Origin of the sequence: Pseudaminobacter salicylatoxidans (genome assembly GCF_003148475.1) — a bacterium.
Lineage (GTDB): Bacteria > Pseudomonadota > Alphaproteobacteria > Rhizobiales > Rhizobiaceae > Pseudaminobacter > Pseudaminobacter salicylatoxidans.
This window is the reverse complement of the sequence record NZ_QGGG01000012.1, coordinates 110911-161021: the sequence shown is the minus strand read 5'-3', so window position 1 is coordinate 161021 and position 50111 is coordinate 110911. Positions and strand designations below refer to the sequence as shown.

The window sequence follows — 50111 nt, the reverse complement described above, 5'->3', positions numbered from 1 at the left end:
CGCGCTCATGAAATCGGCACACGCAACCAGCCCGTGTTGCCAATGAAGGCCGGAAAACTCTAGCCCTTGCCGAGGGCGCATCGGGGAGCAGCCCATGGCGGGGAGACAGTTGAAGAAGTGCCGGAGGGCCGGACTGGTTGCCCACATGATGCTGAGTTCCGCACGCGACACCCGGCGCTTTTCGATTAACCCGGCTTTATGTGATGTTGTTCGCTTGCGCGTTGCCGGTTCCGGTTCCGGTTCCGAGTGAAACTCCTCCGGTACCGCGCAGCGTGTTGGAGAAGACACCGGTTTGGGTCACATTGTTTTCCAGAGCTACGCCAGGGCCGCTAAACGACGATGTTTGCGGACTTACTGTATTGCCAGAGATATTCCCGAAGGTGCTGGATGCAACGGTGGAAGCCGAGACCAGAATTGCGGCCTGCGTTGCGCCAGATGGCAGCGAGACAATGTTGCCATTCACCGTAAAGGCAAGGCTGTCGATGATGCGCAGTGCATTTCTCGCGACGCCATCAATTGCATTAGCGGAAATGGCGGCCCGTCGTGTGTGGTAAACTAGAACACCGTAGCCGCCGTTATTCCGCACTCGATTTCCGGACATGACAAGTCCGAGCACCTTCCCCGCCTGCGCAGAATAGCCGATCTGAATTCCTTCACTCGTCGCACCATCAACGATGTTGCCATCGACAACAAGGCTATCGTAATTCGAGAGAGTCCCACGGGTGCCGTTGACGATGTACATGCCTTTGCCGCCAGCCCTCGACACGACATTTCCGCTCACTATCATTGATCCGTTGAGATCGCTCTCGTTGTGAACGGAGATGCCATTTCCGGCTGGATTTATGACTTTGTTGTCTCTGATCACACCAGACCGGCACTCAAAATTAATGCCTTGACCGGGCGACCCGATGGTCGTGTTGCGCTCGATATAGATATCTTCTGCAGCAGCATGCGTATCGATCGCGTCACCAGGCCCCATTGAACCGCCGCGCGCCCACGCGCCGCCGGAGACGCGGTTGTCAGCGAAGCTAATCCGACGTGGAATACCGCCGTTAGCCGTCTGATTGTTTGTGGAAAGGGCGTGTCGGACGCGACTAAACTCGCCGTGATGTATTGAGATGTCTTGGCATGCATCGATTACACTCACACCATATCCGGTCGAGGATGGCCTTGCGTCCTTGCAGACAGGCTTCACAATTTCGCCCTTCATGCAGTCTTCCAGCCAGAAAACGCGATCATCCATCCGCTCACCCGAAATCGACTCGATCTGGAAGTCTTTGGCAAGACGCAGGCGAAAAGCCTTTTGATTGTTCTGTTCTCCAACGCGACCGATAAACGCGCCTGCAATCCATTTCACATCCGCAACAGCCGTTACCTTCGCGATCTGTGGCGAGGTGCCGTATGTTGCCGAGAGCGGAATTTCTAGATCAATATAGCCGGTTGCCGCGTCAGCAAGTCCGGTGACAACATTCAACTCCCCATAGGTCATATTCGTATTGAAAGAATCGTAGATGTCGGCTGACTTAATCTTGACCACATCACCGACAGCGAGTGATTGAGCAAACACAGATGTCGAGCGAACCCGCGCCGCACCCAATTGCGCGTTGCCGACGGTGATATTGGCGAAGACGCCGATAGTGCCTGAGACCGTCACGCCAAAGGAAGAAGTCGCTGATGCCGTCATATCGAAAAGCGCTTTACGGTGGCACTCGACGCGCAAGCCAGACTGATTTGTAGATATCTCAGTATCGAGTTTGTACACGCCCGCAGGCACATACCCTTCCGCACCGGTCAGTCGCAACACATCCAGCCACGCTTGCAACTTTGGCGACTGATCAAGTGCACTGTTGCGCGCAACGCCGATCATGGCAGGCGTGATGCGCTGCTCCGCAATCTCCCACCATGCACCGTCAGCGGATTGGAATTTGGCCGCATGAGAGGGTTCCGCGCCGACCTTCCTGTAGAGCGCATCTCCGCCGTCACCAGTGGCAGTAAAGCCATTCACTCGAAGACCTTCGATGCCGGTCGGGACCGACAGCGCCCCCATACCGGCGACAGTCGCATAAATCGGCACATTGCCTTGGCTGACAGCATCGGAGGCGTATCCCGCTGCGATATCGCGAGCAGCCTCGGCCGCGGCCTGCGCCTCTTCGGAGGCCGTCTGTGCGGCGCGGGCAGCCAGCTTGTTTCGGATCGAAGATGGGTCAGTGATAAGACGGAATTCAGAACCAACCCGGTATCCCGCAATCAGCATATCGGCCGTAAGATCACCGGCCTGCAGCGGCGTACGGTCTGGTGTGACGATGGTCAGCGGCGTATCGCCATTGAACGAAATAGTCGTTGGGCCAGTATTCTCGACCGTGACATTCACAGCAATCAGAGCCACACCGTCGGCCGATGGAACGGGGATACTCGATGTCGCACGAATGGCGTCAGATGCTCCCGAGCCGATATTGCTGGCACGAATGAACGAATAGGGCAAATCAGCGAGCTTCGTCCATGCCCCTGCGCCTGCCGCCCCTGTCTTGCGGTAGATGCCATTATTGGTAGCGACGCCATCCGTGATAACCCACGCCATTGTGGCGCTGGGAAACTGCAGGCTGGCATCGAGCGTCGCCTTGCTGGCGAATGCCAGACTGGAGCCAGAGCTGAGCGATGCATTGATCACTGCTTCGTAGCCAGTCAGAAGTTCACGGACCTCCACTTTCTTCGGCTGCCATGCGCCGCTGGCCGGCACGCCATCGGTGACGAAATCGCGAAACACGGTATCGGCGGTCTGCGCCATGTATATTCTCCATGCAAAAACGTCCCGCCGAAGCAGGAGTCAAAGTTTCTGATCTGTTGGTTGTTCAGACGGGCGTCGAAGCCGTCGTGGTCGATGACCAGTCGCCGATAAAGCCGGCACCGGACGTGATGTAGCGAAGCGCGAAATCGTAGGACGTGCCGTCGTCGAGAACCGGCGTTTCAACGACTGTTGCGTCGTGAGCGATATTCTTGATCACCGACCAGGTGCTGCCCGATGATTTCTTGTAACGGGCCTCGTAGTCGAAGGCCGGACCGGGCGGCGGGGCCAGTGGAATGCTCGCCTTCGGCCCCTCGATCATGTCCACGATCGGTTTTGCCGGGGTCGGGATACCGCTGCCCTGCGAATGATCGGAGGCCGGGGCGTCGCCTTCTTCCTGCGCCGCGCTCCACTGGTTTGCCGCCACCGGCATCGACTGCACAGAGATCGTGACGCCGGTCAGGATGTTGCCTTCACCGACGACGAACTTGAAATCCTGTATCTCGAACCGCTCATCGATCTGGAACAGCGGATACTGGATGCGGACATAGCGCTTGCCGAATGCAGCGAGGCCGCGCAGGTTGCACTGAAACGTGCCGACCCATTTCGGGTTGGCGCGGTAGGCCTCCAGCTTCATCAGGCGGCGGGCCTGCGAGTGCGACGGCGCCATGTTGAACTGCTTGTCAGTGGCTATTTCGCCGCGATCGGTCACATCGGCGGCGTCAACCCATGCATCGGCGTCGGCTGCCTGATAGTCGCTGGCCGGATCAAGGAAGGTCGCGCGGATCGTGTTGGCCGTGGACAGCACGTCACGGCCGCGCCCGAGCTCGCTGAAACCGGTTATGGTGTCCGGGCCGATGACGACGGTCGCCTCATCCGGGCCGCCGATGTCAAGCGTGAGACCACCATCCGGCGTCGGCACAAGCCGGCCGTCGCAACAGGCAAGCATACGGCCCAGCACATCGGCCGGACGCTCATCAAGGCGATAACTGCCCCAAAGCCGATAGCGCGGTTCCGTCCCGCCACCCTTCCTGCCGATGGCCTCCTGACAGCGATTATAAGCGGCCACCCATCCTGCCTGCGCCAGCGGCGTCGAAACGATGACTGCCGGCAGACGCATGCCGTCTGAGTGGGTAACGTAATCGCGGATCACGGCTGCGGCATTGTCATTCCATGCCGTCGCGCCCGTCACCGGATTCATGACCTGAGCGGCACGCATCACGACACGGAAGTTCGTGTTGATGCCGTTCGGCCAGCGTTTCATGTAGTTTTCTTGCGTCGCCGAGCCTTGATAGGCGTAAAGGCTCGCGGTCCCGTCACCCCGATGCGCGGTCGTCCACTCAGGAAAGGTGCTGCCAAGCTCCGAATAGTAGGTCTCGGCTGCCAGCCCGCGCCGCGACAGGATGCGGGCGTCACCGCTGCCGCCCCACGGATCTGTCTGAACCCATCCGCCGGAGCCCAGCGCGACTTTGGTGTCCTCGATCCAGAATTCCTCGAAGGCATCGATCGGCCCGACGCCGAGAGCAAGCACCTTGTGAAAGGTTGCGGCGGTCGCCTCGGCAAAGACCCATGCGCCCGAGACCTTGACGCGGCCGTAATGCCTGACACGCGGCTGCAACGGCTGTTTACTCGACTGCTGCATGTCCTCCGGCTTCGGCTGGGGTGGGCTGAAGATCGAGGATGCGAGAAAGTTCAGGCCGATGGAGAGGCCGATCACAGTGCCGTAGGTCAGAAGCGTGGTGGCGATGCCAAGGGCAGCCCCGGTGACGCCGGCCGAGGTCAGGCCGAGAAGGATGATGCCTTCGATGAAACCGGTCTTGTACCGGTTCGGGTAGTTCAGGGCGGTTGTGTCCTCCAGGCATTGATTGAAGCCATAGAGACTGGCGCGCCGCCGCATCCACGAAGTGCTCATATCGCCCACGCCTTCCAGAAATTCTTGAGCGGCGCGGCCATGAAGCCGTCTTCGTGCCGTGTGATCCAATGCGCGCCGGCGTGCAGAGCCGGGCCGATGCGGTCGCCAAAGACGACGAGGCCAACGTCACCGGCCAGCGGCTCCGAGGTCGTTTCCACCCCTGCCCGGCGCATGCCGCGGTTCATCAGTTGCGGCAGGCGTGGAAGCAGGGCGAAGGCCGTTTCTCTGTCGTGGTAAAGGATCAGTCCAGCCGTTACGGGCGACACGCCTCGGCACAACCTGACCCAGCGATCGCACATCATCGTGCAGTCGTCGCGCGCCCACGCGAAAGGCTTCGCAGCCTCGGCGGCGATGAACTCCTCGACGATCATGAAAACCTGCTACCAGCGCGGATACTGGAACGTCTTGAACAGCAACGACGGCGTAAACTGGAAGAACTTATCGCCCGGCGAACGCTTCTGCTGGTCGCGGTCGGTGTAGCGGCCGTAGGGCGGCCGGGACCGGTTGAAGAAGGCGTTCTCGGCCGTCATCGTTACGGTCTGCACAGCGCCTTCCGTGTCCTGCATCTGCGAACGGTTGACCCGTGGCGGCTGCATGAAGCCCCACCAGATACCGATTGGCGCACCAAACGTCTGCCAGTCGGCATCGAACAGTTGCAGATAGACTGTCACAAGCTGCTGCGTGACGGTGGGAGACTCTTCCAGCGCCTTGGCCAGAAGGCCGATACTGTCGCCGGGGATGCCCGAAACTGTGAAATTGACTGCCTCGGCCGTACCACCGGTCGGCATGGACAGGCCGTCGATCTGACCGGAGCCGTACATCGGCTTCCACGTCTTGCCGCCGGCCGGCAGTTCCGTGTTGCCGTTCCAGACGCGGACGGTGCCGGTCGTGAACTGGAACTCGACCAGCAGATCGAGCCGCACCGTCGATTGCGACAGATGCTCGATCTGCGCTGGCGTGAAGAAATCAGCCATCAGCCTTTAGCCTCGATCTGCTTCCGAAGCATTACAGCGAGCGCCAGCAGAACTTCCATGTCCTCTTCTGGCGTCACCGACAGGAGCCAGGTGGCCAGAATAGACGCTATCCAACGACGAACTTCGCGCAGCAGCATCAGACGTCCTCAATGAAATTCACGGTCGGGAACCCCCAGCGCGCGCTTTCCAGCGGCAAATCCATCTCGCCATCTGTCGCCAGCTTCATGCGGCACACAGGCCAATCGAACTCGAGGCGCGAACCGGCCGATGCGGCTTCTCGCAATGGCGGCCGGAACGTGATCGTGGCGGCTGTCTCCGAGGTGTAGACCACCGATCGAAGCAGATAGAGCCGTCCATCAATTGAGAAGTGCTGTCCCGGCTGAATCAGACCGGCAACGTTGACGTTGATCGTGGCTGACACCGCCCGCAGCGGAGCGGAACCGGCCAACGTCACGTCAATGACTTGGCTGATGTAACCTGTGCCGTCCGAGAACCACGCGTTGTCGGAATGGGGCACCGGAGCATAGAGGCCGGCTTCCTCGGCTCCATCCGGCACCGGCTGGTAAAACCGCGTCACCGGCACAAGGATCGGGTTAAGACGCCCTTCGAGCAAATTGGCCACTGCGCGCCAGGCGAGGATTTTGCCTGCATCGACAACGGGGACCTCCTGATAGGTCGCTTTCCATATCCCTGCGTCGGAAGACGTGACCTGTGACTTGCCGGAAACGGACGGCGGGCCTGACAGTGACCTTGGCGCGATATCGAACGTCGGGTGCTGTGGTGTCAGCACGTCAAAGGGCCAAAGTATCGTCATTGATAACCCGATGTGCTTTCGTCTCGCCCGCGGACGGGGGACGATTTATTGAATAGGGCTGCCGCTGGCTTCACAGCTTGTTAACCGGCCGCGCTCAGCATCGGCCCGCGTTGTGTATTGAGTACGCGTCTCGGCAACACGCTGACGGGCGGCAACACCCCGCTGTCCGTCAGCTGCTACCCCGCATTACATCTTCCGAGCCTGCGCTTCGGCCAGCATCCCGGGCATCTGCGACTTCACCGCCTTTGTGCTTTGCTGAACCGAAACCTGCACGATGGTTCCCGATGCCGTCTGGATGCGCTGGTCTGCGATCTCAGCCATGCGGCCGCTGTCATCGCGCAGGACGATGCGGACGGTATCGGCTGAAGGCCCGCTGGTGTTCGCCGCCGAGTGAAGCCGGGCCGGCGCGACATGGCCACCACCGGCATAACCCTTCCCATAGCGATGAAGCTGATCCAGCGCACCGATACCAATGCGATCCGTGGCACGCTTCGAGAACACATATTCCCCGCGGTGGACGATACCGGCAGGTTGATACTTCGCACCACGACCGGTGTAGCCTCCGTTCGCGAAGCCAAACAGCTTGCCGATCCCGCCAAAAATGGCGCCGAGAAACCCACCACTGGAACTGCCCGTCGCGGCGCCGTTTACTTGGAATATGGCGTCGATCAGATCATTCAGCAGCTTGTCGATGATCTTGTTGATTGCGTTTCGAGCGGCGTTCGCAAAGCTTTCCCAAAAACCTTTGCCCTGCTCCAGCCCCTGTCGAAGGTCGGAGACGAAACCCTTCGTCGTTTCCTTCGCAAAGTCATAGGCTTCCTGAAGCCTCTTGGTAGCTGCTTCGGCCGCAGACATCTGCTGCGCGAGACCTGCGATTTCGGCACGTTGTGCCGCCGTCAGATTGATGTTGTCGTTGGCGGCCTTGTTCAACATCTCCTGCTCGTAGCGCAGGCGATTTGCGGCTTCCTCCGACATGCCGACAACACGCGCTTCAAGCTCTTGTTCGGCTATGAACTGACGAGCGTTCTCAACGATCTTCTTGTAGGCGTCGGCTGCCCGCTGTGCGGCCTTACCTGCCTTGTCGAGACCTGAAGCTGCCGCACCCAAACCGCCACCACCGCCGGGCAGGTCCGGAGCATGTGGCTTCGGAAGATCGGCAAACGCGATCTTGAACTGTTCCGCAGCGATGATAGCCGATGACTTTGCCGCCTCGCCTAAATTTGTGGCACGGTTCTCAAGGGAGGCGATCGAACCGGCCATCGCTTCGGCCGAGACGCCAAGCATGCGCAGAATGCCGCCAAACGTCGCTTCGGTTGACCGAAGAATGTCGGCCATCGCGCCGGCCCAGACGGCCTGGATCGAATCTCCAGCGGCGCGGAATGCCCATACAACGGCGTCAAGCAGGATTTCGGTGCGGCGGGACGCTTCACGGAACGCGTCTGCCCAGCCACCCGTCGCGTCAACCAGCCTCCCAAACTGATAAACCAGTTCACCGGCAAGCACGATCACCGCCCCGATGCCGGTTCGGATCAGCGCGGCACGCAGCAGCGCAAGAGCTCCCGTGAGCCCCATGGTGGCGACCTGCGCCGCCACAAATGCGGCGACGTAATAGCTGCCGTACATCGCAACTGCTGTTGCGCCATAGGTGACGATCCTGCCGATGTTGTCCGCGACAATGATCAGACCAGCGGCAAAGGTCTCGGAAGCCCCCACGGCCTGATCGACACCGCCAACGAACTGCAGAAGCGCATTGCGGATCAAAAGAAGGCCATCGCCAATCGTGGCAGGCATCTTCTCGGCTTCTTCCTGAAGCTGTGTTAGACGCTTGGTCAGCGCGTTATAGATCACGTCGCCGGTGATCTTGCCCGCAGTTCCGAACGATCGGAGCTGGTTCACGCCGATCCCAAGCTCTTCAGCCAACACCTCAGCGACGCGGCCGCCGGACTTCAGCACGGTATCAAGTTCGTTACCGCGAAGCGCTCCGAGCGCCATGGCCCGAGACAGAGCATCCTGAACCGACGCGGCCCGTTCCGCCTTGGCTCCGGAAACGACCAGCGCAAGGTTCAGCGCCTCTGTGTAATCCAGTTGCTCTTTCGTGCTACGGCCCAGTTCCTTGAGAACCGTCGAGTTCTGGATGAAGCTTTCTGCCGACAATTCAAGTGATGAGTAGGTTCGACGCGCAACCTGTCCGATACGTTCAAGGACGACGCCACTGGCATCCATACTGCCGATGGCAAGACCGACGCGGGCGTCGAGATCGGACCAGGTATCCGCGAAATGTATCAGCGCGGCTCCCGCCGCGGCGCCAACCACCGCACCAATAGCACGGGCCGCCAGCGTCGCTGCTTTGCTGTAGCCGCCATATGCCTTTGCGGCACGATCGGCGGAGCGGGCTGAATTGTCGTTCGCCGCCGCCGCCCGCCTGCCGGCGGCTTCCGTGTGCGCGCCAAAACTGTCGGCGGCCTTTTCCGCCTTGGCTGCGGCCGCGCGGATACGCTCCAGATCGCGCGATGCATCGACAACCTCGCGGCTATCAACTGCCAAACCTAATTGGGCCAGATCCATGGAGCGTTACCTTCTGACACCGCCCTTGCTTATGGAGGCAAGGCCATCTTTGAGCGCCTGTTGCTGATCTGATGCGCTTGCCTGCTTTGCGGTCTGCGCAAGAAAGAGATCATCGATCGCCTCGATCAGCTCGACGTCACGAGGATCAAGGCGCAGGCCTGTCCGTCGCACGAAGGCGTCAATGGCTTCTATCGTGATCGGATTAGGTCCGTTGAACCCGGCCGGCGTCCGGCGCCGGATGCGCGCCCACGCCTGCCAGACGTAGGATAGCGCGAGTGGAAACGGTGGCGTGACAAGCTCTGCCTCAAGTTGGGCCGCAATACCCGGACGGTTCTTGCGAACCGCTCTCTCAAGGCGACTTTCCAGCCTGTCTCGCCGGGACCTCCCCTCCTCGTCCCGGTCGAGTTCGAATGCGCGCTCGGCATAGGCGGTTAGCTGTTCTCCGAGCGCTGCGTAAAAGCCGCGTCGTCGCCGAGGAATTCGAGCGACTGGATCAGCAGCGTGCCCTTGCGGCGGTCGGTCAGCAAAGCCTTGGCATTTTCCGGACTGAACGGGTGGTCCTGGCCATTCATCTTGATCGGAGACCAGCCCAGCAAGCGCTCCACGACAAGGCGGACATTGCGTTCCAGCACTTCGTTGGGCGTCTCGTCCGGTGCTTTCCACTTCTTGCCGTTAACCTGTGCCTGCTCCTGCTCCTTTTCGCGGCGCAGGCGCTCTCGGGCCAAGCGATTGGATTGCTCGATAGTCTTGGGATGGCCGGGGCCGGCGAAAGTCCACTTCCAGCCGGTTTCGGTGCCGTCGTTGCGCTTGACGACCATCACATCTTCATCGGCGGCGTCGAGTTCGGTAAGGTCGAATTCATCCGTGGCGACCTGTGTCACCTGTTCTTTGGTCATGTCTCACCTGTCGGGTTATTCGTCGGGATGTCGGGAGGTGGGCCGCTGCGGTCCCGACAACAGCAGCGGCCCGTCGCGCGCGATTACGGCGTGACGATCTGCTCGCTGGCGACTTCGTAGACGCCGGTGTTGATGCCCACGTTGAAAGTCCGTCGAACGACGTTCGAAACGTTGCCGAGGTTCACGGGCTGGGACATGACGAGACCGGCGTAGTAGAGCACGGAATCCGTGAATTCCGGCGCGCGGGCATCGGCAAGCTCGATCTTGATCGGATAGTTGAAATCCGTCTTTTCCGCTGCGATGAACTGTTCCTGCCCATCATCGAGCGGATCGCGACCGACAACGACTGCTTGAGTGCCGGCGTTGCGCGGCCCTTTGAGCTTGCGAACACGGCGATTGCCGACGGCGGTGAAGGTGATTTCTTCCGAGGTATCGCCCAGTTCGCCGAAATCCTCGACTTCCTCGACCTCGATCCAGTCGTCGATGCCCTCGAAGAAAGCGAGCGCGGCAACATCGGTCATCGCATTGACCGTATCGGGCACCACGGCCGTGGGCGAGATGAACAGCTTGGTTCCCGCGTTTTTATGGATCGCCATGGGGCTTCTCCTTCATGTCATGGCAAAGAAAAACCCCCGCCTACGGCGAGGGCGACTGACCGGCTCTTTCGGCCGGAGTGGATGGTGTTGAACGCTATCTGGCGAAGCAATCGTAGAGGATCGTCACCGGGACCCGGATGCGATCAGTATCCTGCAACGGCCGCGCCACCGAAGGCTTGGCGCTGACCCGCACTGTAACGCCCTGCCCGCTGATCCTGAGGCCTTTGGGGAAATGAGCCGCAACCCGGCCGACAATCTCCATCGGCGCGACAATGCCGCCGCCCGCCTTCGAAACGACAGTCACCTGAAGAATGCCCTGGTGCTGCGTCGTTGCATCATTGCCGACGAACAGATTGACGTTCGTGTTCGGCAGAAACGTCGCCTCGACGTAGCTTCCGGCTGGCGGCGTAAACGGTACATCGGGCCAAGCGACCGGCAACGGTGGCGACAGAACAAGCTCCGCCAGCCGCGCCATGAGAAGGCCGGGAATGATGCTTTCGACGGTTGCCACCTAACCTACCCTCGCCTTTGCTTCCGCCGTGGCCCGCGCGACGTGTTTCGGCCAGTTCTGGGCCGCTAGACGAACCATGCCGTCGCCGGCCTGCCCATGGGTCCCATATTCGCGATAGGCCGCGTAGCTCGCGGTGTAGGTCGCCCAGATCGTGCCGCCGAGTTCGGCACCGGCAATCACCAGTGCGTAGGCTTCGTTGGCCGGATATTTCTGACCTTCTACTGGCCGTGCATCCTCTCGGATCGCCGCTGGTGCCGAGGTGGACACGACGATGCTGGCCCGGAGGAAGCCGGTATCAACGCGCGTCCGGTCGATCATGTCTTCGATGACGTATTGCGTCGCGGTCTGGAACATCGCCAGCATACGCCGCTGCGACTTCAGCACCCATTCATCAACTGCTGCCGAGAACGATTGCTGCGCCAAAGGATCACTCGATGTTTGCCAGATAGTCGATGCGATAGGTCAGGAAGCACCGGCATGCGATGATCTCGCTGGCCGGAGCCGATGGATCGCCCGGAAACTGCAACCGAGCGCCGGAGGGCGAAGTGAAAGCCTCATCCATACCGACGCTCTCACCATCGAGCACACGGTGCGTGTCTCGCGTCCGGTTGTCCTTCGTAGCCTTCCAGACCTTACGCACGTCCTGGCGGCTGACATTACCCACTGCAATCGCCTGCTCGAATGCCTCTCGCGTGGAAGCGTTCAAGCTCGACAGGGTTTCGGTGCGGGCGACAGTCTCGCCGCGCAGCAGAAGAAGCGAATCCGAATAGCGGCCCAGCATGCGATCGACCATATCGACCGGCATCGCCTTCTCATCTTTGATCGCCGCCAACACTGTGCGATCGAAACGCCTGTCGCGCCGGTTGCGCGTCAGGTAGTGCCGTAGCGCCGCCGGATCACCGGAAAGCAGCTCTTGGCGCGCAGAGGCGATATATTCCGCCTGGGTGCTGGTAAGTCCCAGAATACCACCCTCGCGCTTTCCAGTGGCCCGGTTGATCCGCCCGACGACATCGAGCGCTGTCGAGCGCGGGTTGCGCCCTTCTTCCATACCAACGGTCATTGCGACACGCGCCGCCTCGCGCATATCCGCGGTGATGGCGGTGATCAGGTTCGAACTGTGTTCGGCAAGCCAGCGCTCGGCGCGGATGTTGCGCACATCGAACCAGACAACCAGCCTGTGGCCTTCCGGATCGCGCAGCGCAGGCATACCCGCCACCGCCGCCGTTCCGCCGGCGTTATAGGCCAGGCGAATAGCATTCTCGACCGGGTTGAACGCGGCGCGATCGATATGCAGCGCCTCAATGGCGCCGATGATGTCGTTGCGCTCCAGTCGCTCAACGATCCGGCGAAGCTGGATGTTCGAGCGAATGTCCTCGACGGCATCCTCGAACGCCTTGCGGATCAGCGGCTCGAAGTTGGCAATCAGTTGCTCGAATTTCTCACGGGATGAAAGACGTTTGAGCATGGCTCACTGCCTTGAATACTGGACACACTGCTGCTGAGGAATGGTTACCATCACCTTCCCTGCCGGCATTGGCATGAGCACCGTTTCAGATCTGGTGCACACCCACTCAGCTTTGGTTAGGGTCAGCTTTTCGGAATTGGCGTAATAGATTGCGACCGCGACCAAAGCGACAATGACAACCGCGGCAATGGCCATGATGCCTGGTATTATCACCCGCGTGAGAAGGAAATCGTTCATCGTTTCACTCCCATCGGATACAGCACTGCCGGCCCAGCCGGATTGAGCGGCGTACATCCCAAGACGGTCCATTCGCGACCATCGAAGGTCAGTACGTCGAGTGACTGCGGCTCGATGATGTCCGGACCAAGTGTTGACGTCCGCGTCATCACCGGCGACATCAGCACGTAGCGCAGCCGCTCATCGATCAGCGTCCCGCCTTCCAACCTGTTGTCGAAGGCTTCGATCGTGCCTTTCGAGGCTGGCAGGACAGCGGCAAACGCCAAATAGGTGGCCGTGTATGCCACACCAGGCTCCCACGGCTTGGCCGGGTCGGCCTCGCTGAACTCGCGACTGATCAGGAGTGAGCGGCCGAATTTTTTCAGCAGGCGCTCGGCCGTGGCCTGCGATTTCGCGTAGTTGAACTTGCTGGCCATCAGACCACCAGCGCGCCGGGAATGGGTTTGACCAGCAGGGGAGCAAGCAGGCCTTCGATCACAGTAACGATCGGTGTGGCGTCCGCCAGAGCATCGCCACCCGGATTAGCATACTGCACCTCCAGATCGCCAACCTTCTCACGCACGACACGAGCCGAACCGGACGTGACCACTGAAAGACTGCCGGGCTCTCGCAGCTCGAGCAGAGCCGCTTCGTAAGAGGCGTTGATGACCCGTTGCGGAACTACGTTGTCGGCGATGCCCGGAACACCAATACGCGGCCACGTACGTTCTTGGTCCAGCCCACCAGTGGGCAAGCCCATGAACCGATCGCCATAGGTACCGTCGATATAGATCGAGCCGCGATTGCGCGCCGCTGTCACGTTGCCAGATGGGACGTCATAGCCATTCGTATCGGCATAGGCCTGAAAGCCGTCATCCGTTCCATAACCAGCCATTATTGCTCGCCTTTGCTAACGCTTTGTCAGGCTCTTGAGGGGGATGATCGAGGATGGCTCCTATTGGCATTACCTTCGCTCTCATCACTCTATTTGTCGCCATTGTGCTAGGCGCAGTGACCGCAGGGAAATTACGGTGGGCTCATCCCGTTGTGGTAGCTGCCTTGTTTGCTGTGGTCGCCGTCTACAATTACCTGAATCCTAATGAGGTCATCTCCCTGAGCAAAAGAGGGTGGAACGGTATTTGTCAGACAAGTGCGTCCCGACTGGGGTTGACCACACCAAATTCTGCACTGCCGCCTGAAATGACTGATGGTGTTCAAGCAGTTGAGCCCACACATCAATTCTTCGACTGGTTCTGCGGGAAGTAGGCCCGGCAGCGGGAACTGCCGGGTCTTTTGATTACGGGTTCGTCGCCAGTTCCATCAGGGCGGTGACGATCTCGTCTTTCTTGGCCGGCGTCCTCTCGCCCAACAGCTTGGATGCTGCCGACTTGAAAGACATGAACGGGATATCGCTGTTGTCAGCCATGGCGAGCACCTCGGCCGCGGTCTTGACGCCGCCACCTTCCGGTGCCGCCCCCGCATCGCCCTTCTCGATCGACAGCAACTTTGTCAGGCGCTTCGCCTGATTCAGACCGACATCGTCGAACTCGACTTCCTTGGTGTCGCCGGGACGGATGAACACCCGCCCCGACTTGCCATTCACGCCCTGCAGCGCCTTGCTGATATTGGTGACCTTCATGGTTCCCTCCGTCATGCCGGCGCGGTGATTTCGTCGCCGTACGCTGCAGCGGCTGGAAGGCGCCATTCCGTGCCACCGGTACGAGCGATGACGCCCTGCTCGAAGGCCATGATGGACTTCTGGCGCGGCTGAAGGACACGACGTGGCATGGGCAGGTGGAAGCGCAGAACTTCCGGGTCACGCCGATACACCACCATGCGACCACCTCCGTCCTGGCTGGCGGTTGCAAGTTCGCGCAGCGGCTGGATATCGAGCTGCTGGCCGGTCTCCGCCGTATAGACGTTGTTCTTGCGCAGATAGTCCAGAAGGTTCAGCACACCGTCACCGGCACCGAGACGACGGTTGTTGAGGAGGCGGAACGCTTCCGGCGGCAGGCGCAGGCTGTCGATCCATTCGACCTCGAGCGTGTTGTCACGCACGCTGCCGATCAGATCGTTGATGTCCTCGAGGATCTGATCATTGGTCTTGGCAGACCAGAGCGTCGAAGAGCCCGTGCCATTGGCGGCAACGTCGGTGCGGGAGACCGCAGAACTGTTGACGAAGCCGGTCCAGTTCTTCTCGGTCGAGCCCTTCATCGCGATGTCGTTCAGAAGGCGCTCTACCGACTGCGACGACGCCATGGCCTTGGTGTCGCTGAGCGGAATACCGTAGAGGGCGGACTGGTTGACCTCCTCCAGGTTCCACTCCCAGCCGGCACCGATCATGGCGAAGTCATGCGCCGCCTGGTCGCGGGTGGCCGAACTGAACGGCAGGTCGTTACCGGCGCCGGAAATGAACTTAGCCTCCCCGGCGATGTCGACCGTGAAGAACATGGTGCCGACGGCCCATTCGTTCCCCTCGGTGACGACAGGGACGTGAGCCCCATAATTGAAGGTCGGATAGCGCTTCTGATAGATGCGCGTCTCGACGTTGCGCCCCTGCGTGATTACGAAGGGGAATGCAGCCTGCGCATCGGCGAAAGGCTGCCTGATGATCTGGTTCATGGTCTGTGGTCCTTTCGTGAACCGAGATTATGGGGTCACTTCGGGGTGGATCGTGGCCCGCAGCCGCAGGCTGATCTCGACGATGTCGCCGTCACCACCGGACGTGTCGAACACGGCATCGGGGATCGGGCCGACGATATTGGCTCCGGCAGCTCCGACGTATCGCCCGGTCGAAGTGTTGTAGAACACCTCGCCGCCGTCACTGACATTGCCGCCGGCCGTGACGTACATCGGGCCCTGGGTCATGAATGCGCCAGTGAAGTGCTGCGGATAGGCGTCGGGGTTGTCCGCATCGCCCGGGACCGCGGGGTTCAGAATCGCGATGCCGAGGAAAGTGCCGGACGCGAACGCCACGACACCGTGGTCACTGGTGCCGCGCTGAACCGGAGTGCCGAACTTGATGCCGCCCGCGCTTTCCACGGTACGGCTGATCCGGTTCGACTTCTCCTCGCTAGCGATCTGGCCATGAAGGCCCTTGGCCGGGCGCTCGGTATAGGTGGTCTGGTAGGTTGCCATGTCAGAACCTCCTCAATTGGCCTTGGCCGGCTGGTGGGCGGACATCATGTCCTTCACCATTGCGACATAGGCTTCGGCCGCGCCCTTATCGGCATCGCTGGTCTGCTGGAGACCACCGGCAACGACGGTACGAAGCGGATCGACGGGCTTCACGTCCTTGGCCACGGCCTTGAACATGCCGGCGACTTCCGCGTCCGACGCGTCCTTGACCATCTCGTCGCCGAGCTTGGCCTTCACCGCGGCGCGGCGAAGATCGGCATCGGTCTTGCCATCGGTTTCGATCTTGGCATCGATTGCCTTGACGGTGGTCACGAGTTCGGCACGGGCCGCCACCATCTTGTCGATGTCGGCCGGCTTCGGTGCCGCGTCTTCCAGCTTCTTCTTGTCGGCTTTCAGCGTGCCGATTTCCTCGTCTTTGCTGGCGAGTTCGGCATCCTTGGCCTTGACGGCGTCGGCGTGGGCCTTCTCGACGTCAGCAAGCTTGGTCTGGTGAGCCTTATCGGCATCAGCGAGTTTGGCTGCCGAGGACTCCAGGTCCTTCAACAGCTTCTGGATGGCCTGGGCGCCCTGGTCGGTCGTCTGGACCGACAGTCCGTCCACGACCACAGTACGAAGTGCGTCACTCATGGTGACTGTCTCCTTGTCCATGGTTGGGGTGATCGGGGCCGGGCCCCATTTGCTCGCATCACCGATGCGAACTTCTGACCCGGCCCTGCCCCGCTGCACGATGGCGACGTGGTTGGCCCGGATATTCTTCTGAACGGCGTCGTATGCCTCGCCCTCCGGCGTTGTGCCGGGTTCAAAGGCCAGATCGCAGGTGTAACCGGCCGAAAGCTCACGCTTTCCACCTTCGATGTCCTTGATCGCGGCGGCGTCGGCCACCATCAGCGGTACGCGGATGAACGTGCCGTCACGGGCAATCTCATCGGCGGTTTGACCGACGGCGAGTTCCTTCCAGTTATCAGCCGTCACAACCTCGTCGGGATGGTCATTGGTGACCGGACGATGGGCGAACGAGGCCAGTGTGTCGCGGCTGAAAACCTCGCCCTCAGGCCGATAAACCCTGACCAGCGGGAGATTGGGTTTGCCAACCTCCCAACCGGCATAAGTCTGGATACCGATGCGAGCCACGCGGGCGTCGGCAACAAGGTAGCCGTCATCGCGCCGGCGCGTTCCCGCGACGGTTACAGTATCGATGAATTGCATATAAGATCGCTCCAAACAGGGAGGACTGGACGATGGCAAAGACAAACGAGCCATATCGCTACATTGAGGTTGAGAGCTACAAAGAGCCGTCCACGTCCTCTACTCCCACCACTCTTGGCCATACACCGTTTTGAAATAAGACTACGCTGTAACGTGCTTCACCGCCCACATGACGGCTTCCTCGATCTTCGTCTTGGCAATGGACGTCTCCCGGCTATTGCCAAGCGCCGAAACCCGGTCATGAAAGGCCAGACCCATGTCCTTGACTTCCTGCATCACTGCCTTTTCCTCGTCGGATAGGACGCGATAAGCATGACGCATCGTATTGTTCGCGGTGCGATCGTCGGATGTGCTGTCAACGCTCGGCATCTTCGGTAATCCCTTCTTTCCAGTTTTCCTTCACTTCCTCGAATACCTCTGGCCCCAGGACGATTTCACCGGTCCATGGCCGCACCTTCGACAGATCGCCGTCGAAGCCGTAGCTAATCGTGACATGCGGCTGGTATTCCGGATGATCCCAAGAGGTGCCCTGCCGTTTCATGTCCTCATGGCGCCAAGACAGTGCTGACGATGAAAACAGCAGCACCGTAGCTTCGCCGAACCGCTCCATCATGCGCGGCCCGCCAGCGCTGATGACGAGCCTGCCGTCCTTGCCGGTCCAGTCCTCCCCCATCTTCATCCAATCGACCGGTATCCGGCTGAACGTGATGGTTACGTGGAGGTCATCTGCGGGCAGCGTGGTTTCGAGGCCCTGCGCCTTGAAGTGAGCAATGATCTCCTTGGCATTCAGAACGTCGCGGCGCACATACAGGGTGCGCGGCGCAGCGTCATTCGCGGCCTGCCACCGAGAAGGCGCAGGCAGAGCCGCCGCAACTTCGTCCTCATCCTCTTCCTGATCGGACAACTTGCCGTATTCCTCGATTGCCGCCTCAAGGCCCGGCAGCGAGCCATCTTCGACGAAGGCATTGACCAGCGCGTCGGACAGCGCCTCGACCGGCATCAACGGAGGCTGTCCGTTGCCACCAGCGATCGCCCTCGCCCCATCAGCCTTGGTCTTGAAGATGTCGGCCCGTTCCTTGTCGGTCATCTGCCAGAGCGGCGCCCACGTGTAGTGGATCGAAGGATCGCGCGATCCCAGAGCCGAACGGATTAACGCCTCGTCCAGCCTGTACATGGCCGGCGTCATCTCGATTTCCTGCATGGCCGAGATGCGATCATAGTAGTTCCGCAAATCAGCCTCGCCGGTGCTGTTCAGCCCTGCCGGCGACTGCCCGAGGAGCCGCGTGGCAGGAATATCGGCAGCGCCCGACACGATAGTCAGGAAGCGGTCGAGGATATCAGGCAGTGTGGCGAACGATGCCGACTTGGTCTCGTATTCCTCCTCCTTGTCGAGCATCAGTGTGCCGTTGATGCCCTTCGCCGTGTTGGCCAGCGTGTAGCGCTCGAGGATTTTCCGCTTGTATTCCTCGTTACCGATCGAGGCCATGAAGTTTGGAACGCGGATGACATCGACCTTCGCCTCAAACACGAGAGACGCAATGTTGGCCGCGGTGCTGTCTGCGTTTTTGACAGCATCCAGCACAGAGGTAAGAACGCTATCGCCCCAACCCTGATGAAAAGCCAGGTCGTCGTCACCGATCGCATTGCCCTGAAAGATGGCAAGGCGGCTGGGATGGACGTCAACCGTCGCCCCGTCCCGGCTGTTCAGCCGATAGAAGGACGGCTTACCATACATTTCCGATGCCGGGTCCCGGTCGATTTCACCGGCACTCAGATGCTTGCGGCTGAACACCGTCAAATACCTGACGCCGCCGGCCGTGATGTTCTCGACCTCCAGTGGCTCGCGCAAGTTGTTGTCACCCGTCCCGATGAAGATGGCTGCCCCGCCCAACAAACGGGCCTGGGTGCGAGCCTGCATCACCTTGCCGCGAACGTTCAGCCGCTTTTCCTCGGATTCGATCTTTTCGATCTGCCCGTCGCCGGCCTGCCAGTTGCGCCAGTTCCGGCAGCTATCAAGTGCCGGAATGTCCACGATCTTCCTCGGAAGCCAAGCGCCACGGTACGCGTTGACGATCTGCTCATCGGACAGGATCGGCGTGGCATAGACGCTATGCGACGCCTTATCCCGTTCGGTTCCGAGCCTCGACACCAGATTGGTCAGGCTGTCGCGGGCGAATGCAATGATATTTGCCACGGCTGACCTCAGACGTTGTCGAGAGTGAATGTCGAACCCAGTGCCAGCTCGTTCAGAGCATCGGCAAAAGCGTCAACCTGGTCATCGAATTGAGCATTCGGAAAGGAACACACTTCATCGAGGAATGCTTCGTTCCATTTCGCCCGCACCAGCTTGACGTTTCCGGCCTCGGCTTGCGCCGAAGCTGGCTTGGCGCGCGTGGCTTTGTCACCGGTCACAGGCAGGGCTTTCACATCGTACCCGGCCAACAGCTTGATCTTGGTCGCAGCGTCGGCCTTACCGGCTGCGCCCGGGTCTTGCGGCATCCGTATGCGGACCGCCAATCCATCCTGACTGGCCGTGTTTTTCAGATTTCTTTCGACATCTGCCGGAGACCAGCGATCGCGCGTCACATCCTCGACGTAGAAAATGCCGTCGACCCGCGCCATCCGTAGCCCGACAGTCCAATCAGGTTGCCGGCCCGGTTTTGGCTGAGTTGCCGCGAAGTCCCATGCCCTGCAGCGCTCGGCGCCGGCAGGAATTGCATCGACTATCTCGAAATCCCCGCGCTGGAACATGCCGCCAGAGCGAGGTGTCGGACGCTGCTGGTACTGCCCCGAATACGCGTAGGAGCCCTTCGCTTTTTTAAGTCGCTCGATTTCCGCCGGCGGGAACCGCTCGGGGAATAGAAGCTCACCGTCTTCGGTCCGTGGGTCCTCGAAGAACAACTCGCCGCGGACATAGGTCCGACAGGCCCGTTCTGGATCAAACTCCATTGGCAGGTTGAGGTGGACAAATCCGATATCGAGTTCCAGAGCTACAGCTGCAACGTCCTGTTCGTGCAACCGCTGCATAATGATGACGATGGCCGAAGTCGTCACATCGTTGAGGCGGTCGGAAATGCCCTCCCGAAAGATGCGGACCGCTGCCTGCCGTTCCGTGTCGCTCTCTGCCGTCTCCGTCGAGTGAGGGTCATCGATCTTCACCCTGTCGCCGCGGCCACCAGTCATCGAACTGAACGGGCGGGCCTCGCTGAACCCGCTGCCGGTGTTCTCGAATTTCCCCTTCGCGTTCTGATCGTCTCGGAGTCTTAGTGGCCAGAGCGCCTGAAACTTATCGCTCTCGACCAGACGCCGAAGCTTGATATTGTCGCGCAGCACGTTCGGCTGGCTGTACGACGTCGCCAGGACCTGGATGTCAGGCCGCGCGCAGGGACCCCACTCCCACGCCGTCCAGAAGACCAGCACAAGAGATTTCATCATGCCGGGCGGCACCGTCATCATAAGGAACTGGATCTGTCCTTCCGTGACAGCTTCCAGGTGGCGGCACATCGCCCGAAGTGCCCAACCGAATTTCAGTTCCTTCTTCGGCTCCAGAACATCCCAGAATTCTACAATGAACCCTTCGAGCGACTGACACCGCGCCCTGATGCGTTCCGCATCGCGCGATACGCGCTCCCGCTCGGCCTCAGCCGCCCGCCTCGCCTTCTCCGCCCTGATCAGGCGCATCATCGTCGCCGGATCCGGCAAGCGGACCGAAGATGGATTCGAGTTGTGCGAGTTCATCACCGGATAGCTTGGTTAGGTCCACTGTTTGGATAGGTCCGCCGTTGCGGCCGGTGTGCTGCATGGAGGCGAGGCGCGGGTGCATGTAGGGCGCGGCATCCTTGGCAATCGACGCCGCCTCGTCCCATCGCTTTGCGGCCGCGTGTTCGCGCATCGCCGTCAGCATGACCTCCAGCGGCGTCAAACCTTCCTTGGTGGCCCGGTCCGCTATTTCCCGCGAACGCCGCGTTGTAGCTCCCTTGGGCCGCCCTGCACCTATCCTCTTGCCACCGCGAGCCACGTTTGATTACCTTTGATTGTTTTCAAAGCGGGAGGCACAATTGGCAGACACTGTTAACATCGAAACCGGGGTCGGTACCAACCAACGTGTGGCGCTGGATTTGGCGAAAGTCATCCAAAGCACTGCGCACGACGTTGGTCCGCTAAGCCGCGAACAATGGCTTGAACTTTATCATGAATGCCTTCAGGCGACCTTTGGAAGGTACAGGCCAAAGTCCTAGCGGGCGCGCTGCCAGGAAGCGTCCACGCAGGCAAACGAGCCGGTGCCGCTGTAGGCAACCGGCCCTCCAAAATGTCAGCCGATCCGAATATGCGGGTCGACGCGCGAATATGCTTCGGCCGAGAAGCGCCAGTTGGTCAGGGGCTGGTTCATGCGAACGAAGTCATCGGCATGGGTGTCACAACTTCGGGACAGCGTCTCGATCTCGTGATTGACCGCCGCGACCTTCATCACATCGGGCACGACATAGCCCGGCGGCTCGCAGGTCAGGTTGTAGATGCCGATATCGCGATCGACGGCCGAGGCCGGTGCAATCGCGAAGAAGGCAGCCGCCAGCATGGCAAGGCCGCCGAACAGAAGCGTTCGGATACTTCGCATCAGGGTTCCTTTCGGTTTGGGGTGCCGCGATTACCCGCACGGCCGGGAACTAAGCCGGCGTTAACCGGTCCAGGCGAGAATTGGCCCATGGCCGACAACATCTACAAGTTTCGCCGGATCAAGTGGGGCGATCCTCGGAAGATGAGCGTGCTTGTCGAGGATTTGACGACCCGCAAGCGGCCGTGGATGTTTATCCTTCTTGCCTGTCTCGTGTCGGCCGTAACCTTCACAATCGTCTATCTGGCGTGACGCTGACCTGACTGCGCTACCCTGTTGAAACCGATGCCGGGCTACCTTCCCGGCTGACCGCCTTTTTATCGGAACTGATACCCGCTCCAGCGGTTAGCTCTGACTAACCAGAAGGAGTTTCGAGATGGATCACACCAAGCATGTTCGGCTGACCAATGAAGAACTGACCGAGACCATTCTTGAGGGCGCAACCATCTACGGCCCTGGCGACGAGAAGATCGGGTCGGTGTCTCATGTGCACGGGATCGGCGGTGGCGCACAGGTTATCATTGATGTGGGCGGTTTTCTGGGTATCGGCGCCAAGCCGGTTTCAGTACCGGCCAACCAACTCGACTTCATGCGTGACGAGGACGGAGATGTCCACGCGCTAACATCATGGACGAAAGATCAGCTTAAAGAGATGCCCGAGCATCAGGATTGAGGAGGCTGCGATGCCCCGCGGAGACAAGTCCAAATACACTGACAAGCAAGAACGAAAGGCCGATCATATCGCAGAGGGCTACGAGAAGCGCGGCGTTTCGGAGAAGGAAGCCGAGAGACGGGCATGGGCCACAGTCAACAAAGACGACGGTGGCGGCAAGAAGCCTGGCGGCTCGGGGCGCGGCAAACACACAGATCATCCCGCCGCCCATAAAGGTGGCGAGAAAGGCGGTCGCGCTTCTGCATCCCGATCGGCTGCTGACCGATCTGCATCCGCCAAAAAGGCCGCAGCGACAAGAAAGCGAAACGCAGAACACCGCGCCCATCACTGACGAAACTTATCTGCGGCTCTCGCGTTGCCATTAGAGTTGCGGGCCGTGTCAACCGGGCCCGACGGTACGGTGAACAGGACAGTCTTTTTCCCGGTTTCTCTTCCTGGCCAACGAAATGGCAGACGAGCACCTATCCCGTCCGGCCCGCAGCGATCACCTTCACGCCGCCTTCTTTTTCTGCGCCTCTCGCTGGCGCCGGCGCTCGTTGCGTTTGGCAGCCCAGGAAAAATCATCGAATTCTGGCGGCATCACTGTTGCGAAAGCATCATCGGCAAGCCATGAATTGAGCTCATCTCGCCTGCCCGCTCCTTCCTCGACTGTAGCCAAAACATGCCCGTTTTCATGGCCGCATGACAACACTCTGATTTCCCGGTTTTCGTCATGCAAATCGCGTTTCCCGGCGAGATGATCTGAAATCCGCTGTAGTGCCCGGTCTTTTCTCCTTCTGCCGGTCTCTGGATGGATACCCTCGATCTGAAAGCACCAGCGTCGGAACGACTTGCCGCCGGCTTTGGCCCGCGCCCATGCCCACAACGCCCGCCGCTCGCAATCGTCATTAGTGGCCACCAGCCAGTCGAAGACCTTCTCTATAGCGCTAATCTCTTCTGCGGTCGGCATCGCGGCCAGGCGCTCCCAGAAAGCTTTGCGCTCATCGGAAAGCGGGTCTTCGCCCTCGACAAGCCAGTCGCCACGAATAAGGCGGCCCTTTTTATCGACCACCCTGCGCCCCGGTTCTTTCCGCCAGCCGTTTTTATCGGCTTGGGTGTGGACATACGGAAGCTGTTGCGCCCGTAGCGCTGCGGGACCGACATGCTCATGGCTGTGGCGGTCGATCTCAGCAGCTCGGATGAAGATGTTCGCGATATCGCCGATGTTCATGTCGTCACCATCTCCTTTGCCGCCAAGGCGGGTCGCGACACTCAATTATATTCGCACCATATGGCTCGATATAGACACCGCACTCGCATTCCACGATGCAATGCTCGCGCGCGGCGTGCCAGATTCCGGCATCGTCTTCCTCAACCTCCGGAACCGACACGGCAGCACCACAGACAGGACATTCGACCGTCCATTCCATCGGCACCATCGACGCGCGGACGAAGTTCGGCTCGTCGTTCACGCGCGCCTCCTGTCGTCATAGAGATCGGGCTGGACGGATCTGGGTCCGAACGCTCTCCACATCCGCTCGTAGATCATTCCTGCCAGAACTGCGCTCAATGGGAACACGCCGCGCAGATCCTGGCTGATCCATTGCAACTCGCCGACCGGCGTTGCATCCCATGCCGCCAGCCATTTCGAAGCGTCCTCGACATACTCAGGACAGGCCCTGACCAGCCCCGAAACTGCACCCAATGCGGCCTGATCAAGCGAGGCCTTGTTATTGTCGGTTTCGGCCAACGTGGTCATGACGAGCCGAGCGTGCTCAACACCGTGCCGTGCGAGGATCTTCTGCAACGTTCCAACGGCACGCGTCTCACCGGGGCCGGGATAGACCGACTTCGGCACTATCCTCACCTCGAATTCGTCACAAAGTGCCTTGACGCGAGGATCGATCACGTCGCCTCCTTCGGACGTTCGACGGTGCGTCCTTCCCTACATCTACGAAGGGATTCCCGACGACACGTTCGGCAATCTCTGTAGCCATCCGGCCGATGGTAGAGGTTTGCACCGCTTAGAGGATGACCATGAACGCAATGGGTCTTTGCCGCGTTGCCGTGAACTCTCTTGGCTCTCCCGAGAGCTTCGTCTTGGCTCCATCCGCGACCGAGCCGCTTTCGAGCGGTTTCCGGATGGACGCCAGCCCGGCGGCTTGCCTCTGTGAGGCAAATGTCTTCTCCATCAACAGTTACGATGGTGCTCGTGCGTCGATTGGCTGCCTGCTCGGAAGCGGTTGCCCATCGGACGTTGCCGGGTTCGTAGTCGCCGTCATTGTCGGGATAGCGATCTATGGTGTGATGACTTGACGGACGCGGCCCTAAGTCTCGATAGAAGGCCTCAAAGTCTTCGCGCCAACGTCGACACACTTTGATACCCCTCCCGCCGTAAAGTTCGTAGGAGTCGCTCCCTTCGTATTCGCATCTCTGGATCATAGCCCACCAAATTCTGTACTCCGGGGTCCATGACAGGCGATGGGATGCGTTCATGTCGTACGCTATCTCACGCTTGATGCACCCGCACGATTTTGTATGTCCGTTGCGAAGATTTGTTCCTGTGACGATGCACTCACCGCCACAGTCACATCGGCAGCGCCACAGCACCAAGCGCGACTTGGTCCGTCCAGCAACGCAGATAGCTGAAAGGCGACCGAACTTATGACCGGCAATATCTTTGTAGTGGATCATGACTGTTTATCTCGATTCCGTGAGACCTGACGCACGACGGCGGCCTCGATGGTCGTCATGCGGTACCCACATGTTTCGCATTCACGTCGCCGTTTGACACCACCACCCGTAGGGCGCGTCTCCAATGTCCGAAGATGCAACGACCCGCACGACGGGCAGAACAGGCCATGTGTCGATGCTGTTGGCCGGTGTTTCTGGCGCTTCACACGATCACTCACTGCGGAACCCTCGCTTCCGCATCGCCGATAGAATTGTCGTGTGGTCCCGTCCGAACACGCGACCTACATGCATCAGCGTCATGTCCGGCCTGGCCACTTTTACGGCGCAAATGGCGGCCTGACGGGCGTAGGCCACTCTGTTCGATTTGGCCGCGCTGAAAATCTCGTCTCCCCTTGCGCCATGCATCCGGGCCACGAGATCGATGATGCGCATCAGGTCATCGCGTGGTGTGCGAAGCGGAATGACCTTGGCTGGCTCTGAAATCGGCTCGGGGCTCGGCTTGATCAGTTCCAGCGGCGCTGCCATAGACCGTCGCCTTTCAGCGGCGATGCGCCGGATGCCTTCTTCGGTGCGGCGGTAGGATGCGATCATGCCCGCCTCCTGACAGGGGCGTCGGCCCGCCACAGCGCGTCACGGCCACGCAGCTCACGGCAAACAGCGACCTGTATCTCCGAAAGCGAACACAGCTCGCCAATCGATTTTATCATGGCGGGTCGCGTTGCTTTAGAACCGACCGACACGCGAAGATGAGAACAGGCCGAACGAAGCTCTTCGGCCCACAGCATTTCCAGCGCCATCTCTGGTACGGGTGAACGAGGCTCCGGTTCGGCAACCACATCGATCGAAACCGGCCGCTCGTCGCTGGACCAATCGTGTGAGAGGTGCGTGACGCCATCCGCCGCTATCAGACCAACGCTTGGCAGGAGATGCCGGATCAATTTGGCATCGGCCTCATGCCTGACGTCAACCACCATCCAGACTTCGGGGACGCAAAGCTGATACATGCCGATCTGGTGGAGCAGCCGGCTCGTGTCGTCGTATGCGCCCTTGACCTCGATGGCCGCGATATGGGCCGGCGCGACAGCGACGAGGTCGGCACGGACCGCACGCGCGCCCATAACCATTTCATGGCACATGCGAGCTTCCGGCATCCGCTGGCGCATCAGGTCTTCCATGGCGTTGCGCAGCGCCAGTTCGGAGCGCGCAGCCCGACCGGGACGGCCGTGACCTGACGTGCCATGCCGGCGCTGGGCTGCGGTTTCCGCGTCCTGCATCCATGGTTCGTTCGGCTTAAGAAGCGTCATGCCCGCGCTCTCCTTTTAGCTAACTCGACTTTCACCGGCTTGCTCCGCACGAAGATCGTGCCGAATGCTTCTTGCTGTTCCTGGACCTCGCGCGCCTTGCGATCGCGGTCCCATATTTCAGGGTTTAGGAAGTCGGGAACCTTCGGCACAGCTTCGGCCATCTCCGCTCTGATCTCGGGATTGAGGATGCGCCGCACACACTCCTTGGCCTCGGCAAGAGCCTGACCGGCCGTGTCGCAGGAGACCGGCTCGCCATCCCTGCGCACTAGTTTCCAACGGTCGGACGTGAACAGCCGAAACATGGGCCGGTAGCCGCCCTTCCATGGCAGGTAGCGATATTCCGGAAGGAAATCGGTCATCAGAAGCCCTCGAAGCCTTCAAACGCCGGCGGCAGTTCTTCGCCAGCCGATTTGAACATTGTGAATTCGCCGTCGAACATGATCTCAGGGGATCGGCCCGGTTCGCCGCGCCGGCGCTTGTGGTTGATGACCCACGCCCTGCCCCTGCACTGCGCGAGCTTTTCGACCATGACGTCCCGGCGCGTTTTCTCGCCTTCCTTGGCCCGCTCCGGCGGCATCGTGGGGATGAGTTCGCTGTAGAGCGGTTCCGGGCGATAGAGCGAGAACCAGACATCGAGGCTCTGTTTGATCGCGCCGCCGCCATATGCGTCCCCCATGACCGGGCGCAGGCTGGAACCGGCCCGCCACCGCTGCTTCCAGTCGTCGTTTCGCTGGATCAGGATGACGATGGCCACGTTCAGCGACTTGGCGAGAGCTTTGAGCCCGCGATAGAGCGCGTTGATCCGTTCGGCGAACATATCCTTCGGGTTCGGCAGCGTAATCATCTTGGCGTGGTCAATGATGATCAGATCCAGGCCGTGGCTCTTGACCATCGCCTCTGCCTTGATCCTGATGTCCGACAGCGTGCACTCGCCGAAGCCAACGATGTAAAACGGCAGATCGCTCGAACTGGTCATTTCGGCCTCGAGCTCGGACTTCTCCTTCGTGTTCAGCGTGAAATTGTCGATCCTGCCGAGGCTGATCCGGCTTGCCTGGGCGGCGGCCTGCAATGCCGCTTCTTCGTCTGTCACCTCGATAGAGAAGAACGCCGATTTGAAACCGCGGCCGGCAGCGAACCGGCACTGCTGAAGCGAGAACGAGGTTTTGCCGCCGCCGGAATCCGACATCAGGCCGATGAGGTTGCCGCGGCGAATGTCACCAAGAGCCTCCCCTATTTCTGGAAGGAACCACGGGAGACGAGCCGCCGCGTTTCCGCTGTCCTGCGCAGCCTTGTCGACCGCTTTCGGAAGCACCACGCCGTATTTGGTCGAAGCCGCTCGCTCGTTGCCTTCCTGCGCGATCTGGGTCAGCCGATCCGCCACCGATGCGATGATCTTTTCCGGAGTCATGTCGATCGGCATCGTTCGTGCCAGCGCATCGAGGTCCTGCGCGACACCCATCAACTGATGCCGAGCCCACATCTCAACGATGCCGCGCGCATAGTCGTAGGCACCGGAAACCGTGACAGCCTCGGAGGCGAGACGGACGACGTATTCGAACACCGTCAATTCACCGACAAGCTGGTCAGCCGGGAGATATGGCTTCACAGTTATCGGCGTGGCCGCCCTGCCCTCAGCAATCAAGGTTCCCAGCGTTTCATAGAGCTTGCCGTGCAACTTGTCGGAGAAGTGCTGCGGCTTCAGGAATCCAGCCACTCGCCAATACGCATCGGCGTTGACCAGCAAAGCGCCTAGCAACGCCTGTTCAGCCTCGATGGCATCGGGAAGCGCGGGGCGGATGTCTCGGTGATGGAAGGGCGCGTTCAAAGGTTCACCTCCATCATCCGAACAAGGCGAGCTGCGCCGGCGGAGCCTCGGCCGGCAAGGCGATGGCAGAGAGTGCGGAACGCATGCGCTGCTTGAAGCGGAACAACTCCGTTGCCGAGCATTCGAAGTCGGTCCACACGCCCAACGTCCAGCCGGGAGGCCAGCCCATCAGCCATTCGACGAAAAGCGGGTTCAAGCTCCGGCGCGGATGAGAGGACACTTGCCCAACTGGATAGAGCATCGGGTGGAGGCGGGAAGAGAGGGTATCCGACTGGCCTTTCAGCAACGGTTCGTTCGAGCGGTCGCCCGATCGCGTCATCCGCCCGCCGGTCGTGTCCGCTACCGATGGAGTGGCCCAAAGCGTGTTCGTCAGCACTTCCGCCTGCTGCTCGATCGCTGGCGGGCTGCTCTGCCCACCCTCCGCGAACGGCCGCATGGCCTTCTCGGATTTCCGATGCACCTGCGTAGGCGTGGACCAGAGGGTATTCACCTGCTGCGTCAGACTGGTGCCCGACATGGCTTCCGTGATCGTCCCGCCGCGCTGCCCGTCGCCCGTCGAAGGCGTCGACCAAAGACCGGATGTTTCCTTGGCTTGATGCGTCAGCATCCTTTGCATCTGGCCGTCCACCATCCCGGCCGCATCCTCGTTCGCCGATGGCGTCAGCCACGCCGAGTATGAAGACCCGCTCGCGCTCATGGCTCGCGCCGACTTCCGCCGCCGTGAACAGTCCGATCTCAACCGCGAAACCAAGCTTGCGAAGGTCTCGCCATACCCGCTCGGCTCCAGCGACTTCGTCAGCCCCCGCCGAGAGCATGCCGCCAACGTTCTCGATGAGCACGAACCAGCACCGCGACTGGACGATAATGCGCCGCGCGTCGGACCAGAGATCCCGTTCATCGAGTTGGCCCTGCTTCCGGCCGGCAAGGCTGTGCGGCTGGCACGGGATACCGCCAATGAGGCCGTCCACGCATCCACGCCAGCGGCGGCCGTCGAAGGTTCTGGCATCGCTCCACACAGGAGCCGGAGCCAGGAGACCTTGTTCCATCGCTGCCACCAGGTGCGCGACGGAAAATGCTTCCCTCTCCACCATACAGACTGTTCGAGCGCTTGGAATTGCCAGCTCAAGGCCGAGATCGAGCCCGCCGCCTCCGGTGCAGATGGAGAGGATGCTGAGGTGGTCGGAACGAAGAGCCACATTCATGCGGCCCTCCGATTACACATCAAAATCTGGTAGAAATCCTCGAGGAGGGAATCGATATGCCTCTTTACCACTCGACGAGAAACCTCCACCAAAGCGGAGACATCATCCTGCCGGGCAATTTCGGTCGAATCATTCTGGCGACGGGAAAGCAGCACGACCTTTGGGGTCGAGAGCAAAGGCTGGAGACTTTCCGCAAAGAGAGTTATCCATGGAAGCCTTCTCGCCTTTCTTCCACATTCCACACAGACAACATTACGACGGCCACTGCATACCGAGATACGAGAGCGCCGGGTGACACCATCTACGAGGTTGATCTCGTTGATACCGTAGCGCCTGTTCACCGTGGTTGCATGCACGCTATTCAAACCTATCCCGGCCTCGATTTGACCGAGGAACAGATTTTCGACGGATATTGGTCTGGATCGCTTTGGTTTCCCGTTGCGGAGTATCCCGGCGTAGTCTGGGCGGAATGCGTCAGTCCTTCGGCTCTTCGCGTGATTTCGAAAGTCTGAAGCCATCACGCCGCCCTCGCCTGCATCATGCGGTAGGTCTGCGTCATCGCTCCAAAGAGCGAGATGCACACCGCCTCGGCCTGGTCGTCATTCTTCACCGAGATGCGGAGCATCTGGCAGAACTCGCGGGCCTTGTTCTTGGCTTCGTCCCGACCGAGATTGCCGTTCTTGAGGATAGCCGCACGCCAGGTCTTCGGCTGGACCGCTTCATACGGAATCCGCCGGGCGCGGGCCGCGTGCCTGATATGGCCCTGAATGTCCCGAAGGATGAGCTGGTCGGCGTTGACCGTGACGCCCTGCACCTTGTGTTGCCCAAGTAAGTCTTCCTTGCCCTGCTTAGCGAAGGATCGGATCACCTCGGCGGCCGCTTCCCAGATAACAAACTGAGGCTTATGGGCCCGGAACAGCTTCTCGATCTCGTCGCAGAAGATCGCGGTCTTCTCCTCGGTCGTCATGCCGGTTTCCGGCCGGGAGGTGAATGAGCCGATCATCATGGATGAGTGCGACGGCGGCTCGTAAAGAGCCCATCCGGTGCGCGCGATGGATTGGTCGAACGCAAGGATAAGCATCACATACCCCTCCCGACCGGAACTGCGGTCACGCCGATCCCCGCACTCGCTTTCGCCGCAAATGATGCGTAGCGTGCCTGATGGACACGAAAAGCTTCCGCACCCCCATGGTCATTTATGGCCCTCGAGGTTTCCTGCTTATCTCCACCGTGGATCAGGCGTCCGACTTCCTGTTCGACAACTGGCCCGGAAATGACAGCAAAGCCTGGACCGACGCCATGACGTGCTGCGCCAGTGACGGAAGCGCTGACGACGCGAAAGTCGCCTTCCTTACCGCGATTACAGGCGCCGGGATGCGTGTCGATCCGATTGTTTCGTTTTATTGAGGTCATTCCGCCGCCTCGACATGAAAGAGGTTTTCGGTCTTGGCCTCAGACAATTCCGCAAGGTTGCGAACGGCCTGCCGGAAATACGACGGCTTGAGTTCGAACCCGATGCCCTTGCGGCCAGCAACAACGGCGCCATAGACCTCACTGCCGATGCCCAGAAATGGCGTCAGCACCACGTCTCCGGGGTTGCTCCACAGTTCGATGCAGCGCTCGATCACATCAAGCTGCAGCGGCGAGATATGCTGTTCGTCCTTTTCATCGCGACCGCCGCGGTACTGCAGGGTGCGCGTCTGGTTGATGTCCATCCAGACCGGCGATGCGTAACGCTGCCAGACCTCGATGGAATACCAGCGCTTGGCGGCATCAATATCTTTGTCGGTGCGTAGTTCGGCCGGCACCGGTGCATTCCCAAATCCGATATACCGATCGAACCGGCCGGCGACGGGCTCCGGGTTGTCGCCCGGCTTGCGAAACATCAGCATGTAGTCGGCGAGCCCCTGTCCGCTGATGGTGCTGTCCTTCTCGATCTGCTTGTGAAGGAGTCGGATCGACTTGGTGCGCTGCTGCGCGACTACGGGGTCTTTCCAGATGCAGACCTCTGAATGGAAGATCCATCCGGCGTCCTCGTAGGCGCGGACGACCTCGCCGCGGAAATCGCGCATGCCGATATGGCCGTGCCTGATTTTCGATGTGGGAAGCTGCATGCAATGCACCGCGTGGATACGGCCGGGCATGGTGACGCGCAGCAATTCCTGGATCAGGAACGCATAGTGCTGCCAGAAGCCGTCACCATCGTTGTTCGAGATATCCCGGTCAAAGTTGCTGAACCGGTAGAGCCCCTCAAACGGAGGCGAGTGAATGCCGAAATGGATGCTGGCGCCCGGAATGGCGCGGATCAACTCGCACGCGTCACCCTGATAGATCGCATAATCCGGCGTGATGACCTGTTCGACGGCCATGATGCTTTCATGCTGGTTCATGCAGCCCTCCGCAAAAATTCTGGAATGATCACCGGCTTTGTGGGGTTATAGTCGGGCCGGTCGCGGATCATGCCGCGCACCGTTGCGCTGGAAAGATCGGCCATGTGCATGACCATCGCCGCGGCCATGCGCTCGGCATCGGCTTCCTTGCGCTTAAGATTGGCGACGACTGCGCCCTCGGTTTCCGCCGCGATGAAATGGACGTTGACTGGCTTCTTCTGCCCGAAGCGCCAGAACCGGCGTTCCGCCTGGTAAATCTGTTCGAAGCTGTCATTTAGACCGACGAACCCGGTATCTGCGCAGTGCTGCCAGTTCATCCCGAACCCGGCGATCGACGGTTTGGTGATCAGGACGCGTATTTTGCCGGCCGTGAATGCTTCCAGCTTCCGTTCCTTGGCTGCGTCATCTTCGGAGCCACGAACCTCGACGGCGCCGGGAATGGCTTTGGCGAGCGCCTCGCTTTCAGAATTGAGATTGCACCACCACACGAAAGGCCGGTCGGAAGGCGTGTTTTGCGCCGCGATCGCTACCCGCTCCTCGACGGTATCGCGCCGGGCCGCGATGCGCTCTTGCAATGTCCGGGCTTCGATCGGGAACAGGAGTCCTGTGTCCATGCTCGGCGCGTAGTCGACCGAGACCACATGCTGGTGCCGCTTGAGCGGCGGAAGATCATACCCTTCGTCCGAATATCCGAGGTCTGACGGCTTGCGCAGCATAACCGCCCAAGATGCCATCCACTTCCAGAACTCGTTTTCGGCATGGCCTTTCAACCGCCACTTCTGCGTATCGCCACCGTCGTGGGTAAAGAACGTCGCCAGCATGTCTGTATAGGACATGATGCCAAGGAACTCGGCGTGGTTGCCCAATTCCATGAAGTCGTTCGGCGCCGGCGTGGCGGTTGCGGCCAGTCGGAACGGCACCTGAGCGCAGTCCTCGATCAGCTTGTTCCGATATTTGCCGTCGGTGCTCTTGAGGATGGAACTCTCATCCAGCGCTACGCCGCCGAAGTCAACGACGTTGAACCGGTCGAGCTTCTGGTAGTTGGTAACGTCAATCGCGCCTTCGGATCGCGATGTCACGACCTGCGCGGCAATGCCGAATTGTGATGCTTCGCGCTGATGCTGGTGCGACACTGCCAGCGGCGCCAAGAGCAGGACAGGCTTCCGCGTGTGCCGCGCCACCTGATTGGCCCACACCAACTCCATCAGGGTCTTGCCAAGGCCGGTGCCGGCGAAAATGGCCGCGCGACCGCGGCGCAGCGACCACTGCGTAATGTCGCGCTGGTGCGGGAACAAGAAATCAGGAAGCTCGACGCGCTGCGCAATGCCAGTCGCGGGGTCAACGATGCGCTTACGTGTCAGGAAGTCCGCGTAGCTCATCTCACCACCGTCATGAACAGCACGAACGCAAAGGAGGCAGTGGTTGCGAGGAACCAGAGAAGGTTGACCAGCAACTGGCGGCGGATCGGGGTGACGTGGCTTGTCATGCCGCACCCGCCTGATTTTCAGCCTTGTCAGAACCGCGCTTCGGCCAGTGCTTATCGCCGCGCACGCGCTTTGCTTCTACCGCCACTTCATAGGATTTGCGGGCGTCGTCAGCCGCGTCGTAGCCGTCGTCGAGTTTCGGGAGGACGGGCGCGAATGCTTCCACGATGATTTTTGCGCGGCGGCGCTGATCCTGCTTGTCAGCAATCTCGGCATCAAGTCGCACGATGGCGGCGCGGGCATCAGACAGCAGATGGCTCACTGCCGCAGCCGATCGGTCCAGAATGTCCGGCTCCGGCTCGACCGGAAAGGCATCGAGATGCATTTCGAGATCGGTCGTCAGAGTTTCGTTGATGGCGTTATGCGCGTCCAGGCGACGGATTAGGTTTATCAGTCCCATTGGTCACACCTTGAGAGAAATGCCGCCGACGCTCAGTCGAATTGCGGCTCGTGGGAGATTTGCGCGACGGAACCTCATGATGATGGCCGCCGCGCGCATGACGCGAGCGATGGTCACGCCGCGTCTTCGAACGGATCGGCACCGGAGATATGCTCGTCGGTGCTGGCCTCGGCTTCCTTCTTCTTGATGCCTTCGAAGAGTTCGGCCTGTCCCGATTTCCAGCCACGCTCAAATTCACGGCCGTGATGCGAATTTTGGTCGTATGGATTTGAGTAGGTGTCGCCGCGAAGGCCAGCTTCCTCGCCATCACGAAATGCACGTTCATCCAACGGCGCCAGATCGGAGAACATGTCAGCTTGGGTGTTGACCGGTAGGCCCGCCCAAATTGCTGCTTGAGCCTCCGCGGCGCACTGCGCCTTGAACTTCGCCTCACCTTCCGGCGTCCGTAGTTCCTCGTACAGCTTGATCTGGCGCATGCCATTCTCGCCGAGATCAGCTTTGACTTGCTTGCCATGGTTACGAAGTGCGGCATCGGCCGCCTTCTTCGCCTCCATCAGGCGCACATGCTCGTTTCGGTGAATGAAGAATAGGACGCGCTGATCCTTTTCAGAAATTCCGCTGTTGTGTCCTGCAGTCGCTGTCATTTCACGTCCTTTCGTGGGTTAAAGCGCCGGTCGAAACGACCTTCACCTCTCAGTTCTGGAGCGAGCCAAAGCGCCAGCGAACGCGCGCACCGCAGCAATGAACGCGCCATGGAAATCCGCGTCCTGGCTCTCCAGCAGGGCACCCGCCCGGCTGATGAGTTCGTCGATCTCGCTGACCTCTTGTTTGCCGTATCTGACACCTGAAGCTTCCTCGATTTCCCGCAGCTCGTGCGGCTTGAGAGACACGCGCTCGTCGGCGTACCAGACGGAAAGAGCGCGGCTGTATTTCCAGCGGAGCCGGCGGGCAGCCTCTCGGACGCGCTCGCTCTTGCTGCCCGCAATGCCGGGAGGCGCGATGACTTCGCGCATCATCCGAGACGCAAAAACCAACTCAGACATTTTGGATTTCTCCGACGCCTTTTCGGACATTTACGATTTCCCTTTCGCCATGATCGTGTCCGTCGACCGCAGCGACTAAGCGGGGAGCCCCCGCGGAGTAGTCCAGAACCAAGTCAATGAAAGGATTGAAGAATGCGCCTGAAACTGCACCGGGAAGTGAGTGTTTCAGCGCAACTCGAACTGCCCCTGTGGTCGGCGCGACCGCGCCACGACAACGACGATGATCCATTCGCTTCATCGCTGGGCCTCCCAGAACGCCGTGTACTCACACGGATGGAGGCCCAGCGGGTTGCCGAGTTGGAACGCAGGCTCACGACGCGCAGCCTGACGCTGGCGGATTGCTATGCGCGATCCGGTCCATCCGGCACCGAAGGCTATGAGCAGTGAGGCGAGCCAGAGCGCGGTCATGCCTGCACCCGATGCGCACTTCGCCCTGCCGGCGTTCCGCCACCTTCACTCCGCCGCTGATGATGGGCGCAGTAAGGCTTTCCGGGCTCCTTGATATGACCGCAGAAACCGAAATCCGTGTCCCTCGGATCGCCGACCGGCCACCTGCAATCGCGATGCTCAAGGTCCACGAGCGCGACCTTCCGGGCCAGCGCATCGTATTGCTCGGGCGTGCCACGAAATTCTTTGATGCGAAGGCGGGGACGCGAAAATTTAGGTGCAGCTGCGACAGGGCGCCCGCGCCTGCCGTTCGACGCGAGCCTGATGCCCTGCCGGCGCGCAGTGCTGCGCACGTAGGCTTCGTGACAATCCAGCGCCGCAGCTATTTCACGCGTGTTGGCGTGCGGGTTGCGCTTCACATAGGCCAGGAAGTCGTCTTTCAGGCCGCGCCTCATGCCAACTTCCTCCGCGTCCGCGCGTCGTTGCACTTCCAGCAAAGGGCCGATGTGAAATGAAGGCTGCAGCTATCCGGGTTCAGACAGTCCGGCTTGGAATTGGTGACGGTAGCCTCGCTCGCACGTCCGACCTCATTACCGGCCTGTGCCGCGCTGACGTCCTCTTGCACTGCATGTCCGATGATGTTCACCGGCTCTGGGCCGCCCTGACCGACGACGCGAGGGGCATCGTCATTTTGCGCCGGAATCTGCAGTGCTTGGGTTGCCGGGACGGCCGTCGCGCCCCCGGAGTTATGCGGGTCAGGGGAATTTTCGGCCGTGGCGACTTGGGGGGCTTGGGGATCCGCCACGGCCTCGACTGCGGGGGCAGCCGAATGGGAATAGGTGATGACGGACGCCGCTCCACCAGTGGCTTCAACGTCCCGTCCGTCATCGGCGGCACTCTCTCCGCCCGTCACCCCTGCATCCGAGGTCCGATGCCCGTCTTTATTATCGTGCTCGGGCAGCCCGCCGGTTTCCTCCGCATGATATGGCGCTGCAGCAACCGGAAAGCCGCCCACCATCTCGTCTGCCGTTTCCGGCGAATTGGTCAGATTGTTTCGAGCCAGGAACAGCGCCTGGCCATCGTCGCAGGCGCGGTCGTATTCGCCCTGAATGGCATCGGCATCGCGCTCGGCTTTGGAAATGGCGGGGAGGTCGACCGAGGCCGCCTCCCCTTCAGGGCGGCCCTCACGATCCGCAAGCGTCCCGGCACCTGTCCCGGCAAGGGAGGCTTCGGCTTGCGGACCTGCCTCCGGGGATGGCTCATCGTTTACGAGGGCCTCTCGTGCGTTCTTGCGGCTGGCATTGATGCCCGCCGTCTTCATCGTCGTCGGCTTGCCCGTCTTCGGGTGGACGTAGGTCCGTTCGTCAGACTGTCCATTTTGGACAGTATCTGCTCGCACATTCGCGACCGTCTGCGGACTGACCGCGCATCTCCGTGCTATCTCGCGATCTGTCCACTTGCCCCATTCGGCATCGTTCAGCAGGGTCAGGACGGCGCGGCGCTTGTCGTCGTTGGTTCGACGAAGGCCATGCGTTTCGTTCGCGCCGACGCTGTGCAGGATCGCATCGCGGCGGGTGCCTTGGCGGATATCGGCGGCGATGCTGGTCCGGCCCGCCCTCTGACAGGCATGGAAGCGATGGAAGCCATCGGCCAGCCAGTGCGCCTTTCCATCGTAGAATACGACGATCGGCGGGAACGTCGCGCCGGCCTTGATCGCGTCGGCATAGTCGTTGACGACCTGATCGTTGAGCGCAGCACGGGATTGTGTGCCGCCATCGATCTGGATCACGTCGAGGGCAACGCCGTGATCTTCGGCCGCCGTCACCTCGCCCGACTTGATCTCGCCGTAGGAGGTCATGCCGCTTCTCCGGAAGTGGCGGCGACGACGATCAGAGCCTCAATCGGCAGCCCGGTTTCGCGACTGATCGCAGCCGCTAGTCGGAGCGAGGGCGTCGCCTTTCCGGCCCGGAGCTTCGTGATCATCGAGCGATCGCATCCGACCTTTGCAGCAAAGGCTGCGTCGGTGATTTCGATGCTGTTGAGGTATTCCGCCAACTTGGTCATGGCGGCAAATGTGAATGTGATGAACGTGAATGTCAAGCACAATGTGAATGACATTGCATGGACCGTCTTTTGTCGCGATGCAAAGATGTGAATATGGCCCCTGTGAAAAAAGACCTACGCCCGCTCGGCAATCATTTCCTCAAGGAGTGGCGCGAGCATTTCAAACTCGATCAGGAAGAGTTGGCGGAGCGTATCAATTTATCGCGCACCACCATCTCAAAGATCGAGACCAAGGACAGTCCTTATTCGCAGCGAATCCTTGAGGCCATCGCTGAAGTATATCGGTGCAGCCCGGCTCAACTGTTGATGCAAAATCCGAGTCGTCCCGACAGCCTTGTCCAGCTATTCGAGCAAGCCGAGAAATTAGAGGGGGATCGGCGCGCTCATGTTATGAGCATTATCGAGGCGGCTCTGAGAATTCCTTCTGGATAAGAGCGAAGGTACTGCCAACCTGATGTGACCATTTCCCGCCGAAGGCGATAGTCATTGAAGCCGCCAGCGCTTCCGCATCCCGCCTGACTCTTTCAAACGGATCAATTTCGGCATGCGCCGACCCCGCGACCGGCAGCGCCAGCAGCCCGGCAAACATCGAACGTCGGTTGATCGTTACGGCTTCGATGTCTTCCGTGTATTCATCCTTCACAACGATCCTCCCAACCCACGCAATCAAACCAGAACAGAATAGGAACATTGTCCTCGCCGCCCTGTCAACCATCGTGGCAGGTGACGCACCCAATGACCGGTTAACAAAACCGCTCAACCTTTAGGGACTACCTGTGAATAGCGGGTATTGTGGTTCCACAATCGCGTTTTTGGAACCATTTCAGCCGTGCGGCATTTCGGCGATAAGTCAGGCATGACAAAGCCTGAGATCGCACATTTCCATGTCCGTATGCCAAAGCGTATCAAAGACGAGTTGGAAGCACGCGCAGCGGGCGAAAGCCTGAACAAGGAAATAGTGCAGCGGCTCGAACGCACATTGGGCCCAGACGATGCCGTGGTGCGGCTGGCGGAAATCCTCAAACCACTGATGGACACGCTAAGCGCAGCTGACCAAGCGACGCTGATTGCGGCGGCTCGCATTCTAGCAAAGGACCGTCGGAAACAGGCCGAGGCCAGCAAGAAAAAGTAGCAATTCCTGCTTGCAGGTTCGCGTCTAGCGGGCAATGCTGAACCTGGGTTCGGGGAGGGCTTTGGAATGAGACCACGCATCTGTGGACCGGCATTGTTCATAATTGTTGCCGGCTGCGTAGCCGCACCACCACCTCCAACATCCTCTGCGCAGATAACCGCCAAGTACGGCGGCACGGAAACAATTGAGGATGGGTTCAAAATAGCGCGCTATCCAGATGGAAGCGCACACGTCTCTCCCCGTCTCACTGGATATGGCTGGTCTATCGATTGCCGCGTCGACGCCATGACGGATAAGCGCGACTGCAATATATCCTCAAAAACCGGTGGTCCCTTCGTCTACTACGGATCAGCAGCGTCACCGCAGTCGGTGTGCATCATGGGGCATGATTTCCCCGGCAGACACGGAATGATCCGTGTTGATTCAGATGCGCCGATACAGACCGACAACGAAGGTTGCGTAGCAGCCGCCAGCATCCTGCCACAAATGAAAACCGGCAGTTCGATGACCACGCGCCGCTATGAGTGGCCATATGACTACACGCGTGATGAGACGATATCATTGGACGGCTTTGCAAAAGCAATCGAGGTGGTACACCTCATCCGCGGCGGAAGGTAAGTGGAGATTTCTGCATGGCACCGGCTCGCTTCAACGAATGCCTATCGGAGCGTGGGCAGACGGCACCGCCACCGACAGCGTGGCGCGGGAAAAAGCTGAAGGCCTAAGGAGAGCTTGGGATGGCAAAACGGGATCCTCGTATAGATGCGGTTGCCGCCAGCGACCTTGCATCCGCTGCAACGCTTGCATCGTTGATAGGTACGCTGGCTTCGAAAGGCCTCCTATCCGATCAAGAGGTTCGGGATCTCTACGAAAACGCCCTGCTTCTGCTCGAAACACATCAGGGGACTGAACCTGAGATGCGCCATGTATTCGAAGCGGCGCGCGAGGTGATCGAGGCGCAGTTGCGGCCGTGAAGTCTTCACTGGAACTTTCCACCAATGAACGCCTTGCCCTTCGCCGCCTCGCCAACGAGCGCGGGTTATCGCTGGACGAGGCCGCCGCGGCCGCGCTGCGTGACTGGCTGATCAGCAACGGTTATCTGGAACTCGAGCACGAGCTTGCCGCGGATGCGGAAACGGCGGGGAACGCGTGAGGGCATGAAGATGATACTCCCATCAATCAGAACTGCCGCGATCCTGCTTAGCTTGGCTCTTGTCGCTGCAGTATCGACTGGTTGCGCCGGCCGCCAGTGCAGTGACTGGCCGGGGACCTGCATCATCCAGTGATGGTGTAAAGGTACCCGAGGATACGAAGGCGGCAGGGGCGCGTAGGTTTAGATTTCCGGTCGAGCCCGGTGACTGGATCGAAATCGACGCACAGCGCAAGGGGTTAAAGGGGGAAGCGGTCTGAAAGGTAGCGGCGCGCATGAACGACGATGCATTTATTTTAGTCTTCGTCGTCACTAACTCCGCCACCCGCCTTACCCTGAATCAAGTTGAGAGCATCCCGATACAGGAACGGCACCCAAAATGACGGTTCAGCGCGCGTCCCCCTCATTTGAAAGAACCCAAGTTTTTCAAGGAATTGAGCCTTACTTAGAGCCTCGTCACGGCTCATATTCCATATCTCTGACAGGCTTTCAGGATATTGTTCGCTCTTTTCACCTCTAAGCTTTTCGAGGAATGGGCGTTCGTCCGGATATTCCGCATAGAGGTACGTATTCAACCGAGTATCCGAAACCATTGGCAACGCCAGCTTGAACACCGACCGATCGAACAACTGCTCATCAGGCGCCACTTGTTCGCCACGTTCCAGGCGACGAATTTCCTCGTCCCGCAGACAATTAAGCAGATGGATAAGCTCTCTCGGAGCGGTTTTCCCACTACCGTCTGCGCATCGACCAATCATCCAATCAAAAGTTGCCGCTTTACGAGATCCTTGCTCCACTTGAGGAGGAAACACACGATTGAAGAGTTCACTCTGCTTTTCGGCATCACCAAGAACATCTTCCTTGTTGATGCCGTACTCTTGATTAAGGACATCGTTGCTGAGAATTCTTCGAAGGATCAGGTTGAGCAACATTGGAGATGTCCATCTCATCACCTCGTAGCGGGTCACGTGGCTCGCCTCACGGAAACCCTTTTCCGTCACCCGATCCCAAATATCTTCGCGAAGGAATATCTTAAGCGAAAACCGTTCAAAGGCACGAAAATCACCGTAAGTCCTGATAAGGGCCCGAATGGCATTCGCCTCAAGATCATGACTGTCGGCGAACGCAACGTCGAGGCGGTCGAGGAGAACCCAAATCGTATAGTCATGATCTGCTAGTGCCTGATTCAGCTTAGCGAGCATCCCATCAATGGAATTGATGCCAGATTGCCGTAATTCTGCCGTTGGCTCTGCCAGCGAAATACGACCAATGACGCCGGTTGGCACCCCTGTCGCATCGATAGAAACTTCAGTCTCAACTGCCTTGATTCCAAGTAGCTTACGAGCAAACGACTGCGCAGTACGTAAAAGCCCTGCAAGGTTAAGCTCTCTCTCAAGCAGGTGCGCATCTTCAAGCGCGCCGAAAACGGAAGACACTCCTTGGCTATCAATGCCGTATCCGCGCATCTCGTGCGCGATGAGAGATAGAAGATAAATCTTCCACAGAACGACAAATTCCCGCTCCGACGCAGGCGGGTCAGCCATGAGATCCCTAAAAACCGTTGCTCCCCTTGGGTTTTCAGCAGAAACGGTCAATACTCGTCGGTCGAATAACTTATCCTTTCGCTTGTCCAGCAATAGATAAAGGGCGCTCTTTCCGGCTCCTTTATCCCCACGGACAATATCGACCTCCCCGCGCTCTATCCGGCCCCACTGATCAGTCTGAACAAAATACTCCTGCAGCCTCGCCACCTCATCCTCCGCCACCTGCGAGCCGAAGCTGAGCCGCTTGAGCAACTCCAAACGTTCCATTGCGTTTACACCCCCCGCGCAAGGCGCCGTCCCTTGGCACCTTCTAGCCGATAGGGAACCACCTGATGAGCCATGAGTCCAGCCCGTCATTGTGCCTTCCTTTCTACGTTTCAGCCTGCCTGAATTTCTTTCGCGCGTCTTGCCAACAACGCCCGCTCCATCTCGATACGAACGGCATCCGCAAATCGGTCGAGCTCGGCTTTTATTTCGGCATGCTCCAAACCCTGCACCTGGAGCCTCGCGTAGAGCCGGTTACATTCCGTCTTCCAGAACTTTTCAGCCAACGCACCTGTCCGCTGCTCGAGTTGCCGCGCGGTACGGCGAACACGCACAAGTTGCCGATCGATGGGGAACGCTACGATCTCGGCACCGACCCTGATATCGAATAGGTCCATCTGCCTTTCCATTACGCGGCCGCCTCATTGTCGCCGCTCCCATGGGGCTCCGCCCCTTGGCGCCCCGCTGGGGGATGATCCCCCAGACCCGCGCAACGGTCGGCTGCGCCGTCCGTATTTTGCCCCGAGGCCGATGGGACCGGTGGCGCATACTTTTCGGCCGTTGGCACAGGTATGTCGCCAATAGTATATATATCTACTCGCGACACACTTGTGCCACGCCTGCGATACCACGTTCTTCGGCTGATCCCTTCGGCCTCCCATGGTTTCAATGTTTCGGCAGATTCGGCCTCATAGGTCTGGCGATCCTTACGGCTTTTCCCAGACCGCTTTTTCTGCATCCGCTTGCGATCGCGCGCCCGTTTCCGCTCCTTCGCTAGCGCAAGTCGGTCGCCTTTCGCCATATCGCATGCGCCGATTGTCTTGAGGTCGAGGTCATCGCGCTCCTTCATCGTCACTCTGAGCAGACCGGCTACCCCGTCCGCTCGCATCATGCGGCTACGCTTCTTCGCCTGCTCGACAATTGGTCCAACGATCTCCTCGCCGGCCCACGGTGCCCATTTCCGGCACCAGTCGATCATATTTTGATCCGATTGGGCGAAAGCTGCCGCCTCAATGTAGAGATCGGCATCGTCCGTTTCCGGAAGGATTGAACCGTGACGGTGGAAAATAATCGCTTCGATCTCGCGCAGGCGCATCAATTCGAGAGACGGTTTCCAGTCGGATCTTCGCCGCTCTGACATTTCCGCGAGAACACAGCGCCCGATCACAATCTTGCGGGTGCGCCGCGCCCGATAGTGACGCTCCAGGGCGTCGCTTGCTGTTTTTGACATGCCCCCTTTTAGGCATCGATTCCGTGCTCGTCAAAATAAATGTTCATCACATTCACTTTTCGGCTTGACCATTATGTGAATGGGATGCACTATCAGCACGCAAGCCACGAAGACGGCACCAGCCTGATCTGGCATCGCCACCACGAAGAAGCCCCGGCCGATCTGGTTGCGACCTGAACAGAACCACAGCGGGCAAGGAGGTCGAGATGTGAACCACCGCCCGGGTCAACCGGCGGTGTTCCGGGCCTCGAGCAGACGCTGCCGATCAATTGGAGGGAATGGGAATGGAACTGAACCAAGCACGCATTGAGGACGCCATCATTGCGGAGGTCGCCGACAAGCTGATTGGCGATGAAACTCTCTATGACCGCGCCAAGCGCGCCTTTGACGGCCGCGTTGAGAAGCTCTGGAAGGAAGTCGCCGAAGCGCGCATTCGCAGCGAGATCGAACTCGCCATCTCGAATGGCCTTGAGCGCGAATATTGCAAGGTCGACAGCTTCGGCCAGCAGAAGGGCGAAAAGACCACGATCCGGGCCGAACTGGAAAAGCTGATCGGCGGCTACTGGAACGCCAAGGTCGACAGGCAGGGGAAGCCGTCAAACGGATATGGCGCCGAACTGACCCGCGCCGAATGGATGATGACACAGTTGGTCGCCGCCGACTTCCGAGGCGAGATGAAGCAACACGTCGTCAACCTTGGCGGATCGCTCAAGGACAAACTTCGCGGCGAACTGCACGAGACGGTCAACCGCCTTCTCTCGGACGTCTTCAACGTCAAGAGCGCCGACGATCAAGCAAGTGATCGTCGTGACCGCAGCATGATCCAACCACTCCAGAAAGCACCGGCCTGAGCCTTCCGGTTTCCCGCCTCTGGGCGGGTTTCCCGAATGCTTCCAACAATTGGAGGGTGAGATGAACGCAATCACCAAACAAAAGAGCAAGCAGGAGCGCACTCCGGGGCCGTGGACCTACGCTGGCCGACTGGGATTTGGACACCTGATAGATCCAAACATAGCAGTCGCATACGGCGGCGAAGGTAGCGGCAGGACAGACCAAGGCGAAGCCAACGCCCGCCTGATCTCCGCCGCGCCGGATTTGCTGGTCGCTCTGAAAGAGGCGGTTGCCTTCCATGATGGCGAGGACAACGAAACGCTGGCTAGCTGGCGCGCCGCAATTGCCAAGGCGGAGGGCCGCTGAGATGGCTGCCCGCACCGCCCCACTGCTGACCGACAGCGATCACTGGATCTTCGCCGGCGAGCATATCGATGCCCTCGTCGCCTACTCCCGCCGCGAAGCCGATGGCATCGCCAAGGACCTGAACAGCGACCAGACCGATTATTCGGTGGTCCGGTTCAACGCCGTCGAAGGCACCTGCAGGGACGTGACCGACGAGTTCATCGCGGATGAGGTCGAGGAAGAGCCGGAATACCCGGATTTCGACCGTGCGTGTTCGCGTGGCGACCGGCTCCACCAGATGGCGCGGGAGGTGTTCTGATGTTCGACCTCGAAGCCGCTCTTGTCGAATTCGAGCGCTGGGGAACCGGCAGCTACACCAAGGTTGGTCGCCCGACCGAGCACAAGGTGCTGCGCCTGTCCGATGACGGATACCGGCACGTTTCCAGCCATCCCACTCACACTGAGGCGACCGACGCGCTGACCCGCGCCCGCCTCAATGCATCCATCAAGGCCGCCCTCGGCCAGAGCCAGGAGGCAGTGTGATGTCGGACCGTCTCTCCAAAATGGACAGCCACCTTTGTGCGGCCATCCGTTCGATCACCGACCTCGCCCGATTGCTGGAAGCCGTCCGGTATCAGTCCGGCCTTGGCAAGAGCCAGTGGGAACGCGTCGAGCGCGCACGGAACGTCGCGGCGGAAGCCGACCAGTTCCTTGCTTCACTCGTAGTCGAAGGCAACCAGACTAAGGAGACGGCGTGATGCTCATCGACAAGAGCGCCGCGATCCTGCGGCAGGCAATCGACCAGTTCAGCCCGACGCACATCGTCTCGATGGTTTCTGGCGGCAAGGACAGCGCCGCGTCCGATCAGGTCGCCCGCGAACTGGGCGTCAAGATCGACATGGTGATGCACGGGAACACCCGCTGCGGCATCCCTCAGACGACTGAGTTCGTCCGCGACACCTATGGCAAGCTCGGTGATTACGTCGAGGCCGACGCTGGCACGGCCTATGAGGATTACGTTCTCCGCAAGGGCTTCTTCGGCAAAGGCATCGGGGCGCATGGTTTTGCGTATCGCGTCCTGAAAGCCACGCCTTTCCGCAAGGCGGTGTCGAAGTTCATTCGCCAGCGTCGGCGCGATGTTCGCATCCTGCTCATCAATGGCGCCCGCAAGGACGAAAGCGAAAATCGCAAGAAGAACCTGCAGGTCTGGCGGAGCGATCCGGCGGCACCGAACAACATATGGCTCAGCCTGATCTACGATTGGGACCAGGACAGCCGGGACGCCTATCTCGAAAGCCGTCGCACCCCGATCAACCCGGTATCTGTCCAGCTTTGCCGCTCCGGCGAGTGCATGTGCGGCACGATGCAGACGAGTGGCGAACGGGCCGAAGCTGCTGCGCTCTATCCAGAGTGGGGCAAGTGGCTTTCCGAACTGGAGGCAGAGGCCAAGCGTCTTCACGGCTTCGGCTGGGGCGATACCTTCCCTCGCCGCGACAGCCGTCAATCCGAACTCTTTGCGCCCATGTGCAAGGACTGCATGGCGAGGGCCGCGTGATGTCCCGCCTCCTCCGCACTCCTTCACCAGACGAGCCGGCCACGTTCGCCGGCACCATCACCGACATCATCGCTGGCATTTCGATCACGGTCTTTCTGATCGGTGCCGGCCTTTGGATTGGGGTTTTTGCGCAATGAACGGCGACCCGATCCACGAAGCGGCCTTCGCCATTTTCCGGGAGTTCAGCCGTGAGCGCGACCCGGACAAGGCCCGACGCCGCTTCGAAACGATGCCCCAGCAAAACCGTGACCAGCACTACGCGGAGGCCAAAGCCTGCCTGCGTGTCTTCGAAGCCTTTCGCATGGGAGAAGCAGCATGAACCGGCACGTTGATATCGACCAAGACGCGATGGAGCACGTATCTGCACCGATCGACCGCGTGATGGCCAACATCGAGAGGAAGTGGGACGGCAATCCGATCACCACGCGCGGCGTCTATTCCGGGATCACTCTCGAGGACTACCACCGCAAGCCCGACCTGTTCGACGCCCCGTCCGTTTCTAAGTCCATCCTGAAATGGATGCTGCCCGCTCATGGCGGCTCGCCCAAAGCGTTTTGGGGGCGATGGGCATGGAACCCGAACCATATCGAGCAGGAGCCTTCCGAGGCGCTGGATTTCGGCAAGGCAGCTCACTGCCTCCTGCTTGGCGACGAGATTTTCGAGGATGGCTTTGCCCTCCGGCCGAAAGAGTATCCTGACTACCGGACCAAGGCCGCCCAGGAGTGGCGCGATGCCGTCCGCAAGGCCGGAAAGACCGTCGTCACCCCTGACCAGATCGAGCGCATCCGGCGAATCCATGCCGACGCCAGCACAAATGAAATGGTCAAGCTCGGTGTCCTCAACGGCCGTGTCGAGCGCACGATCTGCTGGAAGGATCGGGAAACCGGGATCTGGCTTAAGGTCCGCCCCGACGCCATGCCGAACGCCGATGGCGTGTTTGCGGACCTGAAAACCGCCGGCAAGTTCGATGAGGACTTTCTCGAGCGGCAGATTTTCGACGCCGGCTATTATCTGCAGGCCGCCATGATCCGCATGGTCTGCCGCGAACTCGGCATTCCATTCGAAACGTTCGTTCTCGTCTATGTCCTCAACGACGATGTGCCCGACACGGCTCACGTCGAGATGTCCAGCTTCGCAATCGACCGCGGCGAGCGGGCCATCCGCTGGTGTCTGAACACGATCCGGCAATGCCTCGACAAGAACGAATGGCCCGGCGCCCGTCCCTTCGACGGCGGGGAGCGCCCCATTCACATGAAAACTTGGTCGGCCGAACGGCTCGACACCTTCCTTGACCAGCAAGATCGCGAGGCAGCATGAACCAGATCGCCCCTATCAGCGAGGGACGCGCCGTCTCTCCGCAGCAGCAATTCCGCGACGAGCTCACCCGCATGGGCGACCAGTTCATTGCCGCCCTGCCCGAGCACATCAAGCCCGAGCGCTTTCAGCGGATTGTGCTGACGGCCGTTCTCGGTGATCCGCAATTGATGCGAGCCGACCGCAAGTCGCTTCTGGAAGCCTCAATGCGCGCTGCTCAGGATGGATTGCTGCCCGACAAGCGCGAGGGCGCATTCGTCTGCTTCGGCAATGTCGTCCAGTGGATGCCGATGATCGGCGGCATCATCAAGAAGATGCACCAGTCCGGCGAGATCGCCATGATCACGGCTAAGGTGGTCTATGGTGGCGATACCTTCCGTGCCTGGGTCGATGACGACGGCGAGCATGTCGCCTATGAGCAGGCCGAGCATCCCGACTATGACACGATCCGGCAGGTATTCGCGCTGGCGAAGACGAAGGACGGATCAGTCTATGTCGAAACGCTGACGCCGCGCGATATCGACAAGATCAGAAGCGTCTCCCGGTCGAAGGATAAGGGGCCGTGGGTCCAGTGGTGGGAGGAAATGGCCAAGAAGTCGGCAATTCGCCGTCTGGCCAAGCGCCTGCCTCTGTCAGCGGAAATCCACGACCTGATGCAGCGCGACAACGAGCTCTATGATTTGAGCCGCGCACCTGATCCGCAACCGTCATTACGCGACCGCTTGACCGCAGGGCGGCCACAGAACGCGATCGAGTACCACGAAGGGTTTGCTCACACCGACGGAGAAACGCCCAACGGCGAGCCCGCCAGCACCCAAACCGAAGACAATTCCCAATCGTCGGCTCCCTCCACCGACGACGGCAGCGGGACAGCCACCATGTCCAGCGTAGGCGATCCCGCTGCCGAAACTTCGCCTGCTGATGAAGCGGGCACTAAGGAAGAAGGCGACAACCCCGGCCAGGTAACCACGGAACAGGCCGCGCCTTCCTCCGAGCTATCCGACGAACAGAAGAAAAAGCTGTTCCTGCTCGAGGAATGCGTAACCTCCATGTTCGACGCGGCAACCCACGAAGCTGATGCCGAGCGTGCCGACCGTCTGGACAAGGCCCGGATGGCATGGCTGTCCGAACTGCCGGATGACAAGGAGTTCGTCCAGAACGCCTACAAGGCATGCGCCCGACTGATCGAAAATCCGGCCGGCCGGGATCAGGCTATGCCTTTCCTCATGGATCAGGCGCGGAAATGGATGGGGGTGGCGTGATGGCCTATGCGGCAACTACTTCCGTCGCCGTCTCCAAGACCAAGGGCGAGATCGACGGCCTGCTTCGGAAGCACAAGGCCGCCGGCTTCGGCGTGTTCGAGGAGCAGACGCGCGCCATCCTTGTTTTCGAGATGGGGGGGCCGTCGCATTGTCTTTCACCTGCCGCTGCCGAGCCAGATGGATAAGCGGTTCATCATGACGGCCCGCGGCAAGACCCGTACGGTCGATTCTGCGATGGCTGCATGGGAACAGGCTTGCCGGTCCCGCTGGCGGGCACTGTATCTCTGCATCAAGGCGAAGCTGGAAAGCATCGATAGCGGCATCGAGACATTCGAGGACGCTTTCCTCGCCCATATCCAGATGCCTGACGGCCACAGCGTTTCCGAGCATGTTCTGCCCCGGATCGCAGCCGCCTACGCTGGCGAGCCTTTGCAGCCGCTCCTGCCGGCGCCGAAAGGCGGTGCGTAGATGGCCCGCACCCGCAAAGAATGGATCGGCGACAACGACGACCAGCGCGCACCGCCCCGTGTCCGGCAACGCGTCTTCGACCGTGAGGACGGCAAGTGCCATATCTGCCGCCAGCCCATCATCGGCAAAAAATGGGCGCTGGATCACGTCACCGCGCTCATCAACGGCGGCGAAAATCGGGAAAAGAACCTCAAGCCGGTTCATGTCGCCTGTCATGCCGAAAAGACGGCCGCTGATGTGGCCGAAAAGGCCAAGGTTGCCAAGGTGCGCGGCAAGCACACGGGCGCGATCCGCCCCAAGGGCCGCATCCCATCGCCGCCGAAAGCCCTTCCGAAACAGACCGCCATCGACAAGAGCGCCTTCAAGGCTCTCGAACCCCGCGCCATGTTCAAGGAGATAGCACAATGACCCTCGACCCGAAGGCGCTGGAAGCCCTCAAGAACAACCAGCGTCAGCTTGACATGGACGGCTGCGAAGTCGGTGTATCAAGGCAGGCGCTTGATGAACTGATTGCTGCATGGGAGGCCCGCAAGGAGTCCGCACCGCAGTTTCTTGTGACAGAAGATGGCGAATTCAACGGAAATGTCGAGCCGATTGATGATCGCGTACCGATAGCCGCGACAGATGGTCGAAAGGTCGATTGGGTCGATGTTACTGGCTGGGGAGCGTTCAAGGGGCAGGAGGGCGAGTAGATGAACAAGCGTGAACGCTTAGCAGCGGCCGCGCTGGCCGCTCGATGGGAGTGGGGTTCGTCGGGCGGCAGTTCATCGGAGGCCGCAGCTTACGGCTCCTGCGCGCGTGAGTTGATCAAAACTCTTGGCATCGATGACGACACCACGAATTTCGCACGAGCGTGGGAAATTGCGAAGCATGGAGGGTTCACCGACGACGACGACGCATTCGACGCGCTCACGGACATGATTGAAGCGAGCGGGTACGACGCTGTTGTCGATCTAATCGAAGACGTAGACTTTGACGGCCTTCGCGCCGCCCTCGTCGCGAAGGAGCAGCCATGACAGCCAGAGACGCGATAGCGCGCGCGCTTGCACCGCGAGACCAGGAACCGACCGTAACTGAGAATATCTTTGCCGACGCCGTAATCACCTCCCTCGCAGCCGCCGGCTTCAGCATCGTTCCCACTGGAGAGGTGGAGGCGAGCCCTGTTCCAACGCATGAATGTCCGTTCAGCGTCGGGCAGCCGGTGCGCTTGACCAGTCCGTACCCAGAGGACGATCCAGAAGCTGTTTTCTACGTGACCGGGATTACGTGGGAGCACCGTATGGTTGCGCGCCGCGGCTGGAACATCATGATCGCCAGCAAGGATGATATCGAAAAGGGATACGGCCAGACAGACGGCTTTGCCCCTGACGATTTGCTCTCTGCCCGTCCGGGAGGCGCGTGATGTCGATGGATTGGGTTCGCAAAAGATATGGCGTGCCAGCCAAGCGCGGCGGTCGCGTCATCTACTCAGGCGGCAAGACGCCTGAGTACGGCACCATCATGAGCGCCCGCGATGGTCGGCTCTACATCCGCTTGGACGGCATGGAATACACGCACCCGCTGCCATTTCATCCGACTTGGGAACTTCACTACCTCGAAGGAGCCAACCATGACCGCTGACCTTATTGCGAGACTGGAGAAACTGACAGCGCCGGATCGGGAGGTTGACCGCATCATCGACCACTTGGTTTGTTGGCCGAACGAAGTGCTGCGCAATCTGGAAATCAGCATCCGCGACGAATGGGATGTCCCGGCCTACACCGCCTCCCTCGACGCAGCCGTTGCGCTGGTGGGGCGGGTGAGGCCGGGGTGGGGCTGGGGCCGCGCCGAAGACGGATACATGCAGTTGTATCAGCCAGACACTGACTATGTGGTGGAGGCGA

76 protein-coding genes and 1 pseudogene (1 of these 77 running past the window's edge) are annotated in these 50111 nt (G+C 60.1%); 30 read left to right on the top strand and 47 right to left on the bottom strand.

What is annotated here, in order from left to right:
• Positions 1 to 196 precede the first annotated feature (196 nt).
• The 16 genes from C7441_RS17105 to C7441_RS17040 all read right to left on the bottom strand — a co-directional run bounded on the left by C7441_RS17105 (position 197) and on the right by C7441_RS17040 (position 13626).
• A complete protein-coding gene (locus C7441_RS17105) occupies positions 197 to 2785 on the bottom strand; it encodes a right-handed parallel beta-helix repeat-containing protein (protein WP_109613914.1) in 2589 nt (862 codons plus the stop codon).
• 64 nt (positions 2786 to 2849) lie between these two features.
• Positions 2850 to 4694 (bottom strand): fibronectin type III domain-containing protein, encoded by a 1845-nt coding sequence (locus tag C7441_RS17100; protein ID WP_109613913.1) that lies wholly within the window; start codon positions 4692 to 4694, stop codon positions 2850 to 2852.
• A complete protein-coding gene (locus C7441_RS17095; protein ID WP_109613912.1) occupies positions 4691 to 5065 on the bottom strand; it encodes a DUF6950 family protein in 375 nt (124 codons plus the stop codon). Before C7441_RS17095 ends, C7441_RS17100 begins: the two co-directional genes overlap by 4 nt.
• A 9-nt stretch (positions 5066 to 5074) precedes the next feature.
• Positions 5075 to 5668: a hypothetical protein gene (locus C7441_RS17090; protein WP_109613911.1), complete on the bottom strand. Its 594-nt coding sequence runs from the start codon at positions 5666 to 5668 to the stop codon at positions 5075 to 5077.
• Positions 5668 to 5805 (bottom strand): hypothetical protein, encoded by a 138-nt coding sequence (locus C7441_RS24115; RefSeq protein ID WP_170125166.1) that lies wholly within the window; start codon positions 5803 to 5805, stop codon positions 5668 to 5670. The genes C7441_RS17090 and C7441_RS24115 overlap by 1 nt, the downstream gene beginning before the upstream one ends.
• A complete protein-coding gene (locus C7441_RS17085; protein ID WP_109613910.1) occupies positions 5805 to 6482 on the bottom strand; it encodes a hypothetical protein in 678 nt (225 codons plus the stop codon). The genes C7441_RS24115 and C7441_RS17085 overlap by 1 nt, the downstream gene beginning before the upstream one ends.
• A 186-nt stretch (positions 6483 to 6668) precedes the next feature.
• Entirely contained in the window at positions 6669 to 9047 is a 2379-nt protein-coding gene (locus tag C7441_RS17080; RefSeq protein WP_109613909.1) for a tape measure protein, read from the bottom strand.
• A 6-nt stretch (positions 9048 to 9053) separates the two neighbouring features.
• Positions 9054 to 9368 carry a phage tail assembly chaperone gene (locus tag C7441_RS24640; protein ID WP_425326598.1) on the bottom strand — a complete coding sequence of 105 codons (315 nt, stop codon included), beginning with the start codon at positions 9366 to 9368 and terminating at the stop codon, positions 9054 to 9056.
• Between the two features lie 110 nt (positions 9369 to 9478).
• Positions 9479 to 9943: a branched-chain amino acid ABC transporter gene (locus C7441_RS17075; RefSeq protein WP_109613908.1), complete on the bottom strand. Its 465-nt coding sequence runs from the start codon at positions 9941 to 9943 to the stop codon at positions 9479 to 9481.
• 83 nt (positions 9944 to 10026) lie between these two features.
• Positions 10027 to 10539, bottom strand: coding sequence for a hypothetical protein (locus tag C7441_RS17070; protein ID WP_109613907.1), 513 nt, complete (start codon positions 10537 to 10539; stop codon positions 10027 to 10029).
• 94 nt (positions 10540 to 10633) lie between these two features.
• Complete coding sequence (locus C7441_RS17065; RefSeq protein ID WP_109613906.1) at positions 10634 to 11050, bottom strand: DUF4128 domain-containing protein; 417 nt, start codon at positions 11048 to 11050, stop codon at positions 10634 to 10636.
• Positions 11051 to 11473: an HK97 gp10 family phage protein gene (locus C7441_RS17060; protein ID WP_109613905.1), complete on the bottom strand. Its 423-nt coding sequence runs from the start codon at positions 11471 to 11473 to the stop codon at positions 11051 to 11053.
• Positions 11474 to 11477: 4 nt separating this feature from the next.
• Positions 11478 to 12515: a phage minor head protein gene (locus tag C7441_RS17055; RefSeq protein ID WP_109613904.1), complete on the bottom strand. Its 1038-nt coding sequence runs from the start codon at positions 12513 to 12515 to the stop codon at positions 11478 to 11480.
• A 3-nt stretch (positions 12516 to 12518) separates the two neighbouring features.
• Positions 12519 to 12752 (bottom strand): hypothetical protein, encoded by a 234-nt coding sequence (locus tag C7441_RS17050; RefSeq protein ID WP_109613903.1) that lies wholly within the window; start codon positions 12750 to 12752, stop codon positions 12519 to 12521.
• Positions 12749 to 13168, bottom strand: a complete 420-nt coding sequence (locus C7441_RS17045) for a hypothetical protein (protein WP_109613902.1) — start codon at positions 13166 to 13168, stop codon at positions 12749 to 12751. The genes C7441_RS17050 and C7441_RS17045 overlap by 4 nt, the downstream gene beginning before the upstream one ends.
• The gene (locus C7441_RS17040; protein WP_109613901.1) at positions 13168 to 13626 is read right to left on the bottom strand and encodes a DnaT-like ssDNA-binding protein; all 459 of its coding nucleotides are present in this window, start codon (positions 13624 to 13626) and stop codon (positions 13168 to 13170) included. The genes C7441_RS17045 and C7441_RS17040 overlap by 1 nt, the downstream gene beginning before the upstream one ends.
• Positions 13627 to 13679: 53 nt before the next feature.
• Here C7441_RS17040 and C7441_RS24295 point away from each other — a divergent pair, with 53 nt between their 5' ends.
• The gene (locus C7441_RS24295; RefSeq protein ID WP_210205673.1) at positions 13680 to 13997 is read left to right on the top strand and encodes a hypothetical protein; all 318 of its coding nucleotides are present in this window, start codon (positions 13680 to 13682) and stop codon (positions 13995 to 13997) included.
• Between the two features lie 31 nt (positions 13998 to 14028).
• Here C7441_RS24295 and C7441_RS17035 read toward each other — a convergent pair whose 3' ends face one another.
• From C7441_RS17035 to C7441_RS16995, 9 genes are all read right to left on the bottom strand, one after another.
• On the bottom strand, positions 14029 to 14370 hold the full coding sequence (locus tag C7441_RS17035; protein ID WP_109613931.1) for a hypothetical protein: 342 nt from the start codon (positions 14368 to 14370) through the stop codon (positions 14029 to 14031).
• Between the two features lie 11 nt (positions 14371 to 14381).
• The gene (locus C7441_RS17030) at positions 14382 to 15353 is read right to left on the bottom strand and encodes a DUF2184 domain-containing protein (RefSeq protein ID WP_109613900.1); all 972 of its coding nucleotides are present in this window, start codon (positions 15351 to 15353) and stop codon (positions 14382 to 14384) included.
• Positions 15354 to 15380: 27 nt separating this feature from the next.
• Positions 15381 to 15869 (bottom strand): structural cement protein Gp24, encoded by a 489-nt coding sequence (locus C7441_RS17025; RefSeq protein WP_109613899.1) that lies wholly within the window; start codon positions 15867 to 15869, stop codon positions 15381 to 15383.
• Positions 15870 to 15881: 12 nt separating this feature from the next.
• Complete coding sequence (locus C7441_RS17020; RefSeq protein WP_109613898.1) at positions 15882 to 17075, bottom strand: DUF2213 domain-containing protein; 1194 nt, start codon at positions 17073 to 17075, stop codon at positions 15882 to 15884.
• A 141-nt stretch (positions 17076 to 17216) separates the two neighbouring features.
• The gene (locus C7441_RS24505; protein WP_425326597.1) at positions 17217 to 17396 is read right to left on the bottom strand and encodes an Acb2/Tad1 domain-containing protein; all 180 of its coding nucleotides are present in this window, start codon (positions 17394 to 17396) and stop codon (positions 17217 to 17219) included.
• A gap of 34 nt (positions 17397 to 17430) precedes the next feature.
• Entirely contained in the window at positions 17431 to 19269 is a 1839-nt protein-coding gene (locus C7441_RS17010) for an anti-CBASS protein Acb1 family protein (protein WP_109613896.1), read from the bottom strand.
• 8 nt (positions 19270 to 19277) lie between these two features.
• Positions 19278 to 20759, bottom strand: coding sequence for a phage terminase large subunit (terL, locus tag C7441_RS17005; protein ID WP_109613895.1), 1482 nt, complete (start codon positions 20757 to 20759; stop codon positions 19278 to 19280).
• Positions 20716 to 20979 (bottom strand): hypothetical protein, encoded by a 264-nt coding sequence (locus C7441_RS17000; RefSeq protein WP_244916183.1) that lies wholly within the window; start codon positions 20977 to 20979, stop codon positions 20716 to 20718. The genes terL and C7441_RS17000 overlap by 44 nt, the downstream gene beginning before the upstream one ends.
• 408 nt (positions 20980 to 21387) lie before the next feature.
• The gene (locus tag C7441_RS16995) at positions 21388 to 21690 is read right to left on the bottom strand and encodes a hypothetical protein (RefSeq protein WP_109613893.1); all 303 of its coding nucleotides are present in this window, start codon (positions 21688 to 21690) and stop codon (positions 21388 to 21390) included.
• Positions 21691 to 21777: 87 nt separating this feature from the next.
• Here C7441_RS16995 and C7441_RS24110 point away from each other — a divergent pair, with 87 nt between their 5' ends.
• The 3 genes from C7441_RS24110 (at position 21778) to C7441_RS16985 (ending at position 22691) form a co-directional block, all read left to right on the top strand.
• The gene (locus C7441_RS24110; protein WP_170125165.1) at positions 21778 to 21939 is read left to right on the top strand and encodes a hypothetical protein; all 162 of its coding nucleotides are present in this window, start codon (positions 21778 to 21780) and stop codon (positions 21937 to 21939) included.
• A gap of 124 nt (positions 21940 to 22063) precedes the next feature.
• On the top strand, positions 22064 to 22360 hold the full coding sequence (locus C7441_RS16990; protein ID WP_109613892.1) for a PRC-barrel domain-containing protein: 297 nt from the start codon (positions 22064 to 22066) through the stop codon (positions 22358 to 22360).
• Between the two features lie 10 nt (positions 22361 to 22370).
• On the top strand, positions 22371 to 22691 hold the full coding sequence (locus C7441_RS16985; protein ID WP_109613891.1) for a plasmid stabilization protein: 321 nt from the start codon (positions 22371 to 22373) through the stop codon (positions 22689 to 22691).
• A 159-nt stretch (positions 22692 to 22850) separates the two neighbouring features.
• Here the strand turns inward: C7441_RS16985 and C7441_RS16980 are convergent, their stop codons facing one another.
• From C7441_RS16980 to C7441_RS24630, 9 genes and pseudogenes are all read right to left on the bottom strand, one after another.
• Positions 22851 to 23570: a hypothetical protein gene (locus C7441_RS16980; RefSeq protein ID WP_109613890.1), complete on the bottom strand. Its 720-nt coding sequence runs from the start codon at positions 23568 to 23570 to the stop codon at positions 22851 to 22853.
• A 237-nt stretch (positions 23571 to 23807) separates the two neighbouring features.
• Complete coding sequence (locus tag C7441_RS16975) at positions 23808 to 24248, bottom strand: hypothetical protein (RefSeq protein WP_109613889.1); 441 nt, start codon at positions 24246 to 24248, stop codon at positions 23808 to 23810.
• Between the two features lie 781 nt (positions 24249 to 25029).
• The gene (locus C7441_RS24635) at positions 25030 to 25239 is read right to left on the bottom strand and encodes an NrdR family transcriptional regulator (protein WP_425326596.1); all 210 of its coding nucleotides are present in this window, start codon (positions 25237 to 25239) and stop codon (positions 25030 to 25032) included.
• A 4-nt stretch (positions 25240 to 25243) separates the two neighbouring features.
• On the bottom strand, positions 25244 to 25624 hold the full coding sequence (locus tag C7441_RS16970; RefSeq protein ID WP_109613888.1) for a helix-turn-helix domain-containing protein: 381 nt from the start codon (positions 25622 to 25624) through the stop codon (positions 25244 to 25246).
• Positions 25621 to 26337 carry a hypothetical protein gene (locus C7441_RS23830; protein WP_146201513.1) on the bottom strand — a complete coding sequence of 239 codons (717 nt, stop codon included), beginning with the start codon at positions 26335 to 26337 and terminating at the stop codon, positions 25621 to 25623. The genes C7441_RS16970 and C7441_RS23830 overlap by 4 nt, the downstream gene beginning before the upstream one ends.
• The gene (locus tag C7441_RS16960; RefSeq protein ID WP_109613886.1) at positions 26334 to 26696 is read right to left on the bottom strand and encodes a hypothetical protein; all 363 of its coding nucleotides are present in this window, start codon (positions 26694 to 26696) and stop codon (positions 26334 to 26336) included. The genes C7441_RS23830 and C7441_RS16960 overlap by 4 nt, the downstream gene beginning before the upstream one ends.
• Positions 26696 to 28162 carry a DnaB-like helicase C-terminal domain-containing protein gene (locus C7441_RS16955; protein WP_109613885.1) on the bottom strand — a complete coding sequence of 489 codons (1467 nt, stop codon included), beginning with the start codon at positions 28160 to 28162 and terminating at the stop codon, positions 26696 to 26698. The genes C7441_RS16960 and C7441_RS16955 overlap by 1 nt, the downstream gene beginning before the upstream one ends.
• A 13-nt stretch (positions 28163 to 28175) precedes the next feature.
• Positions 28176 to 28859 (bottom strand): hypothetical protein, encoded by a 684-nt coding sequence (locus C7441_RS24410; protein WP_244916182.1) that lies wholly within the window; start codon positions 28857 to 28859, stop codon positions 28176 to 28178.
• Positions 28860 to 28884: 25 nt separating this feature from the next.
• A pseudogene (locus C7441_RS24630) lies at positions 28885 to 29364 on the bottom strand (DNA cytosine methyltransferase); the annotation flags it as partial.
• Positions 29365 to 29420: 56 nt separating this feature from the next.
• Between C7441_RS24630 and C7441_RS16945 the strand changes: the two are divergent.
• Positions 29421 to 29876 (top strand): hypothetical protein, encoded by a 456-nt coding sequence (locus C7441_RS16945; protein WP_109613883.1) that lies wholly within the window; start codon positions 29421 to 29423, stop codon positions 29874 to 29876.
• A gap of 5 nt (positions 29877 to 29881) precedes the next feature.
• On the opposite strand, the gene C7441_RS16940 is transcribed toward C7441_RS16945, so the two are convergent.
• Positions 29882 to 30445: a RuvC family protein gene (locus C7441_RS16940; RefSeq protein ID WP_109613882.1), complete on the bottom strand. Its 564-nt coding sequence runs from the start codon at positions 30443 to 30445 to the stop codon at positions 29882 to 29884.
• A gap of 80 nt (positions 30446 to 30525) precedes the next feature.
• Here C7441_RS16940 and C7441_RS16935 point away from each other — a divergent pair, with 80 nt between their 5' ends.
• On the top strand, positions 30526 to 30771 hold the full coding sequence (locus C7441_RS16935) for a DUF982 domain-containing protein (protein ID WP_109613881.1): 246 nt from the start codon (positions 30526 to 30528) through the stop codon (positions 30769 to 30771).
• 2 nt (positions 30772 to 30773) lie between these two features.
• Here the strand turns inward: C7441_RS16935 and C7441_RS16930 are convergent, their stop codons facing one another.
• The 5 genes from C7441_RS16930 to C7441_RS16910 all read right to left on the bottom strand — a co-directional run bounded on the left by C7441_RS16930 (position 30774) and on the right by C7441_RS16910 (position 34711).
• Positions 30774 to 31754, bottom strand: a complete 981-nt coding sequence (locus tag C7441_RS16930; RefSeq protein WP_244916180.1) for a DNA-methyltransferase — start codon at positions 31752 to 31754, stop codon at positions 30774 to 30776.
• Positions 31751 to 33133 carry a DEAD/DEAH box helicase gene (locus C7441_RS24105; RefSeq protein WP_170125164.1) on the bottom strand — a complete coding sequence of 461 codons (1383 nt, stop codon included), beginning with the start codon at positions 33131 to 33133 and terminating at the stop codon, positions 31751 to 31753. Before C7441_RS24105 ends, C7441_RS16930 begins: the two co-directional genes overlap by 4 nt.
• Positions 33134 to 33236: 103 nt before the next feature.
• On the bottom strand, positions 33237 to 33563 hold the full coding sequence (locus tag C7441_RS16920) for a hypothetical protein (protein WP_146201512.1): 327 nt from the start codon (positions 33561 to 33563) through the stop codon (positions 33237 to 33239).
• A 188-nt stretch (positions 33564 to 33751) separates the two neighbouring features.
• Positions 33752 to 34282: a hypothetical protein gene (locus C7441_RS16915; RefSeq protein WP_109613879.1), complete on the bottom strand. Its 531-nt coding sequence runs from the start codon at positions 34280 to 34282 to the stop codon at positions 33752 to 33754.
• A 42-nt stretch (positions 34283 to 34324) separates the two neighbouring features.
• Positions 34325 to 34711: a hypothetical protein gene (locus tag C7441_RS16910; protein WP_244916179.1), complete on the bottom strand. Its 387-nt coding sequence runs from the start codon at positions 34709 to 34711 to the stop codon at positions 34325 to 34327.
• Positions 34712 to 34813: 102 nt separating this feature from the next.
• On the opposite strand from C7441_RS16910, the gene C7441_RS16905 reads away from it, so the two are divergent.
• Positions 34814 to 35068, top strand: coding sequence for a hypothetical protein (locus C7441_RS16905; RefSeq protein ID WP_109613878.1), 255 nt, complete (start codon positions 34814 to 34816; stop codon positions 35066 to 35068).
• Positions 35069 to 35085: 17 nt separating this feature from the next.
• On the opposite strand, the gene C7441_RS16900 is transcribed toward C7441_RS16905, so the two are convergent.
• Genes C7441_RS16900 through C7441_RS16885 form a run of 3 tightly spaced genes read right to left on the bottom strand, consistent with a single transcriptional unit; the run spans position 35086 to position 37132 of the window.
• Positions 35086 to 35523 carry a GcrA family cell cycle regulator gene (locus C7441_RS16900; protein WP_109613877.1) on the bottom strand — a complete coding sequence of 146 codons (438 nt, stop codon included), beginning with the start codon at positions 35521 to 35523 and terminating at the stop codon, positions 35086 to 35088.
• On the bottom strand, positions 35520 to 36926 hold the full coding sequence (locus tag C7441_RS24290; protein WP_210205672.1) for a ParB/RepB/Spo0J family partition protein: 1407 nt from the start codon (positions 36924 to 36926) through the stop codon (positions 35520 to 35522). The genes C7441_RS16900 and C7441_RS24290 overlap by 4 nt, the downstream gene beginning before the upstream one ends.
• Complete coding sequence (locus tag C7441_RS16885; protein ID WP_210205671.1) at positions 36923 to 37132, bottom strand: helix-turn-helix transcriptional regulator; 210 nt, start codon at positions 37130 to 37132, stop codon at positions 36923 to 36925. Before C7441_RS16885 ends, C7441_RS24290 begins: the two co-directional genes overlap by 4 nt.
• A gap of 57 nt (positions 37133 to 37189) precedes the next feature.
• Between C7441_RS16885 and C7441_RS16880 the strand changes: the two genes are divergently transcribed.
• Positions 37190 to 37564 (top strand): helix-turn-helix domain-containing protein, encoded by a 375-nt coding sequence (locus tag C7441_RS16880; protein WP_109613875.1) that lies wholly within the window; start codon positions 37190 to 37192, stop codon positions 37562 to 37564.
• On the opposite strand, the gene C7441_RS16875 is transcribed toward C7441_RS16880, so the two are convergent.
• Positions 37530 to 37775, bottom strand: coding sequence for a hypothetical protein (locus C7441_RS16875; RefSeq protein ID WP_146201511.1), 246 nt, complete (start codon positions 37773 to 37775; stop codon positions 37530 to 37532). The two genes, C7441_RS16880 and C7441_RS16875, sit on opposite strands and share 35 nt — an antisense overlap.
• A gap of 213 nt (positions 37776 to 37988) precedes the next feature.
• On the opposite strand from C7441_RS16875, the gene C7441_RS16870 reads away from it, so the two are divergent.
• The 4 genes from C7441_RS16870 to C7441_RS16855 all read left to right on the top strand — a co-directional run bounded on the left by C7441_RS16870 (position 37989) and on the right by C7441_RS16855 (position 39417).
• The gene (locus C7441_RS16870; protein WP_109613873.1) at positions 37989 to 38264 is read left to right on the top strand and encodes an Arc family DNA-binding protein; all 276 of its coding nucleotides are present in this window, start codon (positions 37989 to 37991) and stop codon (positions 38262 to 38264) included.
• Positions 38265 to 38330: 66 nt separating this feature from the next.
• The gene (locus C7441_RS23825; RefSeq protein WP_146201510.1) at positions 38331 to 38882 is read left to right on the top strand and encodes a hypothetical protein; all 552 of its coding nucleotides are present in this window, start codon (positions 38331 to 38333) and stop codon (positions 38880 to 38882) included.
• Positions 38883 to 39001: 119 nt separating this feature from the next.
• Positions 39002 to 39238 carry a hypothetical protein gene (locus C7441_RS16860; protein WP_109613871.1) on the top strand — a complete coding sequence of 79 codons (237 nt, stop codon included), beginning with the start codon at positions 39002 to 39004 and terminating at the stop codon, positions 39236 to 39238.
• Entirely contained in the window at positions 39235 to 39417 is a 183-nt protein-coding gene (locus tag C7441_RS16855) for a hypothetical protein (RefSeq protein WP_109613870.1), read from the top strand. Before C7441_RS16860 ends, C7441_RS16855 begins: the two co-directional genes overlap by 4 nt.
• 293 nt (positions 39418 to 39710) lie before the next feature.
• On the opposite strand, the gene C7441_RS16850 is transcribed toward C7441_RS16855, so the two are convergent.
• From C7441_RS16850 to C7441_RS16840, 3 genes are all read right to left on the bottom strand, one after another.
• Positions 39711 to 41225 (bottom strand): P-loop ATPase, Sll1717 family, encoded by a 1515-nt coding sequence (locus tag C7441_RS16850; protein ID WP_109613869.1) that lies wholly within the window; start codon positions 41223 to 41225, stop codon positions 39711 to 39713.
• A 110-nt stretch (positions 41226 to 41335) separates the two neighbouring features.
• Entirely contained in the window at positions 41336 to 41620 is a 285-nt protein-coding gene (locus C7441_RS24625) for a DUF6074 family protein (RefSeq protein ID WP_425326594.1), read from the bottom strand.
• An 11-nt stretch (positions 41621 to 41631) separates the two neighbouring features.
• Positions 41632 to 42453, bottom strand: a complete 822-nt coding sequence (locus C7441_RS16840) for a hypothetical protein (RefSeq protein ID WP_109613867.1) — start codon at positions 42451 to 42453, stop codon at positions 41632 to 41634.
• 284 nt (positions 42454 to 42737) lie between these two features.
• Between C7441_RS16840 and C7441_RS16835 the strand changes: the two genes are divergently transcribed.
• The 18 genes from C7441_RS16835 to C7441_RS16755 all read left to right on the top strand — a co-directional run.
• Complete coding sequence (locus C7441_RS16835) at positions 42738 to 43304, top strand: hypothetical protein (protein WP_109613866.1); 567 nt, start codon at positions 42738 to 42740, stop codon at positions 43302 to 43304.
• 61 nt (positions 43305 to 43365) lie between these two features.
• Positions 43366 to 43650, top strand: coding sequence for a hypothetical protein (locus tag C7441_RS16830; RefSeq protein WP_109613865.1), 285 nt, complete (start codon positions 43366 to 43368; stop codon positions 43648 to 43650).
• Between the two features lies 1 nt (position 43651).
• Entirely contained in the window at positions 43652 to 43948 is a 297-nt protein-coding gene (locus tag C7441_RS16825; protein WP_109613864.1) for a hypothetical protein, read from the top strand.
• The gene (locus C7441_RS16820; RefSeq protein WP_109613863.1) at positions 43948 to 44172 is read left to right on the top strand and encodes a hypothetical protein; all 225 of its coding nucleotides are present in this window, start codon (positions 43948 to 43950) and stop codon (positions 44170 to 44172) included. Before C7441_RS16825 ends, C7441_RS16820 begins: the two co-directional genes overlap by 1 nt.
• Positions 44172 to 44387, top strand: a complete 216-nt coding sequence (locus C7441_RS16815) for a hypothetical protein (protein WP_109613862.1) — start codon at positions 44172 to 44174, stop codon at positions 44385 to 44387. The genes C7441_RS16820 and C7441_RS16815 overlap by 1 nt, the downstream gene beginning before the upstream one ends.
• Positions 44387 to 45184 (top strand): phosphoadenosine phosphosulfate reductase domain-containing protein, encoded by a 798-nt coding sequence (locus tag C7441_RS16810; RefSeq protein ID WP_109613861.1) that lies wholly within the window; start codon positions 44387 to 44389, stop codon positions 45182 to 45184. Before C7441_RS16815 ends, C7441_RS16810 begins: the two co-directional genes overlap by 1 nt.
• The gene (locus tag C7441_RS24100) at positions 45184 to 45321 is read left to right on the top strand and encodes a hypothetical protein (protein WP_170125163.1); all 138 of its coding nucleotides are present in this window, start codon (positions 45184 to 45186) and stop codon (positions 45319 to 45321) included. The genes C7441_RS16810 and C7441_RS24100 overlap by 1 nt, the downstream gene beginning before the upstream one ends.
• The gene (locus C7441_RS16805) at positions 45318 to 45503 is read left to right on the top strand and encodes a hypothetical protein (RefSeq protein WP_109613860.1); all 186 of its coding nucleotides are present in this window, start codon (positions 45318 to 45320) and stop codon (positions 45501 to 45503) included. Before C7441_RS24100 ends, C7441_RS16805 begins: the two co-directional genes overlap by 4 nt.
• Positions 45500 to 46501, top strand: a complete 1002-nt coding sequence (locus C7441_RS16800) for a PD-(D/E)XK nuclease-like domain-containing protein (protein WP_109613859.1) — start codon at positions 45500 to 45502, stop codon at positions 46499 to 46501. Before C7441_RS16805 ends, C7441_RS16800 begins: the two co-directional genes overlap by 4 nt.
• A complete protein-coding gene (locus tag C7441_RS16795) occupies positions 46498 to 47760 on the top strand; it encodes a recombinase RecT (protein ID WP_109613858.1) in 1263 nt (420 codons plus the stop codon). Before C7441_RS16800 ends, C7441_RS16795 begins: the two co-directional genes overlap by 4 nt.
• The gene (locus C7441_RS16790; RefSeq protein ID WP_109613857.1) at positions 47760 to 47945 is read left to right on the top strand and encodes a hypothetical protein; all 186 of its coding nucleotides are present in this window, start codon (positions 47760 to 47762) and stop codon (positions 47943 to 47945) included. The genes C7441_RS16795 and C7441_RS16790 overlap by 1 nt, the downstream gene beginning before the upstream one ends.
• A gap of 10 nt (positions 47946 to 47955) precedes the next feature.
• Positions 47956 to 48228 carry a hypothetical protein gene (locus C7441_RS16785; protein WP_210205670.1) on the top strand — a complete coding sequence of 91 codons (273 nt, stop codon included), beginning with the start codon at positions 47956 to 47958 and terminating at the stop codon, positions 48226 to 48228.
• Positions 48229 to 48636, top strand: a complete 408-nt coding sequence (locus tag C7441_RS16780) for an HNH endonuclease (protein WP_109613855.1) — start codon at positions 48229 to 48231, stop codon at positions 48634 to 48636.
• Entirely contained in the window at positions 48633 to 48920 is a 288-nt protein-coding gene (locus C7441_RS16775; RefSeq protein ID WP_109613854.1) for a hypothetical protein, read from the top strand. The genes C7441_RS16780 and C7441_RS16775 overlap by 4 nt, the downstream gene beginning before the upstream one ends.
• The gene (locus C7441_RS16770; protein WP_109613853.1) at positions 48921 to 49244 is read left to right on the top strand and encodes a hypothetical protein; all 324 of its coding nucleotides are present in this window, start codon (positions 48921 to 48923) and stop codon (positions 49242 to 49244) included.
• The gene (locus C7441_RS16765; protein WP_109613852.1) at positions 49241 to 49630 is read left to right on the top strand and encodes a hypothetical protein; all 390 of its coding nucleotides are present in this window, start codon (positions 49241 to 49243) and stop codon (positions 49628 to 49630) included. The genes C7441_RS16770 and C7441_RS16765 overlap by 4 nt, the downstream gene beginning before the upstream one ends.
• On the top strand, positions 49630 to 49848 hold the full coding sequence (locus C7441_RS16760; RefSeq protein ID WP_170125162.1) for a hypothetical protein: 219 nt from the start codon (positions 49630 to 49632) through the stop codon (positions 49846 to 49848). The genes C7441_RS16765 and C7441_RS16760 overlap by 1 nt, the downstream gene beginning before the upstream one ends.
• Positions 49838 to 50111, top strand: partial view of a hypothetical protein gene (locus tag C7441_RS16755; protein ID WP_109613850.1) — the 5' portion only. Its footprint extends 77 nt past the window's final position; 274 of the gene's 351 nt are visible here — the first part of the coding sequence; its start codon is at positions 49838 to 49840; its stop codon lies off the right edge, out of view. Before C7441_RS16760 ends, C7441_RS16755 begins: the two co-directional genes overlap by 11 nt.

Coding starts and splice junctions, on each gene's coding strand:
- C7441_RS16985 (WP_109613891.1), top strand. CDS start 22,371: ATGCCCCGCGGAGACAAGTCCAAATACACTGACAAGCAAGAACGAAAG.
- C7441_RS24110 (WP_170125165.1), top strand. CDS start 21,778: ATGGCCGACAACATCTACAAGTTTCGCCGGATCAAGTGGGGCGATCCT.
- C7441_RS16870 (WP_109613873.1), top strand. CDS start 37,989: ATGACAAAGCCTGAGATCGCACATTTCCATGTCCGTATGCCAAAGCGT.
- C7441_RS16915 (WP_109613879.1), bottom strand. CDS start 34,282: ATGACAGCGACTGCAGGACACAACAGCGGAATTTCTGAAAAGGATCAG.
- C7441_RS16995 (WP_109613893.1), bottom strand. CDS start 21,690: ATGCGAAGTATCCGAACGCTTCTGTTCGGCGGCCTTGCCATGCTGGCG.
- C7441_RS17055 (WP_109613904.1), bottom strand. CDS start 12,515: ATGCTCAAACGTCTTTCATCCCGTGAGAAATTCGAGCAACTGATTGCC.
- C7441_RS16935 (WP_109613881.1), top strand. CDS start 30,526: ATGGACACGAAAAGCTTCCGCACCCCCATGGTCATTTATGGCCCTCGA.
- C7441_RS16880 (WP_109613875.1), top strand. CDS start 37,190: ATGGACCGTCTTTTGTCGCGATGCAAAGATGTGAATATGGCCCCTGTG.
- C7441_RS16765 (WP_109613852.1), top strand. CDS start 49,241: ATGACAGCCAGAGACGCGATAGCGCGCGCGCTTGCACCGCGAGACCAG.
- C7441_RS16815 (WP_109613862.1), top strand. CDS start 44,172: ATGTCGGACCGTCTCTCCAAAATGGACAGCCACCTTTGTGCGGCCATC.
- C7441_RS16830 (WP_109613865.1), top strand. CDS start 43,366: ATGAACGCAATCACCAAACAAAAGAGCAAGCAGGAGCGCACTCCGGGG.
- C7441_RS16850 (WP_109613869.1), bottom strand. CDS start 41,225: ATGGAACGTTTGGAGTTGCTCAAGCGGCTCAGCTTCGGCTCGCAGGTG.
- C7441_RS16960 (WP_109613886.1), bottom strand. CDS start 26,696: ATGACCGATTTCCTTCCGGAATATCGCTACCTGCCATGGAAGGGCGGC.
- C7441_RS23825 (WP_146201510.1), top strand. CDS start 38,331: ATGAGACCACGCATCTGTGGACCGGCATTGTTCATAATTGTTGCCGGC.
- C7441_RS17100 (WP_109613913.1), bottom strand. CDS start 4,694: ATGAGCACTTCGTGGATGCGGCGGCGCGCCAGTCTCTATGGCTTCAAT.
- C7441_RS16885 (WP_210205671.1), bottom strand. CDS start 37,132: ATGACCAAGTTGGCGGAATACCTCAACAGCATCGAAATCACCGACGCA.
- C7441_RS17075 (WP_109613908.1), bottom strand. CDS start 9,943: ATGACCAAAGAACAGGTGACACAGGTCGCCACGGATGAATTCGACCTT.
- C7441_RS17030 (WP_109613900.1), bottom strand. CDS start 15,353: ATGAACCAGATCATCAGGCAGCCTTTCGCCGATGCGCAGGCTGCATTC.
- C7441_RS16780 (WP_109613855.1), top strand. CDS start 48,229: ATGGCCCGCACCCGCAAAGAATGGATCGGCGACAACGACGACCAGCGC.
- C7441_RS17070 (WP_109613907.1), bottom strand. CDS start 10,539: ATGGCGATCCATAAAAACGCGGGAACCAAGCTGTTCATCTCGCCCACG.
- C7441_RS17095 (WP_109613912.1), bottom strand. CDS start 5,065: ATGATCGTCGAGGAGTTCATCGCCGCCGAGGCTGCGAAGCCTTTCGCG.
- C7441_RS16920 (WP_146201512.1), bottom strand. CDS start 33,563: ATGCATCTCGATGCCTTTCCGGTCGAGCCGGAGCCGGACATTCTGGAC.
- C7441_RS16900 (WP_109613877.1), bottom strand. CDS start 35,523: ATGAGGCGCGGCCTGAAAGACGACTTCCTGGCCTATGTGAAGCGCAAC.
- C7441_RS16800 (WP_109613859.1), top strand. CDS start 45,500: ATGAACCGGCACGTTGATATCGACCAAGACGCGATGGAGCACGTATCT.
- C7441_RS17000 (WP_244916183.1), bottom strand. CDS start 20,979: ATGCTGACGGCGATGCGCGAACACGCGGCCGCAAAGCGATGGGACGAG.
- C7441_RS16810 (WP_109613861.1), top strand. CDS start 44,387: ATGCTCATCGACAAGAGCGCCGCGATCCTGCGGCAGGCAATCGACCAG.
- terL (WP_109613895.1), bottom strand. CDS start 20,759: ATGATGCGCCTGATCAGGGCGGAGAAGGCGAGGCGGGCGGCTGAGGCC.
- C7441_RS17105 (WP_109613914.1), bottom strand. CDS start 2,785: ATGGCGCAGACCGCCGATACCGTGTTTCGCGATTTCGTCACCGATGGC.
- C7441_RS24100 (WP_170125163.1), top strand. CDS start 45,184: ATGTCCCGCCTCCTCCGCACTCCTTCACCAGACGAGCCGGCCACGTTC.
- C7441_RS16805 (WP_109613860.1), top strand. CDS start 45,318: ATGAACGGCGACCCGATCCACGAAGCGGCCTTCGCCATTTTCCGGGAG.
- C7441_RS23830 (WP_146201513.1), bottom strand. CDS start 26,337: ATGACGCTTCTTAAGCCGAACGAACCATGGATGCAGGACGCGGAAACC.
- C7441_RS24505 (WP_425326597.1), bottom strand. CDS start 17,396: ATGCGTCATGCTTATCGCGTCCTATCCGACGAGGAAAAGGCAGTGATG.
- C7441_RS16905 (WP_109613878.1), top strand. CDS start 34,814: ATGCGCCTGAAACTGCACCGGGAAGTGAGTGTTTCAGCGCAACTCGAA.
- C7441_RS16770 (WP_109613853.1), top strand. CDS start 48,921: ATGAACAAGCGTGAACGCTTAGCAGCGGCCGCGCTGGCCGCTCGATGG.
- C7441_RS16790 (WP_109613857.1), top strand. CDS start 47,760: ATGGCCTATGCGGCAACTACTTCCGTCGCCGTCTCCAAGACCAAGGGC.
- C7441_RS16785 (WP_210205670.1), top strand. CDS start 47,956: ATGACGGCCCGCGGCAAGACCCGTACGGTCGATTCTGCGATGGCTGCA.
- C7441_RS16795 (WP_109613858.1), top strand. CDS start 46,498: ATGAACCAGATCGCCCCTATCAGCGAGGGACGCGCCGTCTCTCCGCAG.
- C7441_RS17050 (WP_109613903.1), bottom strand. CDS start 12,752: ATGAACGATTTCCTTCTCACGCGGGTGATAATACCAGGCATCATGGCC.
- C7441_RS16840 (WP_109613867.1), bottom strand. CDS start 42,453: ATGTCAAAAACAGCAAGCGACGCCCTGGAGCGTCACTATCGGGCGCGG.
- C7441_RS17045 (WP_109613902.1), bottom strand. CDS start 13,168: ATGGCCAGCAAGTTCAACTACGCGAAATCGCAGGCCACGGCCGAGCGC.
- C7441_RS24105 (WP_170125164.1), bottom strand. CDS start 33,133: ATGAGCTACGCGGACTTCCTGACACGTAAGCGCATCGTTGACCCCGCG.
- C7441_RS17025 (WP_109613899.1), bottom strand. CDS start 15,869: ATGGCAACCTACCAGACCACCTATACCGAGCGCCCGGCCAAGGGCCTT.
- C7441_RS16760 (WP_170125162.1), top strand. CDS start 49,630: ATGTCGATGGATTGGGTTCGCAAAAGATATGGCGTGCCAGCCAAGCGC.
- C7441_RS16860 (WP_109613871.1), top strand. CDS start 39,002: ATGGCAAAACGGGATCCTCGTATAGATGCGGTTGCCGCCAGCGACCTT.
- C7441_RS16775 (WP_109613854.1), top strand. CDS start 48,633: ATGACCCTCGACCCGAAGGCGCTGGAAGCCCTCAAGAACAACCAGCGT.
- C7441_RS16940 (WP_109613882.1), bottom strand. CDS start 30,445: ATGCTTATCCTTGCGTTCGACCAATCCATCGCGCGCACCGGATGGGCT.
- C7441_RS24410 (WP_244916182.1), bottom strand. CDS start 28,859: ATGAGCGCGAGCGGGTCTTCATACTCGGCGTGGCTGACGCCATCGGCG.
- C7441_RS16930 (WP_244916180.1), bottom strand. CDS start 31,754: ATGAACCAGCATGAAAGCATCATGGCCGTCGAACAGGTCATCACGCCG.
- C7441_RS24115 (WP_170125166.1), bottom strand. CDS start 5,805: ATGCTGCTGCGCGAAGTTCGTCGTTGGATAGCGTCTATTCTGGCCACC.
- C7441_RS17020 (WP_109613898.1), bottom strand. CDS start 17,075: ATGCAATTCATCGATACTGTAACCGTCGCGGGAACGCGCCGGCGCGAT.
- C7441_RS24290 (WP_210205672.1), bottom strand. CDS start 36,926: ATGACCTCCTACGGCGAGATCAAGTCGGGCGAGGTGACGGCGGCCGAA.
- C7441_RS17040 (WP_109613901.1), bottom strand. CDS start 13,626: ATGGCTGGTTATGGAACGGATGACGGCTTTCAGGCCTATGCCGATACG.
- C7441_RS16945 (WP_109613883.1), top strand. CDS start 29,421: ATGCCTCTTTACCACTCGACGAGAAACCTCCACCAAAGCGGAGACATC.
- C7441_RS17035 (WP_109613931.1), bottom strand. CDS start 14,370: ATGAAGGTCACCAATATCAGCAAGGCGCTGCAGGGCGTGAATGGCAAG.
- C7441_RS17080 (WP_109613909.1), bottom strand. CDS start 9,047: ATGGATCTGGCCCAATTAGGTTTGGCAGTTGATAGCCGCGAGGTTGTC.
- C7441_RS16980 (WP_109613890.1), bottom strand. CDS start 23,570: ATGAACATCGGCGATATCGCGAACATCTTCATCCGAGCTGCTGAGATC.
- C7441_RS16825 (WP_109613864.1), top strand. CDS start 43,652: ATGGCTGCCCGCACCGCCCCACTGCTGACCGACAGCGATCACTGGATC.
- C7441_RS17090 (WP_109613911.1), bottom strand. CDS start 5,668: ATGGCTGATTTCTTCACGCCAGCGCAGATCGAGCATCTGTCGCAATCG.
- C7441_RS16820 (WP_109613863.1), top strand. CDS start 43,948: ATGTTCGACCTCGAAGCCGCTCTTGTCGAATTCGAGCGCTGGGGAACC.
- C7441_RS24625 (WP_425326594.1), bottom strand. CDS start 41,620: ATGGACCTATTCGATATCAGGGTCGGTGCCGAGATCGTAGCGTTCCCC.
- C7441_RS17085 (WP_109613910.1), bottom strand. CDS start 6,482: ATGACGATACTTTGGCCCTTTGACGTGCTGACACCACAGCACCCGACG.
- C7441_RS16990 (WP_109613892.1), top strand. CDS start 22,064: ATGGATCACACCAAGCATGTTCGGCTGACCAATGAAGAACTGACCGAG.
- C7441_RS16970 (WP_109613888.1), bottom strand. CDS start 25,624: ATGATCGCATCCTACCGCCGCACCGAAGAAGGCATCCGGCGCATCGCC.
- C7441_RS16910 (WP_244916179.1), bottom strand. CDS start 34,711: ATGTCCGAAAAGGCGTCGGAGAAATCCAAAATGTCTGAGTTGGTTTTT.
- C7441_RS24295 (WP_210205673.1), top strand. CDS start 13,680: ATGGCTCCTATTGGCATTACCTTCGCTCTCATCACTCTATTTGTCGCC.
- C7441_RS16835 (WP_109613866.1), top strand. CDS start 42,738: ATGGAACTGAACCAAGCACGCATTGAGGACGCCATCATTGCGGAGGTC.